The 54,932-nt window shown below is 58.6% G+C and carries 58 protein-coding genes and 2 tRNA genes (1 of these 60 running past the window's edge); 36 read left to right on the plus strand and 24 right to left on the minus strand.

All coding sequences use genetic code 11. The features are described from left to right. Positions 1-452 (minus strand): contractile injection system protein, VgrG/Pvc8 family (locus ACWKWM_RS22245; protein WP_483848210.1); only part of this gene is annotated, 452 nt, incomplete at its 3' end. A gap of 460 nt (positions 453-912) precedes the next feature. Further along, a complete protein-coding gene (gene cobF, locus ACWKWM_RS22250; RefSeq protein WP_483848211.1) occupies positions 913-1,674 on the minus strand; it encodes a precorrin-6A synthase (deacetylating) in 762 nt (253 codons plus the stop codon). Between the two features lie 115 nt (positions 1,675-1,789). Between cobF and ACWKWM_RS22255 the strand changes: the two genes are divergently transcribed. From ACWKWM_RS22255 to ACWKWM_RS22300, 10 genes are all read left to right on the plus strand, one after another. Next, a complete protein-coding gene (locus ACWKWM_RS22255) occupies positions 1,790-2,158 on the plus strand; it encodes a type II toxin-antitoxin system RelE/ParE family toxin (protein WP_483848212.1) in 369 nt (122 codons plus the stop codon). After that, positions 2,151-2,471, plus strand: a complete 321-nt coding sequence (locus tag ACWKWM_RS22260; RefSeq protein ID WP_483848213.1) for a helix-turn-helix domain-containing protein — start codon at positions 2,151-2,153, stop codon at positions 2,469-2,471. The genes ACWKWM_RS22255 and ACWKWM_RS22260 overlap by 8 nt, the downstream gene beginning before the upstream one ends. Before the next feature lie 114 nt (positions 2,472-2,585). Further along, positions 2,586-3,491: an AraC family transcriptional regulator gene (locus tag ACWKWM_RS22265; RefSeq protein WP_483848214.1), complete on the plus strand. Its 906-nt coding sequence runs from the start codon at positions 2,586-2,588 to the stop codon at positions 3,489-3,491. Between the two features lie 244 nt (positions 3,492-3,735). Continuing rightward, positions 3,736-5,061 carry an ABC transporter substrate-binding protein gene (locus ACWKWM_RS22270; RefSeq protein ID WP_483848215.1) on the plus strand — a complete coding sequence of 442 codons (1,326 nt, stop codon included), beginning with the start codon at positions 3,736-3,738 and terminating at the stop codon, positions 5,059-5,061. An 85-nt stretch (positions 5,062-5,146) separates the two neighbouring features. Beyond that, on the plus strand, positions 5,147-6,079 hold the full coding sequence (locus ACWKWM_RS22275; protein WP_483848216.1) for a carbohydrate ABC transporter permease: 933 nt from the start codon (positions 5,147-5,149) through the stop codon (positions 6,077-6,079). Positions 6,080-6,089: 10 nt separating this feature from the next. Further along, positions 6,090-6,923: a carbohydrate ABC transporter permease gene (locus ACWKWM_RS22280; RefSeq protein ID WP_483848217.1), complete on the plus strand. Its 834-nt coding sequence runs from the start codon at positions 6,090-6,092 to the stop codon at positions 6,921-6,923. Between the two features lie 171 nt (positions 6,924-7,094). Further along, the gene (locus tag ACWKWM_RS22285; RefSeq protein ID WP_483848218.1) at positions 7,095-8,198 is read left to right on the plus strand and encodes an ABC transporter ATP-binding protein; all 1,104 of its coding nucleotides are present in this window, start codon (positions 7,095-7,097) and stop codon (positions 8,196-8,198) included. Between the two features lie 50 nt (positions 8,199-8,248). Next, positions 8,249-9,751 (plus strand): mannitol dehydrogenase family protein, encoded by a 1,503-nt coding sequence (locus tag ACWKWM_RS22290; RefSeq protein ID WP_483848219.1) that lies wholly within the window; start codon positions 8,249-8,251, stop codon positions 9,749-9,751. A 7-nt stretch (positions 9,752-9,758) separates the two neighbouring features. Further along, positions 9,759-11,240: a xylulokinase gene (gene xylB / locus ACWKWM_RS22295; protein WP_483848220.1), complete on the plus strand. Its 1,482-nt coding sequence runs from the start codon at positions 9,759-9,761 to the stop codon at positions 11,238-11,240. Positions 11,241-11,260: 20 nt separating this feature from the next. Continuing rightward, positions 11,261-12,199 carry a carbohydrate kinase family protein gene (locus ACWKWM_RS22300; RefSeq protein WP_483848221.1) on the plus strand — a complete coding sequence of 313 codons (939 nt, stop codon included), beginning with the start codon at positions 11,261-11,263 and terminating at the stop codon, positions 12,197-12,199. A gap of 219 nt (positions 12,200-12,418) precedes the next feature. On the opposite strand, the gene ACWKWM_RS22305 is transcribed toward ACWKWM_RS22300, so the two are convergent. Beyond that, entirely contained in the window at positions 12,419-13,030 is a 612-nt protein-coding gene (locus ACWKWM_RS22305) for a hypothetical protein (RefSeq protein ID WP_483848222.1), read from the minus strand. Between the two features lie 228 nt (positions 13,031-13,258). Between ACWKWM_RS22305 and ACWKWM_RS22310 the strand changes: the two genes are divergently transcribed. After that, on the plus strand, positions 13,259-13,588 hold the full coding sequence (locus tag ACWKWM_RS22310) for a DUF3253 domain-containing protein (protein ID WP_483848223.1): 330 nt from the start codon (positions 13,259-13,261) through the stop codon (positions 13,586-13,588). A 212-nt stretch (positions 13,589-13,800) separates the two neighbouring features. Here the strand turns inward: ACWKWM_RS22310 and ACWKWM_RS22315 are convergent, their stop codons facing one another. Continuing rightward, positions 13,801-16,689, minus strand: a complete 2,889-nt coding sequence (locus tag ACWKWM_RS22315; RefSeq protein ID WP_483848224.1) for a sensor domain-containing phosphodiesterase — start codon at positions 16,687-16,689, stop codon at positions 13,801-13,803. Between the two features lie 315 nt (positions 16,690-17,004). Between ACWKWM_RS22315 and ACWKWM_RS22320 the strand changes: the two genes are divergently transcribed. The 4 genes from ACWKWM_RS22320 (at position 17,005) to ACWKWM_RS22335 (ending at position 22,205) form a co-directional block, all read left to right on the plus strand. Then, positions 17,005-18,075: an NAD(P)-dependent alcohol dehydrogenase gene (locus ACWKWM_RS22320; RefSeq protein WP_483848225.1), complete on the plus strand. Its 1,071-nt coding sequence runs from the start codon at positions 17,005-17,007 to the stop codon at positions 18,073-18,075. A gap of 233 nt (positions 18,076-18,308) precedes the next feature. Further along, positions 18,309-18,977 carry a (2Fe-2S)-binding protein gene (locus ACWKWM_RS22325; protein ID WP_483848226.1) on the plus strand — a complete coding sequence of 223 codons (669 nt, stop codon included), beginning with the start codon at positions 18,309-18,311 and terminating at the stop codon, positions 18,975-18,977. Further along, positions 18,977-19,960, plus strand: a complete 984-nt coding sequence (locus ACWKWM_RS22330) for an FAD binding domain-containing protein (RefSeq protein ID WP_483848227.1) — start codon at positions 18,977-18,979, stop codon at positions 19,958-19,960. Before ACWKWM_RS22325 ends, ACWKWM_RS22330 begins: the two co-directional genes overlap by 1 nt. 13 nt (positions 19,961-19,973) lie before the next feature. Then, positions 19,974-22,205, plus strand: coding sequence for a xanthine dehydrogenase family protein molybdopterin-binding subunit (locus ACWKWM_RS22335; protein ID WP_483848228.1), 2,232 nt, complete (start codon positions 19,974-19,976; stop codon positions 22,203-22,205). A gap of 173 nt (positions 22,206-22,378) precedes the next feature. Here the strand turns inward: ACWKWM_RS22335 and ACWKWM_RS22340 are convergent, their stop codons facing one another. After that, positions 22,379-23,725: an MFS transporter gene (locus ACWKWM_RS22340; RefSeq protein WP_483848229.1), complete on the minus strand. Its 1,347-nt coding sequence runs from the start codon at positions 23,723-23,725 to the stop codon at positions 22,379-22,381. Between the two features lie 265 nt (positions 23,726-23,990). On the opposite strand from ACWKWM_RS22340, the gene ACWKWM_RS22345 reads away from it, so the two are divergent. After that, positions 23,991-24,623 (plus strand): hypothetical protein, encoded by a 633-nt coding sequence (locus ACWKWM_RS22345; protein ID WP_483848362.1) that lies wholly within the window; start codon positions 23,991-23,993, stop codon positions 24,621-24,623. 67 nt (positions 24,624-24,690) lie between these two features. Here ACWKWM_RS22345 and ACWKWM_RS22350 read toward each other — a convergent pair whose 3' ends face one another. Both ACWKWM_RS22350 and ACWKWM_RS22355 read right to left on the minus strand, forming a co-directional pair. Continuing rightward, the gene (locus ACWKWM_RS22350) at positions 24,691-24,987 is read right to left on the minus strand and encodes a 2-oxoacid ferredoxin oxidoreductase (protein ID WP_483848230.1); all 297 of its coding nucleotides are present in this window, start codon (positions 24,985-24,987) and stop codon (positions 24,691-24,693) included. Between the two features lie 139 nt (positions 24,988-25,126). Next, positions 25,127-25,684, minus strand: a complete 558-nt coding sequence (locus tag ACWKWM_RS22355; protein WP_483848231.1) for a DUF4174 domain-containing protein — start codon at positions 25,682-25,684, stop codon at positions 25,127-25,129. Between the two features lie 220 nt (positions 25,685-25,904). Here ACWKWM_RS22355 and ACWKWM_RS22360 point away from each other — a divergent pair, with 220 nt between their 5' ends. Then, positions 25,905-26,132, plus strand: a complete 228-nt coding sequence (locus ACWKWM_RS22360; protein ID WP_483848232.1) for a hypothetical protein — start codon at positions 25,905-25,907, stop codon at positions 26,130-26,132. 120 nt (positions 26,133-26,252) lie between these two features. Here the strand turns inward: ACWKWM_RS22360 and ACWKWM_RS22365 are convergent. Beyond that, positions 26,253-26,329: transfer RNA gene (locus tag ACWKWM_RS22365), tRNA-Val, on the minus strand. 288 nt (positions 26,330-26,617) lie between these two features. Here ACWKWM_RS22365 and ACWKWM_RS22370 point away from each other — a divergent pair. Next, positions 26,618-27,637 (plus strand): hypothetical protein, encoded by a 1,020-nt coding sequence (locus ACWKWM_RS22370; protein ID WP_483848233.1) that lies wholly within the window; start codon positions 26,618-26,620, stop codon positions 27,635-27,637. Between the two features lie 122 nt (positions 27,638-27,759). Beyond that, entirely contained in the window at positions 27,760-28,092 is a 333-nt protein-coding gene (locus ACWKWM_RS22375; RefSeq protein ID WP_483848234.1) for a hypothetical protein, read from the plus strand. A 111-nt stretch (positions 28,093-28,203) separates the two neighbouring features. Here ACWKWM_RS22375 and ACWKWM_RS22380 read toward each other — a convergent pair. Next, a tRNA-Val gene (locus ACWKWM_RS22380) sits at positions 28,204-28,280 on the minus strand. A 184-nt stretch (positions 28,281-28,464) separates the two neighbouring features. On the opposite strand from ACWKWM_RS22380, the gene ACWKWM_RS22385 reads away from it, so the two are divergent. After that, positions 28,465-29,748 (plus strand): NAD(P)/FAD-dependent oxidoreductase, encoded by a 1,284-nt coding sequence (locus ACWKWM_RS22385; protein ID WP_483848235.1) that lies wholly within the window; start codon positions 28,465-28,467, stop codon positions 29,746-29,748. Positions 29,749-29,807: 59 nt separating this feature from the next. Here ACWKWM_RS22385 and ACWKWM_RS22390 read toward each other — a convergent pair whose 3' ends face one another. Then, the gene (locus ACWKWM_RS22390; protein WP_483848363.1) at positions 29,808-30,431 is read right to left on the minus strand and encodes a peptidase C39 family protein; all 624 of its coding nucleotides are present in this window, start codon (positions 30,429-30,431) and stop codon (positions 29,808-29,810) included. A gap of 298 nt (positions 30,432-30,729) precedes the next feature. Here ACWKWM_RS22390 and ACWKWM_RS22395 point away from each other — a divergent pair, with 298 nt between their 5' ends. Continuing rightward, on the plus strand, positions 30,730-30,903 hold the full coding sequence (locus ACWKWM_RS22395) for a hypothetical protein (protein WP_483848236.1): 174 nt from the start codon (positions 30,730-30,732) through the stop codon (positions 30,901-30,903). A gap of 94 nt (positions 30,904-30,997) precedes the next feature. Here the strand turns inward: ACWKWM_RS22395 and ACWKWM_RS22400 are convergent, their stop codons facing one another. Further along, positions 30,998-31,762: a TerC family protein gene (locus tag ACWKWM_RS22400; protein WP_483848237.1), complete on the minus strand. Its 765-nt coding sequence runs from the start codon at positions 31,760-31,762 to the stop codon at positions 30,998-31,000. Between the two features lie 116 nt (positions 31,763-31,878). Between ACWKWM_RS22400 and nhaR the strand changes: the two genes are divergently transcribed. After that, on the plus strand, positions 31,879-32,775 hold the full coding sequence (gene nhaR, locus ACWKWM_RS22405) for a transcriptional activator NhaR (RefSeq protein ID WP_483848238.1): 897 nt from the start codon (positions 31,879-31,881) through the stop codon (positions 32,773-32,775). 16 nt (positions 32,776-32,791) lie between these two features. Here nhaR and ACWKWM_RS22410 read toward each other — a convergent pair whose 3' ends face one another. Further along, a complete protein-coding gene (locus ACWKWM_RS22410) occupies positions 32,792-33,301 on the minus strand; it encodes a DUF1993 domain-containing protein (protein ID WP_483848239.1) in 510 nt (169 codons plus the stop codon). Between the two features lie 118 nt (positions 33,302-33,419). Between ACWKWM_RS22410 and ACWKWM_RS22415 the strand changes: the two genes are divergently transcribed. Then, positions 33,420-34,088 carry a YceH family protein gene (locus ACWKWM_RS22415; protein ID WP_483848240.1) on the plus strand — a complete coding sequence of 223 codons (669 nt, stop codon included), beginning with the start codon at positions 33,420-33,422 and terminating at the stop codon, positions 34,086-34,088. A gap of 244 nt (positions 34,089-34,332) precedes the next feature. On the opposite strand, the gene ACWKWM_RS22420 is transcribed toward ACWKWM_RS22415, so the two are convergent. After that, positions 34,333-35,148, minus strand: a complete 816-nt coding sequence (locus tag ACWKWM_RS22420) for a shikimate 5-dehydrogenase (RefSeq protein WP_483848241.1) — start codon at positions 35,146-35,148, stop codon at positions 34,333-34,335. 227 nt (positions 35,149-35,375) lie between these two features. Here ACWKWM_RS22420 and ACWKWM_RS22425 point away from each other — a divergent pair, with 227 nt between their 5' ends. The 3 genes from ACWKWM_RS22425 to ACWKWM_RS22435 all read left to right on the plus strand — a co-directional run bounded on the left by ACWKWM_RS22425 (position 35,376) and on the right by ACWKWM_RS22435 (position 36,500). Beyond that, entirely contained in the window at positions 35,376-35,747 is a 372-nt protein-coding gene (locus tag ACWKWM_RS22425) for a hypothetical protein (protein WP_483839142.1), read from the plus strand. A 248-nt stretch (positions 35,748-35,995) separates the two neighbouring features. Continuing rightward, positions 35,996-36,190, plus strand: a complete 195-nt coding sequence (locus tag ACWKWM_RS22430) for a hypothetical protein (RefSeq protein ID WP_483848242.1) — start codon at positions 35,996-35,998, stop codon at positions 36,188-36,190. 127 nt (positions 36,191-36,317) lie between these two features. After that, positions 36,318-36,500: a hypothetical protein gene (locus tag ACWKWM_RS22435; RefSeq protein WP_483848243.1), complete on the plus strand. Its 183-nt coding sequence runs from the start codon at positions 36,318-36,320 to the stop codon at positions 36,498-36,500. Positions 36,501-36,602: 102 nt separating this feature from the next. Here ACWKWM_RS22435 and ACWKWM_RS22440 read toward each other — a convergent pair whose 3' ends face one another. Then, complete coding sequence (locus ACWKWM_RS22440; RefSeq protein ID WP_483848244.1) at positions 36,603-37,163, minus strand: hypothetical protein; 561 nt, start codon at positions 37,161-37,163, stop codon at positions 36,603-36,605. A gap of 274 nt (positions 37,164-37,437) precedes the next feature. On the opposite strand from ACWKWM_RS22440, the gene pbpG reads away from it, so the two are divergent. Beyond that, a complete protein-coding gene (pbpG, locus tag ACWKWM_RS22445; RefSeq protein WP_483848245.1) occupies positions 37,438-38,373 on the plus strand; it encodes a D-alanyl-D-alanine endopeptidase in 936 nt (311 codons plus the stop codon). 165 nt (positions 38,374-38,538) lie between these two features. Here the strand turns inward: pbpG and ACWKWM_RS22450 are convergent, their stop codons facing one another. Beyond that, positions 38,539-39,471, minus strand: coding sequence for a magnesium transporter CorA family protein (locus ACWKWM_RS22450; protein WP_483848246.1), 933 nt, complete (start codon positions 39,469-39,471; stop codon positions 38,539-38,541). A 4-nt stretch (positions 39,472-39,475) separates the two neighbouring features. After that, complete coding sequence (locus ACWKWM_RS22455; protein ID WP_483848247.1) at positions 39,476-41,074, minus strand: RimK family protein; 1,599 nt, start codon at positions 41,072-41,074, stop codon at positions 39,476-39,478. A 92-nt stretch (positions 41,075-41,166) separates the two neighbouring features. Here ACWKWM_RS22455 and ACWKWM_RS22460 point away from each other — a divergent pair, with 92 nt between their 5' ends. Both ACWKWM_RS22460 and ACWKWM_RS22465 read left to right on the plus strand, forming a co-directional pair. After that, positions 41,167-42,279: a peptidase C39 family protein gene (locus ACWKWM_RS22460; RefSeq protein ID WP_483848248.1), complete on the plus strand. Its 1,113-nt coding sequence runs from the start codon at positions 41,167-41,169 to the stop codon at positions 42,277-42,279. A gap of 336 nt (positions 42,280-42,615) precedes the next feature. Beyond that, positions 42,616-43,074 carry a DUF2214 family protein gene (locus ACWKWM_RS22465; RefSeq protein ID WP_483848249.1) on the plus strand — a complete coding sequence of 153 codons (459 nt, stop codon included), beginning with the start codon at positions 42,616-42,618 and terminating at the stop codon, positions 43,072-43,074. Positions 43,075-43,326: 252 nt separating this feature from the next. Here ACWKWM_RS22465 and ACWKWM_RS22470 read toward each other — a convergent pair whose 3' ends face one another. Continuing rightward, positions 43,327-44,760 (minus strand): NAD-dependent succinate-semialdehyde dehydrogenase, encoded by a 1,434-nt coding sequence (locus ACWKWM_RS22470; RefSeq protein ID WP_483848250.1) that lies wholly within the window; start codon positions 44,758-44,760, stop codon positions 43,327-43,329. 119 nt (positions 44,761-44,879) lie between these two features. Continuing rightward, a complete protein-coding gene (locus ACWKWM_RS22475; protein WP_483848251.1) occupies positions 44,880-45,173 on the minus strand; it encodes an ArsR/SmtB family transcription factor in 294 nt (97 codons plus the stop codon). Positions 45,174-45,533: 360 nt separating this feature from the next. On the opposite strand from ACWKWM_RS22475, the gene ACWKWM_RS22480 reads away from it, so the two are divergent. Continuing rightward, complete coding sequence (locus tag ACWKWM_RS22480) at positions 45,534-46,013, plus strand: LEA/WHy family protein (protein WP_483848252.1); 480 nt, start codon at positions 45,534-45,536, stop codon at positions 46,011-46,013. 161 nt (positions 46,014-46,174) lie between these two features. Here ACWKWM_RS22480 and ACWKWM_RS22485 read toward each other — a convergent pair whose 3' ends face one another. Beyond that, positions 46,175-46,429 carry a hypothetical protein gene (locus tag ACWKWM_RS22485; RefSeq protein WP_483848253.1) on the minus strand — a complete coding sequence of 85 codons (255 nt, stop codon included), beginning with the start codon at positions 46,427-46,429 and terminating at the stop codon, positions 46,175-46,177. Positions 46,430-46,654: 225 nt separating this feature from the next. Here ACWKWM_RS22485 and ACWKWM_RS22490 point away from each other — a divergent pair, with 225 nt between their 5' ends. Further along, on the plus strand, positions 46,655-46,972 hold the full coding sequence (locus tag ACWKWM_RS22490; RefSeq protein WP_483839155.1) for an ElaB/YgaM/YqjD family protein: 318 nt from the start codon (positions 46,655-46,657) through the stop codon (positions 46,970-46,972). A gap of 124 nt (positions 46,973-47,096) precedes the next feature. Here ACWKWM_RS22490 and ACWKWM_RS22495 read toward each other — a convergent pair whose 3' ends face one another. After that, complete coding sequence (locus ACWKWM_RS22495) at positions 47,097-47,585, minus strand: hypothetical protein (RefSeq protein WP_483848254.1); 489 nt, start codon at positions 47,583-47,585, stop codon at positions 47,097-47,099. 110 nt (positions 47,586-47,695) lie between these two features. After that, the gene (locus ACWKWM_RS22500; RefSeq protein WP_483848364.1) at positions 47,696-48,040 is read right to left on the minus strand and encodes a hypothetical protein; all 345 of its coding nucleotides are present in this window, start codon (positions 48,038-48,040) and stop codon (positions 47,696-47,698) included. Between the two features lie 124 nt (positions 48,041-48,164). On the opposite strand from ACWKWM_RS22500, the gene ACWKWM_RS22505 reads away from it, so the two are divergent. Beyond that, positions 48,165-49,232: a M4 family metallopeptidase gene (locus ACWKWM_RS22505; RefSeq protein WP_483848255.1), complete on the plus strand. Its 1,068-nt coding sequence runs from the start codon at positions 48,165-48,167 to the stop codon at positions 49,230-49,232. A gap of 35 nt (positions 49,233-49,267) precedes the next feature. Further along, a complete protein-coding gene (locus ACWKWM_RS22510) occupies positions 49,268-49,567 on the plus strand; it encodes a protealysin inhibitor emfourin (protein ID WP_483848256.1) in 300 nt (99 codons plus the stop codon). A 527-nt stretch (positions 49,568-50,094) separates the two neighbouring features. On the opposite strand, the gene ACWKWM_RS22515 is transcribed toward ACWKWM_RS22510, so the two are convergent. Further along, positions 50,095-51,267, minus strand: coding sequence for a mandelate racemase/muconate lactonizing enzyme family protein (locus ACWKWM_RS22515; RefSeq protein ID WP_483848257.1), 1,173 nt, complete (start codon positions 51,265-51,267; stop codon positions 50,095-50,097). A gap of 140 nt (positions 51,268-51,407) precedes the next feature. Between ACWKWM_RS22515 and ACWKWM_RS22520 the strand changes: the two genes are divergently transcribed. Both ACWKWM_RS22520 and sodC read left to right on the plus strand, forming a co-directional pair. After that, a complete protein-coding gene (locus ACWKWM_RS22520; protein WP_483848258.1) occupies positions 51,408-52,277 on the plus strand; it encodes a LysR family transcriptional regulator in 870 nt (289 codons plus the stop codon). Between the two features lie 226 nt (positions 52,278-52,503). Then, positions 52,504-53,022 carry a superoxide dismutase [Cu-Zn] SodC gene (gene sodC, locus ACWKWM_RS22525; RefSeq protein ID WP_483848259.1) on the plus strand — a complete coding sequence of 173 codons (519 nt, stop codon included), beginning with the start codon at positions 52,504-52,506 and terminating at the stop codon, positions 53,020-53,022. A gap of 72 nt (positions 53,023-53,094) precedes the next feature. Here the strand turns inward: sodC and ACWKWM_RS22530 are convergent, their stop codons facing one another. Both ACWKWM_RS22530 and ACWKWM_RS22535 read right to left on the minus strand, forming a co-directional pair. Then, the gene (locus ACWKWM_RS22530) at positions 53,095-53,883 is read right to left on the minus strand and encodes an SDR family oxidoreductase (RefSeq protein ID WP_483848260.1); all 789 of its coding nucleotides are present in this window, start codon (positions 53,881-53,883) and stop codon (positions 53,095-53,097) included. 43 nt (positions 53,884-53,926) lie between these two features. Beyond that, positions 53,927-54,457: a sterol desaturase family protein gene (locus ACWKWM_RS22535; RefSeq protein WP_483848365.1), complete on the minus strand. Its 531-nt coding sequence runs from the start codon at positions 54,455-54,457 to the stop codon at positions 53,927-53,929. Between the two features lie 403 nt (positions 54,458-54,860). On the opposite strand from ACWKWM_RS22535, the gene ppnN reads away from it, so the two are divergent. Beyond that, positions 54,861-54,932, plus strand: partial view of a nucleotide 5'-monophosphate nucleosidase PpnN gene (ppnN, locus tag ACWKWM_RS22540; protein WP_483848261.1) — the beginning only. It continues 1,302 nt past the right edge of the window; the window shows 72 of its 1,374 coding nt (coding positions 1-72); its start codon is at positions 54,861-54,863; the stop codon falls past the right edge of the window.

Consider the following 54,932-nt stretch of genomic DNA (forward strand, 5'->3'; position numbering starts at 1 on the left):
TCGAAATCATGCCGGCTGCGCAGGATGCTTTCGACGATTTCCGGCACCGACTGATGCTGGTAAATGCGGAACTGCCGACCGCGCTCCAGCAACGCCAGACGCGGCTGCAACGTGATTTCGTAACGCGCTTCGTCGTTTGATCCGGACAGGCGTTTGAAGCCAGTCACGACGCCGTGCAACGTGCGCAACGGCGGAATGATTTTGCCGAGGTCCCAAGGCATCAGCGGCGGCAAATCATGGGGCGCGGCATGCAGGCTGAAATCGGCTTGGCGTCTGAGCATGTCCGAGGCAGCGATATCATGGTCGCTGGAGGTGAATTCGATGCGGTATTTGAACGGCTGGCTGAGCTGTTCTTCGCCGTCGAAGGCCAGCACGTCGAGCGTTGCTTCGAGGCCGCGAACAGTGAGGGTGTGGCGGCTGTGGTCGAAGAACGTGCGCAGTGGGTTGAGCATACTCAAGCCTCCTTGGCTCTATGCATAAACAGGCTGATGTTTAAATGAATAAACATTTAAACATTCACACAGATAATAAACTCAATACGAAACGTGGGCTTGAGCCGCTCTAAATAAAAGAACTGCGCCCATTAAACAGAGTGTTTAATTAATGCTTTAATGATTCGAATCGATAGTTCCGACTTACTGACTGGCTGATAGTCTGCACCCTAGGCCAGTACAAGCCGCAATTCCAGCCCGAAACCATTATCAGGAAAGTTCTGCATAACTTAACGGATAACTCCTACAGAGCGATCCAGACGTGGCAGGGTCAATTGCAACTTCATCGAAATGATCAAAGGCAGTGAAACCGAGATTGCCAAGTATTTATTAGAGAGCGGGCATGTCAGTGAGAGCGGGCATCGCTAGCAAATCTGAAAACTACAAGTCCAAAATGTCGCTGCGACGAACCCTAAAAACCTCAGTCCAACACCCGCCGCAACAAATACGTATCCATGATCCACCCCTTACGCGCTCGAGCAGCTTCGCGGGCCTGCTTTATCTGTTCGCTGACCTCGCTCAGCTTTCCGCTGATGAGGATTTCGTCCGGCGTGCCCAGATACGCACCCCAGTAAATATGTAAATCCTCACCGACAAACCGCTCGAAGGTGCAATGCGCGTCCAGCATCACCACCACATTATCGATCTCCACGCCCTGCCCCTTCGCCAGTTGTCGGCCAGTGGTGATGTGGATCGGTTCGCCGATACGATTGAGCGGGATTCGGTGCTGAGCCACCAGCGCTTGAACGCTGGTAATGCCGGGGATGACTTCGTAGTCGAAGCGCTGCTCGCCACGCTCAAGCACCCGGTCCAGGATCCGTAGCGTGCTGTCATACAGCGCCGGGTCGCCCCACACCAGAAATGCCCCGGTCTCGCCTTCCCCGACCTCCTCGGCAATCAATCGCTCAAACAGCACCGCACGCTGCTCGTGCCAGGTTTCAATCCCGGCGCGGTAGGAAGCAGGATCGTCTTTGCGCTGGGGGTCCTGCACTTGCATCAGGCGATAGTCGCTGCCCTCGATGTAGCGCTCGCAGATGTCTTTCCTCAGGCGCAGCAATTCATCGTTGGCGTAGTCCTTGTCGAGGATGAAGAACACCTGCGTGCGATTCAGCGCCTTGATCGCCTGCACTGTGATGTGCTCGGGATTGCCGGCGCCGATGCCGATGAGGAGGATCTGTTTCATTGGGCAACACTTCCAAAATAGCACTGTTAATGCTCGATCTGGATAGTGGACAGCTTACGCCGTGGATGCAAAGACAACGGATTGACTCTATCCCCATACAGGTATAATTTCGCCCATGTCATATGGATTTGATAAGCCACTTTTCTGGGTAGCAAGCAGCAGGAAGGATCTCATAGCGATGCCCGCGCAAGTACAGGAGTCATTCGGTTACGCGCTTTATCTGGCACAGATCGGTGATAAGCATCCTCAAAGCAAGCCGCTCAAAGGGTTTGGCCATGCGGGGGTACTCGAGATAGTAGAAGACTTACAGGGCAACACTTATCGGGCGGTCTACACGCTGCGCTTTGCAAACGCCGTCTATGTCCTGCATTGCTTCCAGAAGAAATCCAACAGACAAATTCAAACGCCGCTGCCCGACATTGCGCTGATAAAAGCGCGATACTTGGCCGCAGAAGCACACTCTAAAGGATTGACAGATGACTGAAATCGAACAGGGCAGCGGCAATGTCTATGCCGATCTGGGCACGGCAGACGCGGGTGAAATGCGGGTCAAGGCGCAGTTGGCAGCCGAGATCGGCAGTATCTTGAGAGACCGGCGTCTAACTCAGGTTCAAGCCGCTGAAATCCTCGCCATGCCGCAGCCTAAAGTTTCGGAAATGCTACGCGGCAGGTTCCGAGGCATCAGCGAATCGAAAATGATCGATTGCCTGGCGCGGCTGGGACGGGATGTACAGATCGTGGTCAAGGCCGCGCCGAAGTCTCGCGCCGAAGGCAAGGTCGAAGTGGTGTTCGCATAAACAGGGGGTAGTCATGTGGCGATGAAGAAATCCAGAACAATCCGGCCCGACTACAATGCCCCCCAAAAATAGTGCACATTACCCCCAACGCCACCCTTTTCTCCCGGCACCCGCATGACCAAAACAACAAGAGTCACCGACCCATCCTATGAGCTGATGGACGACCACAACGGTCTGTCGATCATCTACCGCGAGCACGGGTTTCCCTGTCCGCTGGTGCGCTGGCATTTTCACAAGGAATACGAGCTGCACTTGATCACTGCCAGCTCCGGCAAGGTGTTCGTCGGGGATTACATCGGCAATTTCTACCCCGGCACATTGTTTCTCACCGGTCCGAATCTGCCGCACAACTGGATCAGCCAGATCGAAGAAGATGAAGTCGTGCCCAAGCGCGACATGCTGGTGAACTTCACCGATGACCTGCTCGAAAGCGGCAATCAGGTATTCGCCGAGTTGCGCACCCTGACGCCGCTGCTGGAGCGGGCGCAGTACGGCATTGAATTTCGTTGCCAGCGCACCATCCGCCAAGCGAGTCGGCTGATGCAGAAAATCGCCCAGTCCAATGGCATGACCCGGCTGGGGCACTTTTTCATACTGCTGGAGTTGCTGGCGGCGAGCGATGATTTCCAGTTGCTGTCCGGCACCACCGCGCCGCAAATGGCCGACGAACACAGCGTCGATCGCACCAACAAGGCCGTGGATTACATCTTTGCCCACTACGCACGGGAGTTGCCGCTCGAAGAAGTGGCCGAGTATCTGGGCATGAAGCCGACATATTTCTCCCGCGTCTTCAAACAGGCCACAGGTCGTTGTTTTATCGAATTCGTCAACCGGCTGCGCATCAGCAAGTCCTGCGAACTGCTGGCTGACGGCGATAAACCGGTAACAGACGTGTGTTTCGAGTCCGGTTTCAACAACATTTCCAACTTCAATCGGCGCTTCCAGCAGCTCAAGGGCATGACCCCGTCACACTACCGGCGCCTTGCCGTTCAGCGAATGACCGAGCAAAACCTGTACTGATCCACCCCGCTTTCTTCTCCTTCAACTACGCTGGAAACGCACTGCGCCATGCCGGGGCGTGGTTTTGGCGTGCTGCCGCGTGAACTAGCAGTGCAAAATAGTATCAGTTCAAGTGCGTCGCAGGATTTGTCATCGTCCGTGCGGACCGTTGTAATCAACTGACATTCTTTCGGGCATCACGGAAGAACAAAAAAAACAATAACCGAGCTTCTGCCGTTCAACGGACGCAGAAGAGGAGTGACAAATGAAGACCTCTGCAAAAGTGTTGCTTGCTGGTACCTGTCTGACTCTCTCCCTGACTCTCCCCAACGCCGCCAGCGCCGGCGACGTGACCATCGCCACGGTCAACAACAGCGACATGATCCGCATGCAGCGGCTGTCCAAAACCTTCGAAGAACAGCATCCCGATATCAAACTCAAGTGGGTCGTCCTGGAAGAGAACGTCCTGCGTCAACGCCTGACCACCGACATCGCCACCAAGGGCGGGCAGTTCGATGTGCTGACCATCGGCATGTACGAAGCGTCACTGTGGGGTGCCAAAGGCTGGCTGCAAGAGCAGAAAGATTTGCCAGCGTCCTACGCGCTGGATGACGTTTTCCCTTCAGTGCGTGACGGCCTGTCCGTCGATGGCAAGCTGTTCGCCCTGCCTTTCTACGCCGAAAGCTCGATCACCTACTACCGCACCGACCTGTTCAAGGCCGCAGGCCTGACCATGCCGGAGCGTCCAACCTGGACGCAGATCTCCGAGTTCGCTGACAAGCTCACCGACAAATCCAAAGAGCAATACGGCATCTGCCTGCGCGGTAAAGCCGGTTGGGGCGAGAACATGGCGCTGATCAGCACCGTGGCCAACTCCTTCGGCGCCCGTTGGTTCGACGAGCAGTGGAAACCGCAGTTCGACCAGCCGGAATGGAAGAACGCGCTGAACTACTACGTCAACGTGATGAAGAAGAATGGCCCGCCCGGCGCCTCCAGCAACGGCTTCAACGAAAACCTGGCGCTGTTCAACAGCGGCAAGTGCGCGATCTGGGTCGATGCCAGTGTTGCCGGCTCGTTCGTGACCGACAAAACCCAGAGCAAAGTGGCTGACAACGTCGGCTTCACCTACGCCCCGCACGAAGTCACCGACAAAGGCTCGGCCTGGTTGTATTCGTGGGCTCTGGCGATTCCGACCAGCGCGAAAAATCAGAAAGACGCCCAGGCGTTCACCCAGTGGGCGACCTCCAAAGAGTACGCGGCGCTGGTTGCCGAGAAAGACGGCGTATCCAACGTGCCGCCTGGCACTCGCGCATCGACCTACACCGACGCCTACAAAAAGGCCGCGCCGTTTGCCAATATCACTCTGGAATCGCTGAAAGCCGTGACGCCTAAAGCGCCAACGCTCAAGCCTGTGCCGTACGTCGGCATCCAGTTGGTGACCATTCCTGAGTTCCAGGCGATTGGTACTTCGGTGGGCCAGCAGTTCTCCGCTGCACTGGTCGGCACCAGCACCGTGGATGCCGCGTTGAGCAACGCGCAGACCGCCACCGAACGCGACATGAAGCGAGCGGGTTACCCGAAAAAGGGCTGACATTTAGTCAGCACAGGTCCCGGTATCCGGGGGCAACTCGCCCCTGGGTACACCGCTCAAGCTTATGCCCCGGTTCGGAGTTACCATGAATACCTCAACCCTCCCCCCTCGCGTGGAATCTGCCAGCGACAAACCGCAGGCCAAAGGCAGCGTGACCAAGCCCGGCTGGTTTCTGGTCAGCCCTTCAGTGCTGCTGTTGCTGATCTGGATGGTCGTGCCGCTGGGCATGACTATTTATTTCTCGCTGATTCGCTACAACCTGCTCAATCCGGGCGAAGAAGAATTCGTCGGCCTGGAGAACTTCCAGTATTTCGTCACCGACAGCGGTTTCCTGCCCGGCGCGACCAATACCATTCTGCTGGTGGGCAGCGTGCTGCTGATCAGCGTGGTCCTCGGCGTGCTGATTTCCGCGCTGCTGGAGGCCAGTGAATTTTTTGGCCGTGGCATCGTGCGCGTGCTGTTGATTTCACCGTTTTTCATCATGCCCACGGTCAGCGCGCTGATCTGGAAGAACCTGATTTTCCATCCGGTGTCGGGGATTCTCGCCTCGGTGTGGAAGTTTTTCGGCGCCCAGCCCATCGACTGGCTGGCCAATTACCCCTTGCTGTCGATCATCATCATCGTGTCCTGGCAGTGGCTGCCTTTCGCGATTCTGATTTTGATGACCGCCATGCAGTCGCTGGACCAGGAACAAAAGGAAGCCGCCAGGCTCGATGGCGCCGGCCCGATTGCGATCTTCTGGCACCTGACGCTGCCGCACCTGGCGCGTCCGATTGCCGTGGTGGTGATGATTGAAACCATCTTCCTGCTTTCAGTGTTCGCGGAAATCTTCACCACCACCAACGGCGGTCCGGGTTTCGCGTCAACCAATCTGGCGTACCTGATCTACAACCAGGCGCTGCTGCAATTCGACGTGGGCATGGCGTCCGCTGGCGGTTTGATCGCCGTGGTCATCGCCAACATTGCCGCCATCATCCTGATTCGGATGATCGGCAAAAACCTCACCGACAAGTCCTGAGGGCCGGATCATGATGACGCTCAAACAATCCCGCCGCTTGCAAAGCCTGCTGCTCGGCACCTTGTCGTGGCTGATCGCGGCGCTGATCTTCTTCCCGATTTTCTGGATGGTCCTGACCAGCTTCAAGACCGAGATCGACGCCTTCGCCACGCCGCCGCAATTCATCTTCACGCCCACGCTGGAAAACTACCTGCACATTCAGGAGCGCAGCGATTACTTCCACTTTGCATGGAACTCGGTGCTGATTTCATTCAGCGCCACAGCGCTGGCGTTATTGATCGCGGTGCCGGCGGCTTACTCCATGGCGTTCTTCGAAACCAAGCGCACCAAAAGCACGCTGCTGTGGATGCTTTCCACCAAGATGCTGCCGCCGGTGGGCGTGCTGATGCCGATCTACCTGCTGGCCAAGACCTTTGGCCTGCTGGATTCGCGCATCGCGCTGATCGTGATCTACACGCTGATCAACCTGCCGATTGTGGTGTGGATGATTTACACCTACTTCAAGGACATCCCCGGCGAGATCCTCGAGGCTTCGCGGCTGGATGGAGCGAGTACCCGTCAGGAGATTTTCAAGGTGCTGATCCCGATCTGCAAAGGCGGCCTGGCATCGACCGCGCTGCTGTCGCTGATTCTGTGCTGGAACGAGGCCTTCTGGTCGCTGAACCTGACCTCGTCCAACGCCGCACCGCTGACCGCACTGATCGCTTCCTACTCAAGCCCTGAAGGTTTGTTCTGGGCCAAGTTGTCCGCCGTGTCGACGCTTGCGTGTGCGCCGATTCTGATTTTCGGCTGGATCAGCCAGAAACAACTGGTACGCGGGCTGTCGTTTGGTGCCGTGAAATGAAAAACGCAGCTTGCGAATTTGATTCTGGCCACAGGCCGTAGGAGCTGACGAGCACCGGAGAGGCTGCGATGCGGTACACCTGACACACCGTAATCGAAGCCCCGGACGGGCTCGTCAGCTCCTGCAGAAAAGCGTCCATTCGAACATTTAAGAATAAAACTGGAGCCCCACATGGCTAACCTGACTATCAGAAATCTGCAAAAAGGCTTCGACGGCCACCAGATCATCAAAGGCATCGACCTGGACGTTAAAGACCGTGAATTCGTGGTCTTCGTCGGCCCGTCGGGCTGCGGCAAATCCACGCTACTGCGCTTGATCGCCGGGCTTGAAGACGTGACCTCCGGGACCATCGAACTCGATGGGCGCGACATCACCCAAGTCACCCCGGCCAAACGTGATCTGGCGATGGTGTTCCAGACCTACGCTCTGTACCCGCACATGACCGTCGGCAAAAACCTGTCCTTCGCCCTGGACCTGGCCGGTGGCGACAAGGCCGAAATCAAGCGCAAGGTCGACGAAGCCGCGCGCATTCTTGAACTCGGTCCGTTGCTGGAACGCAAGCCCAAGCAACTGTCCGGTGGTCAGCGTCAGCGCGTCGCAATCGGTCGCGCCATCGTGCGTAACCCGAAAATCTTTCTGTTCGACGAACCGCTGTCCAACCTCGACGCGGCGCTACGTGTGCAGACCCGTCTTGAGCTGTCGCGTCTGCATAAAGAGCTGCAAGCGACGATGATCTACGTGACCCACGATCAGGTCGAAGCCATGACGTTGGCCGACAAAGTGGTGGTGCTCAACGGCGGCAAGGTGGAACAGGTCGGCTCGCCGCTGGAGCTGTATCACCACCCGGCCAACCTGTTCGTCGCAGGCTTTCTCGGCACACCGAAAATGGGCTTTCTCAAGGGCAAGGTCAGCGCGGTGCATGCTGCCGGATGCGAAGTGACGCTGGACGCCGGCACCACCATCAGCCTGCCGTTCACCAACGCGCAACAGAGCGTCGGCGATGCCGTCACCCTCGGCATTCGCCCGGAGCACTTGAATCTGGCCAAAGACGGCGATTGCCTGCTGACCGTGATTGCCGATGTCAGCGAGCGTCTGGGCAGCGACACCTATTGCCACGTCCGCACCCAGGCCGGCGAATCCCTGACCATGCGTATCCGCGGTGATCTGGCGAGCCAGTACGGCGAGACCCTGAAACTGCACCTGGATAGCGCTCATTGCCATTTGTTCGACGCCCAAGGCCAGGTCATCACCAAGGCCCTGCAGGCTGCCGCTTGATTCAAAGCGCGTGAACGCCCTTGCGCCGCACCCTTTTTGAGATTGAAGTCATGAAACTGAACAAGCAGAACCTGTCCCAACTCGACCCCAGCGTCGTGCTGCCGTCCTATACGCTGGATCAGCGCCGTCAGGGCATCGCCCACATCGGCGTCGGCGGCTTTCACCGCGCGCACCAAGCGTTTTATACCGATGCGCTGATGAACCTCGGCGCCAAAGACAACACCGGCGAAGGCCTGGACTGGGCGATTTGCGGCGTCAGCCTGCGCGAAGAAGACCGCAGCAATTTCGAAGCACTGAAAAGCCAGGATTTCCTGTTCACGCTGTTCGAGCTGGGCGACACCCCGGACACTGAAACCCGCATCATCGGTGCCATGGACCAGATGCTGATGTCCACCGACAGCGACATCGCATTGATCGACAAACTGGCGAGCCCCGACATTCGCATCGTCTCGCTGACCATCACCGAGGGCGGCTATTGCATCGATGACAGCACCGGCGAATTCATGAGCCAGCTGCCGCAGATCCAGCATGACCTGGCGCACCCCGCCACACCGAAAACAGTGTTCGGCTACCTGTGCGCCGCGCTCACCCGTCGCCGCGCCGAAGGCACGCCCGCTTTCACGCTGATGTCCTGCGATAACCTGCCACACAACGGCGGCGTGACCCGCAAAGCGCTGCTGGCCTTCGCCAAACTGCGCGACGCCGAACTGCATGACTGGATCGCTGAAAACGTCAGCTTTCCTAATGCCATGGTCGATCGCATTACGCCGATGACCAGCACCGCCCACCGCCTGCAACTGCATGACGAGAAAGGCATCGACGACGCCTGGCCGGTGGTCTGCGAACCGTTCGTGCAATGGGTGCTGGAAGACAAGTTCGTCAATGGCCGCCCTGCGTGGGAAAAGGTCGGCGTGCAGTTCACTGACGACGTCACGCCCTACGAAGAAATGAAGATCAAGCTGCTCAACGGCAGCCATCTGGCGCTGACGTATCTGGGTGCGCTAAAGGGCTATCGCTTCGTTCACGAAACCATGAACGATCCGCTGTTCGTCGAGTACATCCGCACCTACATGGACCGCGACGTCACCCCGCAATTGCCGTCGGTGCCGGGCATCGACCTGGAAAGCTACAAGGACACGCTGATCGAGCGTTTCTCCAACCAGGCCATCGCCGACCAGCTGGAGCGCGTGTGCTCGGACGGCTCGTCGAAATTTCCGAAATTCACTGTGCCGACCATCAACCGCTTGATTCTCGACGAAGGCAATCTGGACCGCGCCTCGTTGGTCGTTGCTGCCTGGGCGCTTTACCTGCAAGGCACCGAAGGTGAAAACGGCGTGGCCTACAAGATCGTCGACCCCCGCGCTGACTTCTGCATAGCCTTGGTCGCTGATGACGTGCTGATCACCCAACGGCTGCTGGAAGTGGAAGAAATATTCGGCGCGGCGATTCCGAAATCCGCCGAATTCGTGGCGTCGTTCGAAAAGAACCTGAACAGCCTGAAACAACTGGGCGTCAGCAAAACCCTGGAAAAACTGTTGGGCAAACACGCCTGAGGTGAGCATGTTTCTCGGAATCGATTGCGGTACACAAGGCACAAAAGCCATCGTCCTCGATGCCGTCAATGGCAAGGTGCTCGGCGAAGGATCAGGCGCGCACCACATGATCAGCGGCGCCCACGGGCGTCGTGAGCAAGATGTTCAAGAGTGGCTGAATGCGTTCGAGTCAGCCACCGCCGCTGCGCTGAAACAGGCCGGGATTTCGGGCTCGCAGATTCTGGGCATCGGCGTTTCCGGCCAGCAACACGGGCTGGTGATGATCGACGAACTGGGGCATGTACTGCGCCCGGCGAAGCTGTGGTGCGACACCGAGTCGGCGCCGGAAAACGACCGATTGCTGGAATATCTGGGGGGCGAAGCCGGTTCGCTTGAGCGTCTGGGCATCGCCATTGCGCCGGGTTATACCGTGTCGAAACTGCTGTGGACCAAGGAGCAGTTCCCGGAGCTGTTCGCACGCATCGACAAGATTCTGCTGCCCCACGACTTTCTCAATTACTGGCTCACCGGGCGCTGCTGCAGCGACTACGGCGACTCGTCCGGCACCGGTTATTTCAACGTGCGCACCCGCGAGTGGGATCTGGACATTCTCAACCACATCGATCCGAGCGGTCGTTTGGTCAACGCGCTGCCCACGTTGCTGGAAGCTGATCAGCCAGTGGGGCAGATTCTGCCGGCCATTGCCGAACGTCTTGGGCTCAACCCCGAAGCTATCGTTTCCAGCGGCGGCGGCGACAACATGATGGGCGCCATCGGCACCGGCAACATCGCGCCGGGGTTGATCACCATGAGTCTGGGTTCGTCGGGGACGGTGTATGCGTTTGCCGATGAAGCCAGCGTCAGCGAGCAACCGTCAGTGGCAGCGTTTTGTTCATCGTCCGGCGGCTGGCTGCCGCTGATCTGCACCATGAACCTGACCAACGCGACCGGGGCGATTCGTGAACTGTTTGCGCTGGATATCGCCGCGTTCAATCAGGCAGTGAATGCTGCTCCGATCGGCGCGCAAGGGGTGCTGATGTTGCCGTTCCTCAATGGCGAGCGAGTACCGGCCCTGCCCCATGCCACCGGCAGCATTCTCGGTCTGGACAGCACCAATCTGAGCCAGGCCAATTTGTGTCGTGCGGTGGTGGAAGGCACGACATTCGGTCTGCGTTATGGCTTGGACTTGCTGCGTGACAGCGGCATCAAAAGCGCGAACATTCGCCTGATCGGCGGCGGTGCAAAAAGCGCGGTGTGGCGGCAGATCGTCGCTGACATCATGGACACCCCGGTCATCTGCACCACCGGCAGTGAAGCGGCGGCACTGGGCGCAGCGATTCAGGCGGCGTGGTGTCAGTCCCGGGAAAGTGGCGAAGGCCAGTCGTTGCAGGCATTGTGCGAGCGTTGCGTAAGCCTTGAGCCGAGCAGCGAAACATTGCCGATTGCTGCCAATGTCGCCGCATATCACAACGTTTATCAGCACTATCGCAATCAATTGCAGGGCGTCTGATAGCCCTTAACGGAGCACCTATGTATCTCGTCTGTGGCGAAGCACTGTTCGATTTTTTCAGTCAGCCGGACAGCAGCGGTCAGAGCAACAAACTGGGCTTTCAGGCGATTGCCGGTGGCTCGCCGTTCAACGTCGCCGTGGGCTTGCGGCGGCTGGGCGTTGAGGCGGGTTTCTTCGCCGGGATCTCTACCGATTATCTGGGCCGCAGGCTGGCCACGGTGTTGAAAGAGGAAGGCGTGCGCGATGACTTTCTGGTGCACATCGACGCGCCGACTACCTTGGCGATGGTGGCGGTCGGCGCCGATGGTTCACCGCATTACAGCTTTCGCGGCGAAGGTTGCGCGGACCGTATGCTGAGCGTCGAGCAGTTGCCGGTGCTGGACGACAGCGTGCGGGGTCTGCACGTAGGGTCGTTTTCGCTGGTGGTGCAGCCGGTGGCCGATGCGCTGCTGACGCTGGTTCGGCGCGAAAGCGGCAAGCGCTTGATCACCTTCGACCCCAACGTGCGCCTGAACCCGGCACCGAGCATTGAGCTGTGGCGCAGTCAGGTGAGCAAGTTTGCCGAGCATGCGCACATCATCAAAGTCAGCGATGAGGATTTGAGCTTGCTGTACCCCGACACCGACGCTGAGTCAGTCGCCAAAGGCTGGCTCAAGGACAACTGCCAACTGGTGATCATGACCCGTGGCCGTCAGGGCGCGAGCATCTTCACCCGTGACAAAGGCAGCTGGTCGGTGCCCGCGCGTGAAGTCATCACCGCCGATACCGTGGGTGCCGGCGATACCTTCCAGGCGGCGTTGATCACCTTTCTCACTGAACGCGGACTGGACACCCCTGCCAGCCTGCCTGGGCTTGACCGCGACTCCCTGACCGAAATGCTCAATTTCGCCGTTGCCGCCGCGGCCGTGACTTGCACGCGAGTGGGGCCGGACTTGCCGTATCGCAATCAGGTGGTCTAATCGCAAACACGCTTTTGTAGGAGCGAACTTGTTCGCGAGATGCCGTACCTGATTCGCCACAGAATCGTCTCGCCAACAAGTTGGCTCCTACAGAAATGCAATGGATCAGACAAACCGGATCGTTCGTTATATCGCTCAATCGAGCGCAACCCCCGCGCCGTCGGCGGCTTTGAGTTCCGACATGTCAGCCCGCTACGCCATTGCCGTTGAGGCAACCCCTCAAGCCATTTCCGCCTTGGCCATCGCAATCTTGGCCTTGATCTCCTGCTGGGCGATCTCGGCTTTTGCCTGGGTCAGGTCGGCAACCTTCTTGTCGACGGCCGCTTTCTCTTCGGGGGACATGGCCTCGTATTCTTCCTTGCTGACGCCGGTTAATTGCTGACGGGCTTTTTCAGCATCGGTCTGGTTCATGTAGGCCAGAAAATCATCCTTGGCCGAACCCACGCTGCTCGCGGCGTCCTTGTTGGCACTGGCTGACAACGCGTCCACGCTGTCCGAAGTGCCTGACGCCACGCTGTCGGTCGTCGCCACTTGCTTGTCAGCGCCAGCCATCATCGAAGACGCTGCGGCCGCTTGCGGGTCGATAGCGTTTTCGGTGGTGCTGGCCATCGCCGACTTCAGGTTGACCATCATCTTGGCGAACGCTTCGTCGTAGGTTGGCTCACCCTGACTGCCGCTTTGGGCCGACGTGTCATCGCTGCTGGAGACGGGTGCTACAGGCACGGTCGTCATGGCGGCGCTGGCAAACGCGTCCTTGTCACTGGTGTCGAGGGTCGTGTGGGCGACGGCCTTCGAAACGATATGCTGGAGGGCACTGCTGCCGATAATCATCTTTCACCTCCTGTTGTGGTTGTCGATGCATCGGGTGTACTTAGCAAGACCGGTGCCACATTGCCCTAAGTGCTTCAAACCCCCGCCGCTGCTGGCTGCAGATGCCAGACCCTGCGCGGAGTCGGCGAAATACCGGCACTGCGTTGCCGAGAGCGGCAGGCGCTGGCCGCCGGGTGGGTAGGCTTGCCGCTGCGGTGGCATCAGCCGTACTACGGGAGAAGGAACGCCGTGGCATCAAACGACTCCACTGTGGCAGACCCTGATTGGGCTTTACCGTTGAGAATCGCCATGACCTTCACCGACACTGACATCGAACGCGACATTCTGGGATTGCTGGTAGACCGAAGCCCGGCGTCCTCGATCTGCCCTTCCGACGTGGCCCGTGCCCTGACTGGCGAAGAAGCCGAGTGGCGAGCCCTGATGCCTCAGGTGCGCGAAGTGGCAAATCGGATGGCGACTGATGGAGTTATCCGGGTGACCCAAGGCGACAGTGAAGTCACGATCGACGAACACCTGCGCGGGCCGATCCGATTGCGCCGTGGCGATCGGTTCCCGTAATCGATCGTTCCCACGCTCCGCGTCCCCGGTGACGCAGAGCGTCACGGGATGCATTCCCACGCGGAGCGTGAGGAACGATCAGCGAACCCGGGCAACGATCTATCACCGCAAATCCGCGTCTGCCCGAAGGGCGTAGGAGTCCGGCTTGCCGACGATGGGCTGCGCAGCGTCCCTGAAATCAGACGCCTAATAGCGCCGATCACCGTTCGCTCTCACCCCAACGAACTCAAATCCAGTTTTTCCTGCGGCAGCGGCACGGAGAAGTAGTAGCCCTGGGCCTGTCCCGCGCCCATTTCCCGAAGCAGTTCCAGGGTGGCTGCGTCTTCCACGCCTTCGGCCACCACGGTCAGGCCCAGAGATTCAGCCATGCGCACGATGGCGCGCACGATGGCTCGGCTGCGCGAACTGGTGGTCAGTTCGAGGGTGAAGGACTTATCGATTTTCAAGCCGGTGAAGTGATACTGGTGCACGTAACTGAGGGACGAAAACCCTGCGCCGAAATCATCGAGCACCACTGACACACCGTTGTCGGCCAAGTGCTTCATGGCCCGGCGCGCCAGATCCGGCTCGGCCACCAGTGCGCCTTCGGTCAACTCCAGACAAATGCGCGACGGCTGCACCCCATGCAACTCCAGCAGACCCAGCACCTCGCTGGAAAACTCCGGCCGCGTGATGCTGTAGCTCGAGCAATTCACATGCACCGTGGGCCAGTGCGCGTGATCGGGCTGCGCAAGGATCGCCACCACGCTCTGCAGCATGTAGAAATCCAGACGGCCGATCAGCCGCAACCCTTCCAGCGCTGGCAGAAACTGGCCTGGCGCAACGACTCGTCCATCCGGCTGCCGCCAGCGAATCAGCGCCTCAAGGGCAAGGATCCTGCCGCTCTCGACATCAATGATCGGCTGGAAATACGGCAGCAACTCGTCCGTACGTTTGAGCGCATTACGCAGCGCGCTCTCCTGCTCCATCTGGTCGGAAACCTCGCGCCGCACTTCCTGGTTGAAGACCGCATAACTGTCGCGTCCGGCATTTTTGACCCGATACATTGCGGTGTCAGCGTCGCGTAGCAAGTCGGCGGGCTCGCTGTGAAACTGCCGGTCGGCCCCCACCACGCCGATGCTGCAAGAGGAAAACACCGCATGGACGCCGATGAAAAACGGCAGGTCGAACGCCTCCAGAATGCGTTCGGCAATTTCCACGGTGACATCCGGCGGCGCGCCGTAGGCCAGTACTGCAAATTCATCGCCACCCAGGCGCGCGAGCAGATCGCTGTCGCGCATGCAGCTGCGCAACCGGTCGGCGGCCTGCACCAATAATTGGTCGCCGGAATGATGCCCGAGGCTGTCATTGACCATCTTGAAACGGTCCAGGTCGATGAACATCACCACCAGCTCCTGCCCCAGGTCGCAGAACGACTCCCACGCCGTGCGCAGTTTTTGCTGCAAGTGGCTGCGGTTCGGAAGGCCGGTCAGGGAATCGTGGGAGTTTTCGTGTTGCAGTTTGGCATTGGCAAAGTCCAGTTCGCGAGTGCGCTCCTCCACTCGGGCTTCGAGCCGCAGATTGGCGGTATGAATCGCTTCCGCCGCAGTGCGCCGCGAAAGCGCCGTGTCGATGTGCCGTGAGACAAACGTCAACAGGTCCTGGTCGCGCAGCGTGTAACTGACGTGGTTCGAATAACTCTGCACCGCCAACACACCGCGCACGGTGTCGCCTTCGAACAGCGGAATGCCCAGCCAGGAGCAGGACCGGTTGACGTCGTTTTGCAGGGTGATTTCGCCGAGGCTTTCCAGGCGCCGCGCTTCGTAACTGTCGATCAGGCACGGACGGCGCTGACGAATAACGTATTCGGTGAATCCGCGCTCACCGCGCCGAGGGTCCGGACGCTCTGTCAGCCGTTCATCAACGTAATACGGGAAGGTCACCTCGCCGGTGGCGTCGTCGAACAGTGCGATATAGAAGTTAAGCGCAACCAGCAACTCACCCACGATGCCGTGAAGGCTGCGAAACAGCTCAGCCATGTCTCCGGGCTGGCTGGACAGTTCAGCGATCTGAAACAACGCGCTTTGCAAATGTTCGGCGCGTTCGCGGTCGGCCACTTCGCTGCGCAGGGCATCATTGAGGCGTGACAGCTCGGCCGTGCGCCGGGCCACCGTTTCTTCCAGATGAGCACGGTGCAGAATCCGGTCCAGCGCCATGGCCACGTGCCGTGCGACCACCAGAAACAACTCGCGATCCTCGACGCTGTAGACCCGCGACACGTCGTAGACCTGCATCGCCAGCATGCCGAACACATCGTCGGAAGCGTTTTTCAACGGCGCCCCCATCCAGAACTCAGGACGATGCCCAACGCAGTAAAAGCGCTCATGCACCTGAGCCTGCTGGATGTCCGCCGCGTTGACGAACAGCGGCTGCTCGGTGGTGAGCACATACCCGGTCATGGACATGTGCTCATGATCCAGATACTCGTAGGTCTCAGCTTCCAGCGCGTCAGCGTCGGTGATGTCGATGTAATACGGATAAGTGATCTTGCCGCTCTGGCTTTCGTAGAGCGCCAGATAGAAATTCTCGGCGTCGATCAGAGTCGCCAACTGCTGGTGCACACCGTGCAGGAACTCCGAACGATCCCGGGTGGAACTGGCCAGATAGGTGATCTCGTAAAGTACGCGCTGGGTGGCCTGCGCACGCGCCAATGCGTCGGTTTGCAAGTGCAAGCCCAGTTGCGCGGCCAGTTCGCCTAGTCGCGGCTCGCCCGCATGCGGTTCTGAGGTGATCAGCCAACCCAGTACGCTTTCGCCCTGCCCGGTTGGCAAGCGATGCAGATCCAGCTCGTCGCAGAACCCGTCGAAGGCATCCCGAGCGATGAGCTTCGGCCAGGTGATCGATGGGTCGCCCTGCCCCAACAGATGCATGTGCTCCCCTGCGCGGTACGCCGCCCAATTGAGGGTGGGCGCCGCGTTCTGAGTGGCGCGCAATATGCACTCGATGGTGTCGTCGCGCAGGCCTGGCACTGCCGCAAAACCGGTCTCGGTGACGACCGCATCCGACGCGCCTCTGCTGGGGTTCAATGGTCGTCGATCAGGGTTCAAGACAGGGGAATTCATGGGCGCTCCATTGCCAACGTGCGACAGGCCTATCTTTATGGAGTGTGACGGATTGTTGCAAGCGGCATATTGCCAGTTACAGCCTATAAACGACGATATGGTCGCTTTTGTACGACTAACTGACCGTTTCAATAGCGCTTGCAGTTATATGTCGGCCGACGAACCGCAAAGTGAATGTTTTTCAGCCTTCCAATAGCGGACTAGGCTCATCAGGCTCGTAGGAGTCTGTCTTGTGTATTAATGACCTTTTGCAGCTCAAGCGTGTCACTCAATGCTGACGCACTTTTTCTTTCTGCCTCTGTGGAGATAATTGCAATGAGCAAGACGTACAGCTATGCCGCGCAAGATCCCAAAGACACGCTCAAGCCTTTCGTGATCGAGCGCCGCGCGCCCGGTGCCGATGACGTGCAGATCGACATTCTGTACTGCGGCGTCTGCCACTCGGACCTGCACACCGCGCGCAACGAGTGGAACAACACGCTTTACCCGTCCGTGCCGGGGCATGAAATCGTCGGTCGTGTAACCGCCGTTGGCGCCAGCGTCAAGGGTTTCAAGGTTGGCGACCTGGCGGGCGTCGGCTGCATGGTCGACAGTTGCCAGCACTGCGCCTCCTGCGCTGAAGGCGAAGAGCAGTACTGCGAAAACGGCTTCACTGGTACCTACAACGGGCCGGTATTCGGAGGCGAAAACACCTTCGGCGGTTACTCCGACAGCATCGTGGTCAAGGAAAAATTCGTGCTGCGCATCAGCCACGGCGAAGGTGCCAATCTGGCCGCCGTTGCGCCGCTGTTGTGCGCCGGCATCACCACCTACTCGCCGCTGCATCACTGGAAGGTCGGCCCCGGCAAAAAGGTCGGTATCGTCGGCCTCGGCGGCCTGGGCCACATGGGCGTGAAAATCGCACATGCCATGGGCGCTCATGTGGTGCTGTTTACCACCTCGCCGAACAAGCGTGAAGACGGCCTGCGCCTGGGCGCCGACGAAGTGATCGTGTCGAAGAACCCGGATGAAATGGCGACGCAGGCCAACAGCCTGGACTTCATTCTCAACACCGTTGCCGCGCCCCACGATCTGGATGCATTTCTCAACCTGCTCAAGCGTGACGGCACCATGACCCTGGTCGGCGCACCGGATCACCCGCACCCATCGCCGTCAGTGTTCAACCTGATCTTCAAACGCCGTAGCCTGGCGGGTTCGCTGATTGGTGGCATTCAGGAAACCCAGGAAATGCTCGATTTCTGTGCCAGGCACGGCATCGTTTCGGACATCGAAATCATCGCCATGAAGGACATCAACGAGTCCTATGAGCGCATGCAAAAAGGCGACGTCAAATATCGCTTCGTCATCGACATGGCCACGCTGAAACAGGAAGCGTCCGCCGCTTGATCATCAGTCCGGGCTGCTTGAGCAGGTAAGTAGCCCGGTCTGTGTGAATCACGTCGGCCATTCATGAGAATAACTACACAGTCCATTCACTTATTTACATGAATGCGCACGCAATCTTTTCGCTACTGTCTTGGGTTTGACGATTGCCAACCGCATCAACCTGCATGCCTCTCTGCTGCTCGCCCACCGTCGGGCTCAGGGGTCGATTCAACGCTGACGAGGAGCCCGAAAACATGACCGATCAGCCTGAAAAAAAAACCGAACCTGCGAGCGGCGACCTGACCGATTTCACCGTGCCGTCACGCCGCAACTTTCTTAAATCGATTGGGGTTTCCAGCCTTGCTGCTGCGACAGCCCCGGTATGGATGCAAGCCATTGAAGCCCAGGCCGCCGTCGCTGATGATACCGACGCCCCAGCCAAGGACGAGCGCCGCATGACGCTCAAGGTCAATGGCCAGACCCACACGCTTAACCTGCCGGCCAACGCAGCGTTGCTCGACGTATTGCGCGACCGCCTGCAACTGACCGGCACCAAGAAAGGCTGCGACCACGGCCAATGCGGCGCCTGCACCATTCACGTCAACGGGGTTGCGATCAACTCGTGCCTGTCGCTGGCAGCCATGCACGAAGGTGACGAGATCACCACCATCGAAGGCCTGGCAAAAAACGGTAAATTGCACCCCGTTCAAGAGGCGTTCTGGGAACACGACGCCTATCAGTGCGGTTACTGCACCTCGGGGCAAATCATGAGCGCCGTCGCCGTGTTGCAAGACAAAACCATCGGCAAGGACGACCACAGCGTACGCGAGGCCATGAGCGGCAACATTTGCCGCTGCGGCGCGTACAAAAACATTCTGTCGGCGATGCAGTCGGCACGGATCAAGCTGCAGGAGGTGACCTGATGAGAGCCTTTGATTATGTCCGCGCCGGCAGCGTCGAGCAGGCCGTGACCACGCACTCCAAAAGCCAGTCGGCGTTCTTCCTCGCAGGCGGCACCACCCTCCTTGATCTGGTCAAACTCGACGTGATGCCTGCCGATCAGGTGATCGACGTCAACCACCTGTCCCTCAAGCAGATCGAAGTACAAAGCGATGGCAGCGTGCGCATTGGTGCCTTGGTGACCAACACCACGCTGGCCAACCACGAGCACATCGTCAGCCATTATTCGGTGCTGTCCCAAGCGCTTTTGTCAGGCGCCACCACGCAACTGCGCAATAAAGCAACGACGGCGGGCAACGTGATGCAGCGCGTGCGTTGCAATTACTTTCGTGACGGCATTTCGCCGTGCAACAAGCGCGAACCGGGTTCGGGTTGCGCGGCGATTGACGGTCATAACCGCAGCGTGCACGCGGTGCTGGGTACCAGCGATCAATGCATCGCCAGCCACCCCTCGGACATGTGCGTGGCCATGGCGGCCATTGGCGCCAGCGTCGAAGTGCAAGGGCCCAAGGGCAAGCGCAGCATTGACTTTCTCGACTTTCACTTGCTGCCTGGATCGACCCCCTGGAAGGAACATGCCCTGCAGGATGACGAGCTGATCACCCATGTGGTGCTGAACGCGCCGATGCCCAATAGCAAATCGGGCTATCTGAAGCTGCGTGATCGCGCCTCGTATCAGTTTGCGTTGGCCTCCAGCGCCGTGATTCTGGTGATGGATGGCGACACCGTGCGTGACGCGCGCATCGCCATGGGCGGCGTGGGTACCAAACCGTGGCGTGCGCTGGATGCCGAACGTGCGCTCAAGGGCGTGACGCTGACCCAGCAGAACATGGAAAAAGCCGCCGCTATCGCAATGCAGGGCGCCAAGCCTTACAGCCACAACGCCTACAAGATTCCATTGGGGCAACAGGCGATCATTCGCAACCTCACCACCCTGACCGCCTGACAGGAGCAAGCTCATGACTGAATCAATCATTGGCGCCGGCCCTCGTCGCATCGACGGTCGTCGCAAGGTCTCTGGCGAGGCGATGTACGCCTCCGACCACCACCTGAAAAACATGGCCTACGGGTACGGCGTATTCAGCACCATCGCCAGCGGCAAGATCACTGGCCTGGACCTGGATGCCGCGCGCAAATCGCCGGGCGTGCTGGACATCTTTCACCACGGCAACTTCCCCGCGCTGTATCACAACTCTGCGCTACCGATGTCGTTCGCGAAGATTCTTACAGCGGCAAAATCGGACGAAAGCCGCCTGCCGTTCGAAGACGAAACCGTGTATTACGCGGGCCAATTCGTTGCCCTGGTAGTGGCCGATACCTTCGAGCACGCGCGGGCCGCGGCATACAAAATCAACGTCAGCTATAGCAAGACCAACGCCGTCGCCAATCTTGAGCAGGGCATGAAAGCCGGCGCCTTGCAGGACGGCAGCCCCGGTCACAAACGCGGCGACGCGGGCGCGGCATTTACCGCCGCCAGCCACAGCATCGACGCGACCTACACCACCCCGGTCGAAACTCACAACCCGATGGAAATGCACGCCACCGTCGCCAGTTGGGAAGACGGCCGATTGATCGTCTATGAGGCGTCCCAAGGTGTGGTTGCCCATCGCAACTCACTGGCAAAAATCTTCGGACTGGTGCCGGAAAAGGTCGAAGTGCGGGCGCCGTTCATTGGCTCAGGCTTTGGCAGTAAATTGTGGATCTGGCCGCATTCGGTCGCCGCCTGTGGCGCCGCCAAAGTGCTTGGCCGCCCGGTGCAACTGGTGGTGCCGCGTCAGCAAATGTTTTCCACCACCGGCCATCGCCCGGAAACCCAGCAACGCCTGCGCCTGGCCACCGATGACAAAGGCAAGCTGGTGTCGGTGAGTCACGAGTCGATCAACACCACCTCCTTCACCGATCCGTACAAAGAAAATTGCGGCACCTCGACCAAGAGCCTTTATAGCTGCCCGAATGTGTTGGTCAGCCACAAGATCATTGAGGTCAATCGCGGCACGCCAACCTCCATGCGCGCACCAGGCGCGGCGCCGGGCCTGTTCGCTCTCGAATCGGCGATGGACGAAATGGCCGACGAACTGGGCATGGACCCGCTGGCATTTCGTAAGCTCAACGTCGCTGATCGCGATGAGAGCCAGAACCTGCCGTGGTCCAGCAACCATTTGCAGGAGTGCATCGATAAGGCCGCCCAGCAGTTCGGCTGGAGCAAGCGCAACCCAACGCCAGGCTCGATGAAGGACGGCACCGAAATCATCGGTTACGGCATGGCTGCGTGTAACTGGGATGCCTACCGCACGCCAGCCGAGGCGCAGGTGTCGTTACGGGCGGACGGCACGGCGTATGCGATCTGCGGCGTGCAGGATATCGGCACCGGCACTTACACCATCATCGCGCAAGTGGTGAGTAGCATCACTGGCATCGACCTGGACAAGATCGAGGTCGAACTGGGGAATTCGTCGTTCCCTCCGGCGCCCGTGTCAGGTGGTTCGTGGGCCACGGCCAGCGTGTTGCCGGCGATTGCCGAAGCCACGCGTCAGGCTATCGAACAGTTGAAAGCTTTTTCGGCAGCGCCCAAAGGCGTGCTGGCGGGAACCAAGGCGGAGGAAATCACCTTCGAACAAGGTCAGCTAAAGGGCGCAGGGAAATCCTTCGGCATCGTCGAGGTGCTCAGGGCGCAAAAGCAGTCCAGCGCCTTCGGTGAAGCGAAGACCGGCATGAACGACACCACCAAGCATTCGTTCCGCTCCTTCGGCGTGCATTTTGTCGAAGTGCGCTGGGACCCGGGTATTTCGCGCTTGCGCGTGTCCCGTGTGGTCAGTGCGATTGACGTGGGCAAGGTGATCAACGACAAGACCTCGCGCAATCAGGTCGAGGGCGCGATTGTGATGGGCGTCGGCATGGCGCTGTTTGAAGGCACCGACTACGACGAACGTAACGGTATGCCGGTCAACGACAACTACGCTGAATACGTGGTCCCGGTGCATGCCGACCAGCCAGAAATCGAGGTCATCCTGTTGGATTACCCGGACTTGGCGCTCAACGAGTTTGGCGCCAGAGGCATCGGTGAAATCGGCATCACCGGGTTGGCGGCAGCGGTGGCCAACGCGGTGGCCCACGCGACCGGCAAGCGGATTCGGAGTTTGCCGATCACGCTGGACAAGCTGATGGATCTGCCGCGAACCATGAGTGCGTGAAGCACCCAGCCCCTTGTAGGAGCTGACGAGCACCGCGAGGCTGCGAAGCGGTGTGTCAGACGAATTGCATCGCAGCCTCGCGGTGCTCGTCAGCGCCTACATTGGATCTTCATTTACTTTGTAAAACCTGACGCAACCCGGTCCTGCGATGCGTTTTATCGACCACCATTAATTCAGGCCTGGTTGGTTTGAGTCACTGGCTGAACACCGGCAACAGGCCTTTCTGGTACTTTCTTCATAACCTTCCCTGGCCCCAGATAAATCCCCAGCACCCCACCCGCCAACAACGCCCCCGCCACCATCAGCAACGCATAGTCATAGTTGTCTGTGACGTCTTTCATCCAGCCCATGACCGGCGGCAAACCGAGGCCGGCCAGGTTGGCGATGGAGTTGATCAGCGCAATCGATACGGCCGCCGCGGGGCCAGACAGATACTCCGTGGTAGTGGCCCAGAACACCGGCGTCGCCGCCCAGTTCAGGCCGACCGCCAGCACCAGCAGCCCGTACGCCAGCCACGTATTGCCGCTGAACACCGCCACTGCCAAAAGCACTCCCGCCGCCAGCAGCGGAACACCCAAGTGTCGACCGCGTTCGCCGGTTTTATCGGAGTGACGGCCATTGAAATACATCAGCACACAGGCCACCAGAAACGGCAGCGCCGACATGACACTCACCGTGAAAGAACCCTGTTTAGAGACCGACTGCACGATCAGCGGCAGGAACAGCGTGATACCAATGGTGCCGAACGCTTGCAGCAACCAGAACAGACTGAGCAGCCAGACCCGACGATTGCGGAACGCCACATGCCAGGCGTCGTGATGGGAAATCGCAGTGCCGGCCTGCTCCTGAGTCATGGTGCGGCTCAGCCATCTTTTCTGATCGGGATTGAGCCAGTGGGTCTTTTCAGGATCGTCGGGCAAATACTTCAGCACCACGATGCCAAGGATTGCGGCAGGAATACCTTCCAGCAGGAACAGCCAGCGCCAGCCGCTGACCCCGAAAAAGCCATCCATGTGCAAAAACGCACCCGACAGCGGCAAGCCGATCACCGACGCCAGCGCCGCGCCGATATAGAAGAACGACATCGCTCGCGCCCGATCACTGCGCGGGTACCACTGGGACAAATAGTAAATGATGCCCGGTGTGAATCCGGCTTCCGCGGCGCCCAGCAGCAGGCGCATCACGTACAGCTGATTAGCGCTTTGCACCAGACTCATGCCCGCCGCGACGATCCCCCAAGTGATCATGATCCGCGCGATCCAACGCCGCGCGCCGACTTTGGTGAGGATCAGGCTACTGGGCACTTCGAGCAGAATATAAGTGAGGAAGAACAGCCCGACGCCGATGCCGTACATGCGCGCAGTCAGGCTCAGTTCTGCGTTCATCTGCAGGGCTGCGACAGAGATATTGGATTTGTCGATGTAGGCAACCATGTACAGCAGCATCAGAAACGGGATCAGTTTCAGATTGAGCCGACTGATAGTGCTGGCACGCAGAGTTGCCTCGATGGAGTTGGACATGGAACGCCCTCTTATTATCTTTATTGTCGCAAGCGCAGGCGCAGGGTCTGGCGAACGCTTGTCACGGTATCCGTGGAAAGACCATAAACGAGGGTCTGGCTCTATTCAATATATGATTTTATATCCCTATATATGGGACACAAGCGGTGCTGACCACCGGTTTTTTTCCCTTTTATCAGCAGTTGCTGACGGGTTTGTCATGAAGCTAGCCAGACATTGGGGTGTAAGCTTTGCGGACAATGACCACTCAGGGACTGCTCCAGCGATGAAACCGACGATAAGCAAACGAGTGCGTGACACCCTTTTGATCTCAAGCCTGCTCGCCAGCGCCTTAGTGATGGCTGGTCCTTCACAAGCGCAGGATGCACCGCCAACTCGTGTCAGAGGAGCGATCACCGCACTGGAGGGTGACTTGATGCGGGTTCACACCAGAGGCGGTGAGGATCTGGAAGTCAATCTCAGCAAAGATACGCTGGTGCGAGGAGTGACCTTGGGCGAGGTGTCGCAAATCAAACCCGGCAGCTACATCGGCTCAGCGGCGGTACCTTTGCCGGACGGCACGCTGAAGGCGCTGGAAATTCATGTCTTCCCGCCCGAACTGGCTGGCACCGGCGACGGCCATCGCGCCTTCGATCTGGGCAAGGACAGCACCATGACCAACGGCTCGGTGGGCGATCTGGTCACCAGCAACGGTCGCACCATCACCGTGAACTACAAGGGCGGTCAGAAGAAGATCGTCATTCCGGATGACGTGCCGATCGTCAACCTGGTGCCGGGAGATCGCACGCTGCTCAAGCCTGGGGTGAAGATCGTGATGCAGGCGCAGAAGGTAGCTGACGGTTCGTTTAGCGCGCTGTCGATTTCTGCAGGTGAAAACGGCGTGACGCCACCCATGTAAGGCCGGAGTTCTCAAGCCATAAAAAAACCGGCTGATGCGCCGGTTTTTTCGCTGTCGGGATTAGCCGTTACAAGCAGGTCGCAACTACCGCGCCCCGTTGTTCTTTGACAGAGGCATCCGGCTTTGCATAGAAACTGATATGGGTCGAAGTGCCTTTGCCCACGACGTCCGCGAAATACACGCCTTCGGTGGTGTATACCGTGAAATCACCCGGTCCATTGGTTTTCTGGAACACATCGGCCACATCGCCGAATATACGCACATCCCCCCACGTGACCTTGATGCACTCAGCCACGGCAGCGGCAGGTTTGCGGCTTGAATATTCCTGAACAGGCCCGGCCGAGCGGGTCTGACTTAAACTCATGCAACCTGTCAACAGCATCAATGCTGCTACTCCCGCCCACTGTTTCATGTCAGTCCTTGCCGTAAAAAAGGGAGCGATCTTAGCAGCAAGGCTGAAGGCGCGCTCATTCGCGCGTCGGCCCTGCCGGCTGTTCCGATAATCAGTCATCGAGCGCTGGTGCGGGTGCGGCCGGTGCTGCGCCCTTCACGGCTTTGCCCGGTTTGCCGGCTGGTGCGGCTTTGGGTTCGGCGGCGGCTGGAGCGGGCGCTGCGGCGGCGGCTTCTTTCTCAGCCATCGGCATTTGATCGATGGTGCCGAAGATTTCTTTCGGATCGATCGGCCCGGAATGGTCGATTTTCTTCTCGCCGTCTTTGCCTACCAGGATCACCTGCGCTTGAGTCTGCGGCTTAACCCCAAGCTTGAGCTCACGGATCAGCGCCATGGTGCTCTGGGCGTCCATGTCTTTGCCGTTGCGTTGGCCGATGGTATTGATGATGGTGTAGAGCACCATGTCGCGCTTGACGAAGGCTTCACGGTTGGCGGGTTCTTCGAGGTTCTTTTTCAGGCTTACCAGCGTCGGGTCCACCGTGCTGGAAGCGATGATGATCAGCGGACGCGTCTTGCCACGCTCTTGGGCCAATGGGGTATCGCTGTCGGCTGCCAGTAATGGAGCGCTGACTGCGAACAGGACGGCAAGGGTCAGTGACCGAGTAAACATACACACCTCCTTTGGATTTCCATGCACTGATGATCGCGCATCGTGGCAAAAGGTCCAGCGTGCATTTCAAATAATCCGGTTTTTTCAAGATCGTCGCGATTGCGTTTCGCAACCTGAACCCCGATTCCGGCGCCATGCGCTATAGTGCGCGGCGCACACGAAGGGCGCGGTGACGCGCACTCGGTGCAGGTCAATCCTCAACTGTTTTCAGGAGAATGAAGTGGGGCTGAAAAAGTCATCAATCGAATTGAAGCGCGACCTATACGGCGTCGCCGGCAACCTGGAACGCACGGCGGGCGAAGTCAGCCGCTTGGCCGAACGCGTCAAGGACGTGGACGTGGTTGCAGTCCTGCATCTGATGAATCAGCTGTACAAGGACGCGGACAAACTCAAGGCCTACGCTGACGAGGTCAAAGCGGGCCGGATTCAGCGCGGCAAGGCCGAGTAATACAGCGAGGGGTAGATATCCGGCTCACAGGAATGTGAGCGGATTGGCTGTATCCCAGATACAAAAAAGGCCCACCTTTCGGTGAGCCTTTCTAGACCGCCAGCAGTAGCGGATTTTGTTTGGTAGGCGCGATCAGACTCGAACTGACGACCCCCACCATGTCAAGGTGGTGCTCTAACCAACTGAGCTACGCGCCTGCTGTGGGTCGGCATTCTACGGATATTAAGAAGTGTGTCAACGTCTTTTTCGCGCACTAAGCCTATGAATATGCGAATTTTTTCGAGTGCTTCACCCGGTGTCCTAGAGTGCGCTGAACCACCGGGCAGCAGCGCGATGTTTGTACGCGTCAGCCCCCTCCTATACTCCTGATACCGAGCTGAGCTACGCACACCTTTTCCCACGTGCGCAGCTTGCGCAGGTCGGGTGGCGCTTTCCTTGCAGCAAGGAACTGACGGCCATCACAGCGCGTGCATGGGAGGATTCTTGTGAACACCCGCGTGATCATTGTCTTGTTACTGATACTGACGGGTTGCGCCTCCACGCACCCTCCCCCGGCCGCGCCCGTGAAGGTTTCGCCATTCACCTGGCGGCAAATCGATCAGCAGATTTTTATCGCCTCCCAAGAGGCGATGGACCCAGTCAAACGTTATGCCATGCAATCGATGGATGCCTGGATGGATCAGGTGTATCAGCGCACAGAAGCCGAGTTCATTCCTTGGTTCACCGGTTACTGGACCCAACAGTGGCTGACATTGAAAGTCACCTGGTACAAGGTCAGCGGCGGCAAAGAGGCCCTGACACCCGCGCAACGGCTTGATGCCTACCTGCAGGATCAGTACCACGAACAAGTGCTTGAACCTGTAGCCAAAAACATTGACCCGGACGCGATCATGGCCAAAGCCACGCGTTACTACGTTAAGCTTATGGGCGAGCGGATTCAGAGCTTTTCCCTGCGTTTCAATGTCCCGGCCGAGCAACTCGACGAACATCTCAGGCACATCCCCGCCATAGGCTTGAGCGCTGCCGGCAACGCCAACGCCACCGCCTCACTCTACACATTGATTCACGCCCAGCCGCTGGAAGAATTGCCCGCCTACCTCGCGCTGATTGATCACGTGCATCGCGCTGCGGGAGGCTCGGTGGCGACAGACCCTGGCATTTCTTCGATTGCCATTCATTCCAGCGAGAAACTTGAAGCCAGCCTCGCCCCACGCGGGATCGCCAGCGCCGTGGCGGCTGCAGTCGGTCGAGTGGCGGGGCTGGCTATCTCGGTCGGCATGGCCGGATTTGGCGCGATCACCCACCAAAGCGAACACGCCGAAATGGAGGACCAACTGCGGCAAAGCCTGTATGCGGCATTGTCCGAGAAGAAACGCCGCCTGATCGAAGAACAACAAACCGGTGTGTTGGCCGGGGCCTATTACTTGTCCAGCCAAATCGAAGGGCGCCTTGGCGACGCGGAAATCTTTACCCCGGCAGGCGAAAATGCTTTGGACGCTTTTTAGCGATAGCTGCACGAACAGACAGGATCGAACGGGATTGAGCCGTTCGTCGCCAGCATCGCACCAATGATGGTAAGAAAGGGCCAAAAGTCAGGTAAAGACCTTACAAAAAGGAGAGTCATGTAATGAACAAATTATTGGCCGCCTGTGCGCTCACAGTCCTGTGTTGCGCCGCATCTGTCACTGCCATTGCAGGTGTGAACGCGCCGACTTCACCGACAATGGGCGCGCCAGCGTCGCAAACCGGTGCCGATCCGCGCACTCAAGGCAATGACACGAGCCGAGGGGGCATACAGGCAGGCGGCGACAGCACCGGAGCTGGCACCGGCCTTGGGACCGGCTCGATGAGCAACGGCACCGGAAGCGGCAACAACGCTGGCGGCTCGGGCAGCACAGATTCGAAAAGCAGTGGATCGAGCGGATCTTCCGGCTCGGGTGTAGGTGGCGCTGGGGGCTGATCCCAAAGCGCTGCAATCGAAAGCCTGGCCTCGCGCCGGGCTTTTTTGTGCACAAAAAAAGGCGACCCTTTCAGGTCGCCTTTCTGTACCACCAGCAGAGTGGATTTTGTTTGGTAGGCGCGATCAGACTCGAACTGACGACCCCCACCATGTCAAGGTGGTGCTCTAACCAACTGAGCTACGCGCCTGCTGTGGGGCCGCATCCTACCGGCGGCAGTTTTTTTGTCAATCAGTATTTAGCTGTAACCCCCTGAATCGGCACTGTTTTTTATAAAGTCCCCAAAGCGCTGCATTGGCGCACCTGGCTGGTCGCAAGATTTCTTCTCAGGTACGATCGGCGCATTCGTAAAAAATATAAAACGGGGTTTCAGGATGGCGAACACTGCATATCCAGCGTCTTATTACGCGGCATCAGCAAACGCTGCGCCGGTCCGACCCGCGTTGCAGGGCGAGGTGCAGACTGATGTGTGCATCATTGGCGCCGGCTACACCGGGCTGTCCAGTGCCCTGTTTCTTCTCGAAGCTGGCTTCAGCGTCACCGTACTGGAAGCGGCCAGAGTCGGGTTCGGCGCGTCGGGTCGTAACGGCGGGCAGATCGTCAACAGCTACAGCCGTGATATCGACGTCATCGAACGCTCGGTTGGCCCCAAGCAAGCGCAACTGCTGGGTGAGATGGCGTTTGAGGGCGCCGGCATCATTCGTGAGCGCGTGGCGAAATACCAGATTCAGTGTGATTTGAAAGACGGCGGCGTGTTCGCAGCGCTGACCCCCAAACAAATGGGCCATCTGGAAGGGCAGAAAAAGCTATGGGAGCGTTACGGCCACACGCAACTTGAACTGCTGGATCAGCGCCGCATTCGCGAAGTCGTGAGCTGCGAGCAGTACATCGGCGGCCTGCTGGACATGAGTGGCGGGCACATCCACCCGCTCAATCTGGCTTTGGGCGAAGCTGCGGCGGTGGAATCTCTGGGCGGCGTGGTTCATGAACAATCGGCGGCCATCCGCATTGAGCGTGGCGCCAACCCGGTGGTTCACACCGATCAAGGTCGGGTGCGAGCGAAGTTCGTCATCGTCGCCGGCAACGCTTATCTGGGCAATCTTGTTCCTGAACTGGCCGCTAAATCGATGCCGTGCGGCAGCCAGGTGATCACGACCGAACCATTGAGCGAGGCGCTGGCTAACAGCTTGCTACCCCAGGATTACTGCGTCGAAGACTGTAACTATTTGCTGGACTATTACCGCCTCACAGCCGAAAAACGCCTGATTTTCGGCGGCGGCGTGGTGTACGGCGCGCGGGATCCGGCAAATATCGAATCGATCATCCGACCGAAGATGCTCAAGGCCTTCCCGCAGCTCAAGGACGTGAAAATCGATTACGCATGGACCGGTAATTTCCTGCTGACCCTATCGCGTCTACCGCAAGTGGGTCGCTTGGGTGACAACATTTATTACTCACAAGGCTGCAGCGGCCACGGCGTGACATACACCCACTTGGCCGGCAAGGTTCTGGCTCAGGCCTTACGCGGTCAGGCTGAACGTTTCGATGCCTTTGCCAGCCTGCCGCACTACCCATTCCCCGGTGGTCAGCTGCTGCGCACGCCGCTCACCGCCCTGGGCGCCTGGTATTACAGCCTGCGGGACAAACTGGGTTTTTAAGGCCTTTGAAACGCAAAAACGGCGCCAGTAAGGACGCCGTTTTTTTCCAACCAAGTTCACTAGCGGGCGTTATTGACCGCCTTCACCGCCTCGCCAGCTGCCTGCTCCTGTCCGGCCTGAGCCAGCGCGTCGGCAGCCTTGAGCCAGCGTTCGCGATCAACCTGGGCCGGGACCTGACGCGGGCCCTGGACCAGAATCGCCCAGCTGCCGGCGTTATTCCACGCCGACGTGAACTCATCGAAACTCATCAGCATCCGGCGGTTTTGCCCAGCGTGCAGGACCACTGTGCGCTTGCGCTGATTGAACCCGATCAAGATGCCGTAGCGCGGTTGTTTCCACCACACCGAACCTTCGGAAAACCGCACCATCACCGGGAACCCTGCCGAGACCTGCGCCAGCAGCGCCGGCAGCGAGTCATCCAGCGGGTAAACCACAAAGCCGTATTCGCGCGCCAGATTCGGCATGCTTTGATCAAGTTTTGCTTCGCCGCCCGGCAATTTCAGCGGCTTCTCGACCAGCCCGGGGGTAATTTGCACACTGCGCGCCGCCAACATGCCCGCCAGCGCACCAGGAGCGCTCTGATATTCGTCACCCCGGAAGAACGGCACCGAATTGAGTTCCACCCGGTCCGGCAAGCGTTTGTACTCAGGCTCAACGTTGGTCGCGCAGCCGGCGAGCGCCATCACGACAGCCAGCGCCCAGGCCTTTCGTTGCAGGCCAGCGGCAAGAAATCCAGATAATCCCGACACGTCATCACTCACTTTACGACCAGTTGTATGAACGTCGGGCAACCCGCCACCCGATCTGGAGGCCGATCATAGAGCCGCCCGTCGATTCGGTATAGCGCCAATACGCAGTGAACGGCGAGCGATAGAACAAAACGGTCATGCCAATCAGCCATTGGTCAATTTTCCGCAACATAGCCCGGACTAGACTGTCGGTTACTAAGATGAAGGAAAGGCAAAGGCGCCGGAGGGACGTATGAGTCTCGGAATGATTATCGTGATGTTGGTCTTGGGTTGGCTTGCCGTAGCGGGGGCCATGTTGTGGGGCGTGCTGAGGATTTCTCGCCGCCATCATCCGCATCATCAAAGCAGCGCCGTGCCGCCTGCTTCGTTGAATCTCGGGAAAAACGAATCCGTGCCGCTGCATTGAGCTCAAATGCAATGCTGGCTGACGTCAGGTAATACACAACAAAAAACGGTCGGTGATGGTTTCCCATCCCGACCGTTTTGTTTACGTCTATGAATCAGACCTTATGCGCGGCTTTTTCTTCAGCCAGGCTTTTTTGCCTGGAGCGTCGGGCCAGCACGTTCAGCACCTCAATCAAGGCCGAGAACGCCATCGCTGCATACACGTAGCCTTTGGGTACATGGGCGCCGAAGCCTTCAGCGATCAGCGTCATACCGATCATGATCAAGAAGCCCAGCGCCAGCATCACCACCGTCGGGTTGTCGTTGATGAACTTGGCCAACGGCTCCGACGCCACCAGCATCACCACCACGGCGGCGACTACCGCGATCACCATGATCGGCAAGTGCTCGGTCATGCCTACCGCAGTGACGATACTGTCGATGGAGAACACCAGGTCCAGCATCAGAATCTGACCAATCGCAGCGGCCATACCCAGCGTGACAGTCGAGGACAACGTCTTCTCTTCTTCAGTCTTGATATCGACGCTGTGGTGGATCTCGGTCGTGGCCTTCCAGAGCAGGAACAGACCACCGGCGATCAGGATCATGTCTTTCCAGGAGAAGGCCTGGCCAAAGACTTCGATTACCGGAGCCGTCAATTGGACGATCCAGGCCACGGTGCTGAGTAAGCCCAGACGCAGGATCAGCGCCATGCTGATACCGATGCGCCGCGCCTTGGTGCGCTGATGCACCGGCAGCTTGTTGGTGAGAATCGAGATAAAGATCAGGTTGTCGATACCCAGCACGATTTCCATCACCACCAGGGTCGCCAACGCTACCCATGCGGCGGGGCTTGCAGCCAGTTCCAGAAGATATTCCATACGCAAATAGCCTTGATCGGTCCAATGAGATAGCGCGCATTCTAATGAGGCAAACACTTCAGGAAAATTCGTATTTTTAAGCGCTATACTTCGGTTTTCACGAAGTGAACGCGCTTATGCTCAATTACCGACAGCTGCATTACTTCTGGGTTGTAGCCAAAACCGGCAGCATCGTGCGCGCCTGCGAACAGCTGAACCTTACCCCGCAAACCATCAGCGGCCAAATCAGCCTGCTGGAGCAGACCTTCGGCGTGGATCTTTTCAAGCGCGTCGGTCGTCAACTGGAGCTGACCGAAGCCGGCCGCGTCGCCCTGCCCTACGCCGAGCAGATGTTTCAATTGGGGGACGAACTGGAGGCCTTGCTGCGCACGCAACCCGATGAACAGCAGATTCTGTTTCGGGTAGGCGTCGCCGATGTGGTGCCCAAATCCATCGTCTACCGCTTGATCGCCCCGACCATGGAGCTGAGTGAACCCATGCGCATTACCTGCCGCGAGGACCAACTGGAGCGTTTGCTGGCGGACCTTGCGATCCAGCGCCTGGATCTGGTGATTTCCGACAGCCCTATGCCCTCGCACCTGGACATCAAGGGCTACAGCCAGAAGCTTGGCGAATGCGGCGTGAGCTTCTTCGCCACCAAAGCCCTGGCGCAGAAGTACGGGCAAGACTTCCCGCAGGGCATGCAAGGCGCGCCGCTGCTGATTCCCGGTCAGTTGACGGTATTGCGCAGTCGTCTGATGCGTTGGTTCGCGGAGCAGAAAATTCAGCCCAAGATTGTGGGCGAATTCGATGACAGCGCGTTAATGAAGGCGTTTGGCAAGTCAGGGAGCGGGATTTTTATGGCGCCCAGCGTGATTGCCGACGAAGTAATGGCGCAGTACGACGTCGTAATGATCGGCCAGACCGATGCAGTGACCGAATCGTTTTACGCGATTTCGGTCGAGCGCAAGGTCAAGCACCCCGGCATTGTGGCGATCACCGAAGGCGCTAGACGGGAGCTGTTTACTGACTGATCAGCCGTCAGTCAGATTAGAACGAACCCATGTAATCGCGCTTGCCGATTTCCACGCCGCCATGACGCAACAGGTCATAGGCAGTGGTTACGTGGAAGAAGAATTGCGGCAGTGCGTAATGCAGCAGATAAGCCTGGGCCTTGAGGTGTTTCTCGTTCGGTGTGCCTGGACGCAGCACGATGTCGAGTTCTTCGTTGCCGTCGATCTGCTCCGGCGTGACGCTGCCGATGAATGCCAAAACCTTGGCCAACAGCGCTTGCAGATCGGCGAAGGAGGCTTCGGTGTCCTCGTATTTCGGGATTTCGATGCCGGCAAGACGTGCAGTGGCGCCTTTGGAGAAATCGACGGCAATTTGAACCTGACGAATCAGCGGCAGCATGTCCGGATAAAGACGCGATTGCAGGAGTGCGTCAGGCTGGATTTTTTTCTCGGTGGCGTGGGCTTCGGCCTTGGCCAGAACAGCACCCAGAGAGGTGAGCATTTGCTTGAAGACAGGAATGGAAGCGGCGTACAGGGAGATGGTCATAACGGTTCCTGGTGTGATGAGTCGCAAGAATGAGCACGTCGAACATGCGAACGCGGCTTGTCTTTTACATCATCGTGCCCCTACCCTCATAGCCTTTTCAACGTCCAGGGAATGCGCCATGTCCAACGAGCCAAATCCAGAGAATGCCGCAGACGATGAAGGCAAGCTGCAACTCAACAGCACGGAGGTGAGAATCCTCGGTTGTCTGATAGAGAAGCAGGCGACCAACCCTGAAACCTATCCGCTGACCGTTAACGCGCTGGTGCTGGCCTGCAACCAGAAAACCAGCCGCGAGCCGGTGATGAACCTGACCCAAGGCCAGGTCGGACAAGCGTTACGGGCTCTCGAAGGCCATCAATTGACCCGTCTGGTGATGGGCAGCCGCGCTGATCGCTGGGAGCATCGCGTCGACAAAACGCTGGAGCTGGTGCCAGCACAGGCCATCCTCAGTGGACTACTGTTTTTGCGCGGCCCGCAGACTGTCAATGAACTGCTGACCCGCAGCAACCGCATGCACGAATTCGAAGATGCCGATCAGGTCGTTCACCAGCTCGAACGCCTGATTGGCCGGGGGTTTGCCGTATTGATTCCCAAACAGGCCGGGCAGCGTGAGGACCGTTACATGCACGCGCTGGGCGATCCGGCGGACATGGAAGCTATTTTGGCCGCGCGGCAGAGCCCATCCTCCGAGCGCTCTTCTGGTGGCTCGGCGACTTCAGAACGAATCGACGAGCTCGAAGCGCGGGTGGCGGCATTGGAAGAGCGGTTGGCCAAACTGGAGCGCTGATCAATCCAAACAACCCCATTCTGTAGGAGCCAACTTGTTGGCGAGCACCCTTACGCGGTGAGACAGATATATCGGCTCGCGAACAAGTTCGCTCCTACAGGTTTTGCGTTTTTTTCAACTGATGAAGACGCCCGGGATCATCGTGGGAGCGGACCTGTCCGCGAAGAGGCCCTTACGGTCCACCCATCTTCAGCGCTGAAAGAACAGCCTTCGCGGGCATGCGCGCTCCCACAGATACACGCCGTCAGTTGCCCCGCGCGAACGCTGCCGCTGCTTGATATTGCTCATCGGTCGGCGTCACGCCGGTGTACAGAATGAACTGCTCCAGTGCCTGAATCGCCGCAACCTGGTCCCCTGTGATCACGCGCTTGCCGAGCGCTTCTGCCTGCACAATGAAAGGCGTACGTGCTGGGCTTGCAACGACATCAAACGCCGTATCAGCTGCCTCGATTGCCGCCTTGTCGAAGGCCAGTTCGTCAGCTTGCGCGCCGATCATCCCCAACGGCGTGACGTTAACCAACAACGGTACCCGCTCGCTCCCCAGTTCTGCCTGCCACTCAAAACCTGCGCTTTTTGCCAGCGCCCGTCCTGCAGCCTCGTTACGGGCCACGATCAGGCCATCGGTAAACCCTGCATCACGCAGCGCAAACGCCACGGCTTTCGCCATGCCACCGCTGCCTCGCAGGGCAAAGCGGGTGCGCGGCAGATCATGGGTGTCGACCAATTGGGCCACCGCGATGTAATCGGTGTTATAGGCCTTGAGATGACCGTCGGTATTGACGATGGTGTTGATTGATTCTATCGCTGCAGCGGACGCGTCCATTTCATCGATCAGCGCGATGCACGCCTCTTTGAACGGCATCGAAACAGCAGAACCGCGAATACCCAGCGAGCGCATCCCGGCAATGGCGGCGGGCAAGTCCGTTGGAGCAAAGGCTTTGTAATAGAAGTTCAGACCCAGTTGCTCATAGAGATGGTTATGAAAGCGCACGCCGAAGTTACCGGGGCGTCCGGCGAGGGACATGCACAACAACGTCTCTTTGCTTGCAGTGATGGGCATTGAAATCTCCTGAACGGTATTAGATATACATCGGGATAAAGGCGTAATATCAGCGAGCTGCTTGAAGAGCGGCTGATTTGTCATTAAAGAGCGCCAAATACCTTACACAAAATTTACGCAGCGGCTGCGCAGATTTTCAAAAAGTCGCTGTCTGATCAGTTATCCCGTGGCAGAACCTGAGCGTAACGCAGGCTCGCGACAACGGGACTGAACACCGAGGAACAGTCATGATTCGTCACATTCCCAAGGTTGCCTTGTTGTTAGGTGCCCTAGCCCTTGCAGGCCAAGCTCAAGCCCACGGCGGTGGCGGCGGCCCAGGCTGGGGTGGAGCGGCGGTTGTAGGTGCAGTGGTCGGTGGCGTTGTAGGCGCAGCGGTTGCCAACTCGGGTCCACGGACCGTCTACGTGCAACAACAGCCGGTGTATGCGCCAGCACCTGTTTACTACGCGCCGCCACCACCGCCGGTTTATTACCAGCCAGCGTATGTGGTTCAACAACCGGTCTATTACGGTCCGCCTCGTTACTACGGCCCTCCACGTGGCTACTACGGCCCTCCGCACGGTTATTACCAGGGTGGCGGCGGTCCAGGCCGCTGGTGATAAGGATGGCATCGATATCGGCAGCCTCTGACCGATAATCGCCAGTACCCAACCCCGCCCGCCCGGCGGGGTTGTCGTTTAAGTTACCGGGTAATGGAAGTGACGGCTGTGCCACGTGCAAACGACGACGATCAAGGTCGTCTACAGAACAGCAGCACACTGTCGAAGAATTCATCCTTGTTGCACCTGCGCTCTTTGCGCCCTGCCTTGACCTTCATTTCCAATCAATAAGAACGGGGACGCCCGCCATGCCTACGCAGAATCCACATCGCGCCACCGGTTTGTGTACCTCCAGCAAGGTCTACAACGTGCTGACCGAACTCAAAAGTCTGGAGGGCCATCGCGCCGCCAAGCTCGTCTCGTTACTGGCACAAAATCTGGTCGATAAGGGTCTGATATCCGAGCATGAAGTGGTCGCGATGCTTGATCAGGTCGTCGACTAAACGCCTCGAAGGCTGCAGGGCAGATGAACGTCGCCCCTTCAATCATCAATGACGACTATCGAGAGCAGTGATTTCTGCTGGCGGCGGCAGCCCCGTAAAGTAGCGCCATAGATTGATGGAGGCACTTATGAATCAAGTCCAAATCATGTCGGTAGTCGGCAGCGCAGTCCCTGCTCAGTTGAGAGAACAGGGTTTGTTGGCCTGCTGGTACCTGGTTCACAACGGTGAACCGGTCAGCGGCCCACTGGCTTCACTGCCCGACGCTCAAGCCATGTCCCAGCGATTGCTGACGCGCCACCTCAACAGCTGATCCCGAATTTGCTCTTCCCTGAAATCGTGCGTTGCTCCGCACTTCCCTTTAGCCCGCCTCCCCCGAAGCGGGCTTTTTTTTGCCGGAAGTACAAGGTTCGCTTCAGACGCGCTCGGCCAGCGCCGCATTCACCTGACAGCGATGCGCCAGTTTTTGCAGGCGCTTTTCCAGTGCCATCAGCACCACACGGTCCGAGCGGCCGCTTTCCATTTCGTCTGCCAGATCGTTGGCGACCAATCGCAGTTCGTGGGCGATGACGACGCGGTCGTCGTTCTGATCGAGCTTGTGCGACTCAAACAGACGGTGCAGGTAGTCTTCCAGGGTGCGTTGCAGGCGATGACGGTCGGCGGCGCGCAGGTGCAACAGATTGATCATGACCTTGGCGAGCGTCTCGTTCAGCTCGCCGCACAGGTATTGCAGGCGGCGGGCGTAGCCGGTCTCGCGATCGCGGACCAGCTTCTGCTGCGCCGCCAGGTTTTGCGCGTTCTGGATTGCCGGGACAGCCACCGCCATCATCAGGCCAACAATCAAGCCAATCGCCTGAATCCACCCCGCCCAATCAGCGGGCCTTGCGAGAAAACCGGCGGCCAGCAAGAGCACTGCAACCACGACGGCGACGAACACCAGTGCGGCGTATTCCTTGCTGATAAAACCCTTGGGCATTGCGCGACTCCTGATCAGTTCGGCGTTAAGCATTCTATGGCGTCGAATGCTAATAGCTGGCCGCCAGGACTTCCACGAATATCGACAGCAAACTGGCAATCAGAAGAATGCTGTCTGAATACTGTCGACAACTCATTCTTCCTACTTTTATTAACGAAACCTCCTACGAACCCCATCGACATCCTCTGAAGCATGCTCCTAAAATGCGCAAATATTAAAAGTCCTGAAAAACCCACGCTTTGCAGCGTATTCCACCTATAAGTGAGCTTTGCTCTTGAAAATTCGCGTATCACTAATAAGCCTATTATTTGCATTTACAGGCGCCGCACTTTCCAACAGTGCCCTTGCGAACGAACCTGCTGCCTTTAACCGCGATCCATCGCAACTTCATCTGGCATCGGGCAGCGCCATGATCACTGACCTGCGCACCGGCCAAGTGCTCTATTCCAGCAACCCGGATGTGATCGTGCCAATCGCATCGGTGACCAAGTTGATGACCGCCATGGTCACGCTGGACGCCAAGTTACCGATGGACGAGATGATCAAAGTCGACATCTCCCAGACCGCTGAAATGAAAGGCGTGTTCTCCCGAGTCAAACTGGGCAGCGAACTCAATCGCCACGACATGCTGCTGATCACTTTGATGTCCTCGGAAAACCGCGCGGCCGCAAGCCTGGCCCACAGTTATCCGGGCGGCTATCCGGCGTTCATCCGCGCGATGAATGCCAAAGCCAAAGCCTTGGGCATGGCGCACACGGTGTACATGGAGCCGACTGGCCTGTCGGTATTCAACGTCTCCACCGCCCGCGACCTGACCAAACTGGCACTGGCGGCGCGCAACTACCCGATGCTGAGCGAGCTGAGCACCACCCCGGAAAAGACCGTCACCTTCCGTAAACCGACTTACGTGCTGGGCTTCAGCAATACCGATCATTTGGTGCGCAAGTCCAACTGGGACATCAAGCTGACCAAAACCGGCTTCACCAATCAGGCCGGTCACTGTCTGGTGCTGCTCACCAGCATGGCCAATCGTCAGGTGTCGGTGGTGATTCTCGATGCGTTCGGCAAATTCACTCACTTCGCCGACGCCAGCCGCATGCGCTTGTGGATGGAAACCGGCAAAAGCGGCCCGGCTCCAGAAGTCGCGCTGCAGTACAAAAAAGACAAGAATCTGGTGATGAGGCAGAAAGGTTTGCAGGCGTCGGATTGATGCCGCTTACCGAGGCCGAGCAGCCTCGGGACAAGCCGCCCCTCCTGTAGGAGTGAGCTTGCTCGCGATTCGTATGTCCAGACACCACATATGTCGCCTGGAAAACCGATCGCGAGCAAGCTCACTCCTACAGGTCCATCACATTCTGCCGATCGTGTCACTGATTCAGTGGTTCGTCCGCGCCATCCGCTTGAGCCCCAGCACCATCGCCACCCCCAGCCCGGCCATGCCCACCAGCAGCGCCGGGTAACTGATCCACCAGGGGATCGGTGTGGTCATCATGCTGAACTCCGACATCCCGCCAATCCCCGCCAGCAGGTTCAGTGGCAGAAACACCACGTTGATCAACGTCAGCTTGCGCAGCAGGTTATTGGTGTTGTTATTGACCAGATTGCCCCGCGCATCCATCAGGCTGGCGAATACCGTGGAGTAGATCTGCGCCTGTTTGTGGCACTGCTCGTTCTCGATGATCATGTCTTCGATCAGCGCCAGGCTGTCCGCGCCGTACTGGTGCTTGTGCGCGTGATTGCGCAGCCGGGTCAGCACCGAGCCGTTGCTGTCGATGGCGTTGATGTAATACACCAGGCTTTCGCTCAAGTTGAACATCTGCACCAGATGGCGGCTGTCCATCGAGGCATTGAACTGCTGTTGCAGTTCGCGGGCGATCATCTTGATCACCTTCAGGTGCCCCAGATAGTGATGAATGTTGTTGAACAACAGCTCCAGCAGCACATCCAGTACCTGGGTCATCGGCCGATGCAGGCCCAGGTCTGCCAATTGCTTATCGTCGGGACACAGCAGGACCATCTGGTCCTGTGTCAGCAGCAGCCCGAACGATGAGACATCGAACGAGAAGCTGTCATGCCCGGAGTAGTTCTCCGGGCGCTTCCAGATCAGAAACAACGCATTGGGATGAAACTCGATGCGCGAGACCTCGTCCGGATCAAGTGCCGATGCCAGCGCATGATCGTCCAGATGAAAGCGCTCGAGCAGCAACGCTTTTTCAGCGGCATCCGGCTGGCTGAACCACAACACACTGGCCTCTTGCTCGGGGCATGCCAGCAACCTGCCCGCTTGCAGTCGATGTCCTTGGATCAAGGCATCACCACGCCTGGCCGCGACGTTTGATATCAAGGCGGCGGATGAATTCCTCCAGCACCAACGCGTACAAATCGTCCTGCAACCAGGCGTCCTCGATTCCGGCGTCCAGGTTGGGGTTGTCATTGACCTCGATCACCACCACCCGATCACCCGATTGCTTGAGGTCAACGCCGTACAGCCCGTCGCCGATCAGATTGGCAGTCTTCACCGCCAGCTCTACTACCGCACGCGGTGCGTCGTGCACCGCCAGAGTTCGACACTCACCGTTGATCTCTGCGCCTTGGGCCTTGTGGTTGTAAATCTGCCAATGACCCTTGGACATGAAGTACTGACAGGCAAACACCGGCTTGCGATTGAGCACGCCAATGCGCCAGTCGTACTCGGTGTAGAGAAACTCCTGGGCCAATAGCAAGACCGAATGCTCGAACAGCTCACGCGCGGCGACCTGCAAATCCTCGGTGTTGTGCACCTTGATCACCCCTTTGGAAAAACAGCCGTCGGGGATTTTCAGCACCAGCGGAAAGCCCAGACGCGTGGCGACATGCTCAAGGTCTTCGGGGCGGTCCTTGTACAGGATTTCAGTCGCTGGCATGCCCAGCCCGTGGCTCTTGAGCAGGTCTGTCAGGTAAACCTTGTTGGTGCAGCGCAGGATCGATGCCGGATCGTCCATGACCACCAGCCCCTCGCTCTCGGCTTTCTTGGCAAACCGATAGGTGTGGTTGTCGACGCTGGTGGTTTCACGAATGAGCAGCGCGTCGTACTCGGCCAGCCGCGAGTAGTCCTTCTTTTCAATCAGTTCGACATCCACGCCCATGCGCCGGCCAACGCGGATGAAGTTTTCCAGGGCTTTGGCATTGGATGGCGGCAGCGCCTCTTGCGGATCATGGAGGATCGCCATGTCGTAGCGAAACTCCCGGCGCGAACGCGGCTGACGCCAGATCTTGCGGCTGAAGCGGTCCAGGGATTCAGCGAACTGGTCCTGCTGATGATCGCGCAGACGGGTCAGCGCGCCGGTCTTGACCCCTTCGATGCGCCAAGTGTCGCGTTTGCGAAACTCAACCAACAGAATCGGCGCCGGAAACGCTTCAAACAATTGCCGCGCCAGATCTTGCAAGGGCACCAGATCGGTCTGGCCGAAATACAGCGTCAGCGTGAAGCCCTCGGTTTCGTCATACGGATGGTCGCGCAAGGCGTGCTCAAGGCTTTTGTCCAAGTCATCCAAAGCCAGGCCGTACAAGGATTTACGTGTCAATTCGCTGATGGTTTTCACCGAAGGGATGACATTGTGCCCCCGTGCTTCGGCGAGCAGCGAGCAGTAATAACCATGCCCGAGGTATCGATAGCTGCGGCACAAGTTGATCACCTGAACGCGTTTGCCAGCGGAGCCTTCCAGCGGTTTTTCCAGATAATCCTGAGCACTGATCAAATCTTCGCTGGGCAAGTACGAGGCCCAGTCTTCCAGCCGCTCCACCACAATGACTAGCTGACTTTGCGTGGACGCTCTTTGCGAGGAGAGTGGCCGCAGCGATTCAATATTTATGTTTGCCGAACGTCCAGGTTGTGTTGATACTTCATCCGTCTTCACCGGCACCGCATTCATGAGTCGTGATCCTTCGGGAAACAAGTCCTTTCTATAAAACATGGCTTTGTAGAAATGTCCCGTTTCGTTACTCACTCTTTACGGTCGCCGAGATGAACTTTATATATCGCCCTGCGCAGCCCGCTGATATTGATGAACTGCTCGAACTTGAGAATCAATGTTTTGAAACCGATCGGCTTAACAGCCGTAACTTCCAGTGGATGGTCAGCCGCGCCAACGCTAGTCTGATCGTTGCACAGGCCCACGGACGTCTGGTGGGCTACGCGCTGGTGCTGTTTCATCGCGGCACCTCGCTGGGGCGTCTTTACTCTTTGGCGATCGCAGATACCGCCCGTGGGCAAGGCTTGGGCAAACAGTTGCTGGCACGCGCCGAGCAGCAGGCCGTGGAGCGCGATTGCGCGTATCTACGCCTGGAAGTGCGCCCCGACAATGCAGCGGCTATCGCGCTCTATCAGCGTCAGGGGTATCGGTTGTTTGAACGGGTCGACGACTACTACGAGGATCATGCTCCGGCATTGCGTTATGAAAAACGCATACGCGAGCACGCCGCCCGAAGCAGCCGTCACATTCCCTATTACCGCCAGACCCTGGATTTCACCTGTGGCCCGGCCTGCCTGCTGATGGGGATGAAAGCCCTGCAGCCCACGCGGACCATGGGCCGCGATGAAGAGCTGCAAATCTGGCGCGAGGCAACCACCGTGTTCATGACCTCCGGCCACGGCGGCTGCAGCCCGCAAGGCCTGGCGCTGGCGGCATGGCGGCGAGGTTTTGAAGTGGCTTTGCAGGTCTCGGTGCAAGGGCCCTTGTTCCTGGCCGGGGTGCGCAGCGAGGAGAAAAAACAGGTGATGCGCCTAGTGCATGAGGGCTTCAGCCGCGAGCTGCGGGCCAGCGCCATTAAACAACTCCCCAACGGGCCATTGAACTTCGCTGACCTAAAAACTGAACGGGCGCTGGCCCTGGTGCTTATCAGCAGTTACCGCCTGACCCGCTCCAAAGCGCCACATTGGGTACTGGTAACCGATGCAGACGATGACTTCGTTTACTTGCACGATCCGGATGTTGACCATGGCTTGCAGCGTCAACCCCTCGATTGCCAGTACATGCCGGTGAGTCACCGCGAGTTCGCCGCCATGAGTTGTTTTGGCGCCGACAAACTCCGGGCTGCGCTGATTGTTTATCGCGTATCGGCCACTTCGTATGAATAACGTCAAACAACTTCCTGTGTGCGTAAAGAATGCGTCGTGATCATTGCAGCCGGTAGCTGATTATCGGCTCAATGTCACTTCTGCCTGCGGGCGCACTCTCGGACTTTATCGTGGACAATTCAGTGATCGGCATGATTGTGATTGCGTGCATTGCACTGCTTGGCATTCTTTTATTTTGTTTTGAGTTCATGTTTGAACGTAATAAACGAAACCGACCGAAACGCTAGGCGCCGATAATATTCCCCGAACGCCCGACGTTGCCCGGCACATCCCCAGCGACCCGCTAAGCTAGTGCTGTTGGTGCTTGCTTTGTGACATCCTCGGGGGATATGGACCATGCTATTCAAATGGGTGCTGGCTGCGTTGCATTTGTTGGCTTTTGGTTTCGCGTTGGCAGCGGTGCTAGCGCGCGGACGGGCGTTGCGGCGATTGCGTACCGATGACGCCCGGTCTTTTCGCGACGTGTTCGTGGTGGACAATATCTGGGGCGTCTCAGCCGGTATCCTGTTGATCACAGGGGTGTATCGCGCGTTTGGAGGCGTGGAAAAAGGCTCGTTCTATTATCTGCACCAACCACTGTTCCACCTGAAAATCACCGCCTTTGTCGCCATCCTGGCGCTTGAAGTCATTCCGATGATCGCGCTGATCAAATGGCGTATCGCGTTCAAGAAGCAACAGCCCATCGACACTTCACGCGCTCGGCGCTTCGCCCGCATCAGCCACATGGAAGCGGCGTTGATGGTAATCATCGTGATCGCCGCGACGGGGATGGCGCGGGGCAATCTGATCAGTTAACAGCACACTGTAGAAGCGAACTTGTTCGCGAGCGCGATTGCGGACATGACGCGAAAAGCTCTCGCCAACAAGTTGGCTCCTACAGGGTGTGCGCCGGATCAAAAAATCAGCCGCGACCCAGATCCAACGTGGGAGCGAACCTGTTCGCGAAGGCGATGTTTCAGGAGTTAGGTATCTGGTAGCTATACCGACCTCTTCGCGGACAGATCCGCTGCCACGGGACGTGCGCCCGTTCAACGAACCGCTCAACCCTTACAAATTGAACTGCGTCACCAGCTTGGTATTCAAATACGCCTCGATTGCCTCGGTGCCGCCTTCGGAGCCGTAACCGGAATCCTTGATCCCGCCGAACGGCACTTCCGGCAAACCGATGCCTTGATGGTTGATCGACAGCATGCCCGCTTCGATACGATTGCTGAGGATCTGCGCAGTCTTCATCGAGGTGGTAAACGCGTAAGAAGCCAAGCCAAACGGCACGCGGTTGGACTCAACTACTGCGTCTTCAACAGTGTCGAACGGCACCAACAGCGCCACCGGACCAAACGGTTCATCGTTCATGATGCGCATCTGCGTGGTGAGGCCGCTGAGCACAGTCGGCGCGAAGAAGTAGCCCGGGCCCTCAATTGGCTTGCCGCCCGTGTGCAGCGTGGCGCCAGCATCGACTGCGTCCTTGACCAACGCCAGCAGAGCCGGAATGCGACGATCGTTAGCGACCGGGCCCATGGTGGTCCCCTGCTCCAGACCGTTGCCCACCTTGATCTCCTGGGTCAGGCCGACGAATTTCTCCGCGAAGGCTTCGAACACGCCGCGCTGCACCAGAATGCGCGTTGGCGACACGCAGACCTGACCGGCGTTACGGAACTTCGCCACCGCCAACACGCGAGCGGCCAGGTCGATATCGGCGTCGTCGAACACCAGCGCCGGAGCATGACCGCCCAACTCCATGGTTGCGCGCTTCATGTGGCTGCCCGCCAGCGCGGCCAGTTGCTTGCCCACTGGGGTTGAACCGGTGAAGGTGACTTTCTTGATGATCGGGTGCGCGATCAGATAGTTGGAAATCTGCGCCGGCACGCCATACACCAGACCGATCACGCCTGCGGGAACACCCGCATCGGCAAACGCACGGATCAGTTCGGCAGGCGAAGCCGGGGTTTCTTCCGGCGCCTTGATGATGATTGAGCAACCGGCAGCCAGCGCTGAAGACAGCTTGCGCACCACCTGATTGATCGGGAAATTCCACGGCGTAAAGGCGGCGACAGGACCGACTGGCTCTTTTATGACCTTCTGCTCGACCGATGGATTGCGCGATGGCACCAGACGACCGTAGGCCCGACGGCCCTCTTCAGCCAGCCAGTCGATGACGTCTGCACCGGACATCACTTCCATCCGCGCCTCGGCCAGCGGCTTGCCCTGCTCCAGGGTCATGATGTTGGCGATCCTGTCAGCGCGCTCGCGCAGCAGGTTCGCGGCTTTCTGCATGATCTTGTATCGGTCGTAGGCGGGGGTTGATCGCCAGACTTCAAAGCCCCGTTGCGAGGCAGCCAAGGCCTGATCCAGATCGGCGATGTCGGCACGGGCTACGCTGCCCAGGGTGTCCCCGGTGGCGGGGTTGATGACGGGGATGCTGCGGCCGTCTTCACTGGCGCGCCATTGACCATCGATGAACAGCTGAACGTCTGGGTACATGAGGTGCTCCGGGTACGCCTCGATCGAGGCGAGGAAGGGAAATTGCAGACCGACGAATTTAGTGGCGTATACCCCTATCCTTCAAGGCGCTTTTCCCGGAAGGCCTTGTATAGCGTGTTCTAGAGCGTCAGGATCTGCTGTGCGTAGGCGTTCAGTGTTTCGCGCTGAATGGCAAAACTGGCGTACTTGCCCTCCCGGATCGTCGAAATCAATCCAGCGCGTTCCAGTTCTTTGGTGTGGTGGGAAATTGTCGCAGCGCTCACGGGATGGGTTTTTAGCAGTTCGGCGCAAGGAATCGCGACGAGGGAAGCCGCAATCTGAACCAGAATCTGGTAGCGCCGGGGGTCTGCGAGGGCTCGCGAGATCAGCGTCACTTGCTGTTCAGTCAGCGGGAAATGGTGTGCAGTCGCCATGGATGATCTATACCCCCAGGTAAAACCTCCTTGTCATCGATTGAATTCGCTCTCAGCGAAGTGCGCCAAGCCGGCCGATGCCAAGGACACGCATCGCCGGGTATCGCCCGCCGCTGTGAAGATGTGCGGCCCTACGATATAGAGCGAAAGCCGGGAGAGGCGTTCAGCGGCCTACAGAATAAGCGCCTGACACTGAGCCGCGAAGCATTTTCTGGATATCTGTACTGCCTTTTCCTACAACTGGCAGGCCTGTGCCGAAACAGAACCTCTGAATCGTGCTGCGGTCGCACAGTTGAATACGCAGGATGGTTCACGGGTGTGTCTTGCGCCCCGCTACGTCCTCAGCCTGGAGTTTCACCCATGTTCGTTCGTCCGTTTCGCCTACTGTTCGCTGGCCTGCTGATCCTGGCATTGAGCGCTTGCGCACTGTTCCCCAATCGCGACCCGCTGAACATCAACGTAGTGGGTATCGAACCACTGCAAGGGCAAGGTCTGGAAATACGTTTTGCAGTGAAGTTGCGCCTGCAAAATCCCAACGAAAACGATATCCAGTACAACGGCGTGGCGCTGAATCTGGACGTCAACGGCAAGCTCCTGGCTTCGGGTGTCAGCGATCAAAGCGGAACTATCGGGCGCTTCTCGGAAGGCATCATTACGGTGCCGGTAACGGTCTCGGCGTTTGCCGCTTTGCGTCAGGCCGTGGGGCTGAGCGAAACCCAGAGTCTGGACAATCTGCCCTATGAATTGAACGGGAAGTTGGCGGGAGGCCTGTTTGGCACCATGCGCTTCAGTGACAGCGGGACATTGAGCTTGCCGCGGCAGGTGAACGGTGATTGGTGATGTCGGGCTCTGTTGGAGCAAGGCTTGCCCGCGAAGTTGACGCCCCCGCAATACCTGAGGCCCCGCGTCGTTAGCTTCGCGGGCAAGCCTCGCTCCAACAGAATCAGTGTTTGGCGCGGCCTGTGAACGACGGGGAATCTCCACCAGGCTCAGCCTAGACCTCAGCGTGCGGCTGCCATCAACCGATTCACTTCACTGCGCACCATGTTGGCGTACTCAGGCGGCGACATGGCGTCCAATTCCGAGCGCACCCATTCCGACCATTTGCCTTTACGCTTGGGGCGTTCGCCCATCAAGCGTGCCGCATCGCTTTTGGCTTTACCCAGGTTGCTTTGCCACAAATCAAACAGACGGGATTTTTCATCTTCAAGCGCGGCGCGCTCTTGAAGGGGCTTGTTGGCCAGATTGAAGCTCATGATATTTACCTCTGATCGCACTCTTGTCGCACGCTGCTCACAAAACGACGCTAGGCCGAGACACTGGCCTGAGCGCCGAAAAACGACAGCATCTTACACCCGCCGAGGGCGTCTTCCCTCGACATTCGTCGCTCTTTTTGCGATATGTCCTTCGCACTACTGCAACTTTTCCGAAGTCCGGTGACTCCATTGCTCACTGCCGTTATCAACAGAAAGGAAATAACCATGGCTCGTAAAACTGCTGCCCAAACCGCCGCCGAACAGATCAAGGATCAGGCATTCAGCGAATTGGCGTCCCTTATCGAAGAGTCCGACAAGCTGTTGAAAGACAGTGCCGCGCTGGTTGGCGAAGAGGCTGAAACCGTACGCGCGCAGCTGAGCCTCAAGCTCAAGCAAGCCGTGGAATCGCTAAGCAGTGTGCGTGAAAAAACCAAACCTGCCGTTGAAGCCACCGAAACCTACATTGGTGGTCATCCTTGGCAGACCGTTGCGGTCTCCGCGGGTTTTGGTCTGGTAGTGGGTTTGTTGCTGGGTCGTAAGTAACACCACCCCCGGCTATTTATTGCGCGCTCGATATCCCTTGTAGGAGCTGCCGAAGGCTGCGATCACGGTCCATCCTTGAAACCGAATCGCAGCGTTCCGCAGCTCCTACAGGTATCGGTCCCCTTTACACCTGCGGCACAAGGCTCTGAAGTTGCCGCGCCAGGTAATCCGCCGTCAGCACTTGCGGTTCCTGCTCCTTCACACCGGTTCGCTTCTTCAGCAACCAGTCATTGGCGCCCGGCGCCTGGCTCAAGGTGAACTGCTCCTGACCGTGCAGGCTCAACCCGCTCACATCCACCGACACAATCCCGCGACTACCCATGGCCTCTGGCACAAAGATGACCTGCCGATTGATGATCGTCAGCGTCATGCGTTGGGTGTGAAACGGTGAGTGCTCATCGGGGTAGCCCTTGCTTTGCGCAAGATGCGGTTCGAATTCCAGACGGATGTGGCCGGCGTCAACCAGCGGCTTGAGCCACTGCTCGATTTGCCCGTACAACGCCAGAATGCTGGCTCCCCAGCGCGCGATGTCTGCGTGAAAGCGCTCGTGCTTCTCTTGTTCGTGGCGTTGATTGGCGATCAACAGTTCGCCCAGGCGTTGAATCTCGTCCATAGCGGCGATTCCCTCATTCACGCAGCCGATGATTCGGTACGTGAATCGAGGGTGGCACAACCGCGAGCAGGTGTCGCGCGACATCGCTGTCGGGGCACCCGCGCAAGCAGTCAGACCTTGGGCGCAATGATTTCCAGCTGCGACCAACGGTGAGCCTTAGCCATCGCGGCATCGATGTCGGTCTTGGCCTTTTCAGCCTCGGCCTGTGACTTGAACGGGCCGATCATGATGGTTTCCTTGCCGTCGATCTTGACCACATAGGACGGGTAATGGTGCTCGACCAGCCAGTACGCCATGTCGCTCAGCGCTTCTTTCAGCTCGACCCGAATGGTCCATTGCGGTGTTGCACTTGGCGCTGCTTGTGCAGCGGGCGGTTGACTGGAGACTTTCGCAGGTTCAGCCGGCTTACCGCCATCGCAACCTGCCAGCATCATTACAGCGACCATCATGACCATCTTGCGCACGTCTTGGCTCCTCCTCTGAAGTGGCGGGAGTCTACCACCGAGAGGAACATCGACGCCCGTTGCGCTGCCCAACCCAATGACAGATAACAACCGGTGCCATTCAGGGAGAACGTTCATGTGCAATCGCCATCCACTGCAGTGCTTCATCCCGCCTTACATCATGGAACACCTGGCGCAATCGCCCCATCAACAGGTGCGCGCGCTGGCCATTGCCAACCTGTCCACCGCCTCTACTTTCCGCGCCCTGCGCGCCTCTGCCCAGGCCATGCCGAGCCTGATGGCCAACAAATCACCCGACGGCAAGAAGCATCGCCTGGTCTACGACGCCAAGGGCACCAACAGCCTGCCCGGGTCATTGGTGCGGGCCGAAGGGCAAAAAAAGCATGGCGATGAGGCCATCGACGAGGCGTTTGACGGTGCGGGCGACGTCTATGATTTCTATGAGCAATTGTTTCATCGCAACTCGCTGGACAACAGAGGCATGAGCCTTGTCTCGACCGTTCATGTGGCCGAGGTGGATTTCAGCGGCGCCTTCGTACCGTTGAACAACGCGTTCTGGAACGGTCAGCAAATGGCCTATGGCGATGGGGACGGTGTGGTGTTCCAGCGCTTCACCCGCAGCCTGGAGGTGATTGGCCATGAATTGACCCACGGCGTGCAATCGTTCACCAGCAACCTGACTTATCAGGGTCAATCCGGGGCGCTGAACGAACATTTCGCTGACGTGTTCGGCATTCTCGTCCGGCAATGGAAAGAAGGCATCACCGTTGAGCAGGCGGACTGGGTGATTGGCAAGGAACTGCTGGTGCCCGCGCCGACGCGCCGAGGGATTCGTGACATGCAGCACCCCGGCACCGCCTACAGAGATGACCCGGATCTGGGCGACGATCCACAACCGGCGACCATGAAAGACTTGTACGCGGGTCCCAAGGATAACGGCGGCGTGCACATCAATTCGGGCATTCCCAACCGCGCGTTCGTGCTGACCGCGCAGGCTCTGGGCGGGAATGCGTGGGAAGTGGCGGGGAGGATCTGGTACGAAACCCTGTTGCAGTTGCACAGCGACAGTGAGTTTGCCGACTGCGCGCGGATCAGCGTACAAGTGGCAGGTGGTGCGAAATACGGCGCGGCGGCGAAACGCGCAGTGAAAGCGGCGTGGAAGAAGGTCGGCATCACAGTTTGATTCACAGGCGATGAACAACGAAGAGGTGCGCAGTGATGAAAGTCTGTTTCGTGCAATCCGGCGGGTTCGCGGGAGCCATTCGCGGCTGCGAAGTCAACACGGCGGACCTGGAAGCGCCAGACGCTGAGCAGTTCAAGCGTCTGGTGCAGGAAAGCGGTCTGGTGAAATCCCACCGCTGGGTATCGGAACAGGCGCGGGACGCCCGGCAGTATGAGATCACCATCGAAGACGAGCGCAGCGGTATTTCCGTGACTTTCGACGATCAGAACGTCCCCGCCTCTGCCCGCACGCTGCTGGGGTTTCTGCAACAGCGATCCAAACCGCAGGGCCTATAACCGGGAGATTGCATTTGATTCTGGTCGAAGGCTCGACATACATCGCTTTTGATTCTGGCCGGAGGAGCGACATAAATCGCTATTGATTCTGGCCGGAAGGGCGACATATATCGCTTTTGATTCTGGCCTGAGGAGCGACATAAATCGCTTCTGATTCTGGCCGGAGGCCGTAGGAGTCCAGCTTGCTGACGATCTGGCGCGAAGCGGCAGCAAACCTGAGCATGCGATTAATCAGCCACACCGCGCCGACCGATTTGGGGCTGGTGCCCAGCCCATCGCCTGCAAGCAGGGCTCCTACGCCCTCCGGGCAGAGGCGGATGAGCGGTGCGACATCAATCGCTTTTGAGTCTGGCCGCCCTGGCGCCAACGCGGATGAACGGTGCGCACGGTCTGTAGGAGCCAACTTGTTGGCGAGGCCATCGACGGGGTGGGTCAGGTACGCCGCCCCGCGAACAAGTTCGCTCCTACAGGTTCAGCGTCTAATCCATATTTGCGCACCACGCTCCTACAGAGAATGACGTTGGTTGTTAATCGCCCTCACCCAGTTCACGCATGACGGCATACAGGGCGGACTTGGCTTCGAAGCCGACGCCCGGAATGTCCGGCAGGCCGACGTAGCTGTTCTCGACCTTGATGCCATCGGCGAACCCGCCAAACGGCTGGAACACGTCCGGGTAGGATTCGTTACCGCCCAGATGCAAACCGGCGGCGATGTTCAGCGACATCTGGTGGCCGCCGTGGGGCACGACGCGGCGTGAAGACCAGCCCAGCTCTTTCAGCACATCGAGGGTGCGCAGGTATTCCACCAAGCCGTAGGACAACGCGCAGTCGAACTGCAGGAAATCGCGATCCGGACGCATGCCGCCGTGGCGCAGCAGGTTGCGCGCGTCTTGGTGGGAAAACAGGTTTTCGCCGGTGGCCATCGGCAAGTCGTAGTGATTGGCCAACTCGGCTTGCAGCGCGTAATCCAGCGGATCGCCCGCTTCTTCGTACCAGAACAGGTTGTAGGGCTTGATCGCTTCGGCGTACGCAATCGAGGTTTTCAGGTCGAAACGGCCATTGGCGTCTACCGCCAGGCGCTGACCGTCGCCGACCACTTCCAGCACCGCTTCGATGCGACGCAGGTCTTCGTCCAGTGGCACGGCGCCGATCTTCATCTTCACCACGTCGTAGCCGCGGTCCAGGTAGCTCTGCATTTCTGCCTTGAGCTTGGTCTGGTCCTTGCCGGGATAGTAATAACCACCCGCCGCGTAAACCCAGACCTTGTCATCGGCTACGCCGTCGCGGTAACGGTCGGCCAACAGGCGATACAGCGGTTTGCCTTCGATCTTGGCGACTGCGTCCCACACCGCCATGTCGATGGTACCTACAGCCACCGAGCGCTCGCCGTGACCGCCAGGCTTCTCGTTGGTCATCAGGGCTTTCCAGATGGCGAACGGGTCGAGGTTTTGGTTTTCATGGTCGATCAGGGTTTCCGGATCAGCGTCCAGTACGCGAGCCAGAAACCGGTCGCGCATCAAGGCGCCCTGCCCGTACCGACCGTTGGAGTTGAAGCCGTAACCGATCACCGGCTTACCCTCGCGGATCACGTCGGTGATCACAGCGACAACCGAGCAGGTCATCTTGGAAAAATCGATGTAGGCATTGGCAATCGGCGAGGCGATGGAAACGGTTTTCTCGCGGATGTCGACGATACGCATGGGTAACTCCTGTGTCGCTGATTGTTGTTTTTGATCACGGTGGCGGTTCACCCCGTGTTCGTGTGGCACCACTCTAGGGGTGGACCTCGCGATGCAGCCAATGCTAAAAACGCGGCACCCAATGCGCGGACGGCATCACGATGGAATTGCTCTGGCTGGAAGACTTCACTGCGCTGGCGGAAAGCGGTAATTTCTCCCGCGCCGCTGAGTTGCGCCACGTCACACAACCGGCGTTCAGCCGCAGGATTCGGGCGCTGGAGACGTGGGTCGGGGTCGATCTGTTCGAGCGCACCACCCAAGGGGCGAGTCTGACCGATGCCGGCAGGCACATGCTCGACAACGCGCGGGACATGACCCGGCGCCTCTATCAAATACGCCAGGAAGCGCGCGAGGTGGCAGGCAAACAGGCGCGCACCTTGCACTTCGCGGCGACCCATTCGTTATCATTCACTTTCTTTCCAGGCTGGGTTCGAGCAGCGGAACGCGCAGGCCCTATCGAAGCGGTTCGGCTGCTATCGGACAACATGAAGGTCTGCGAACAGATGCTGCTCAATGGGGAAGTGCAGTTTTTGCTGTGTCACCAGCATCCGGATGTGCCGCCGCGCTTTGCTGCCGATCAGTTTCAGTCCCGGGTGGTGGGTGGCGATGTGTTGGTGCCGTTACGCGGGCCCTCCTCCCAGCCTGATCCAGACGGCGTCCCGCTTCCGCATCTGGCCTACACCGCAGAATCGGGCCTGGGGCGGATCGTGTCAGCTCGCCTGCAGAAAGAATCCAAAGCCCCGGGTCTGCACACGGTATTCAGCTCGCATCTGGCGGCGGTGCTGTTGTCGATGGCGCAACAGGGCAAAGGTTTTGCCTGGCTGCCGCGCACGCTCGCCGGCCCGGAAATCGCCGACGGCAGACTGGTTCGGGCGCTGGATGAACGCTGGGATATTCCTGTGGAAATCCGCCTGTTCCGCCCGAATGCTGCGTTGAGTGATTTTGCCGAAGATTTCTGGGCGACGCTGTAAGCGGACAGCCAAATCTTCACCCCTTGTAGGAGCTGCCGAAGGCTGCGATTGAGGTGTGCCAGACGCACCGCATCGGTCGGGCGCGACCCCGGAGCCTCGCGCTGCTCGGCAGCTCTTACAGGGACTGCAAAGGGCAACATTCAGAAATGACGTTCGGTCTTGAGGAATGAACGTTAGCCACTGAGCTTCGGTCACTAACTCATCCAGACACAACCCTGAGGCAACTATGAAACGCTATCTCTGGCTCGGCCTGCTGAGCACCTTGTCCTTCGGCGCCCATGCTGCGTCTGTTGAAGTCCCCATCAATCTGGTCAGCGCCGACGGCGCACCCAAGGCCATCGGCGAAGTCACCGTCAGCGAAACAGCTTACGGCTTGTTGTTCACCCCTAATCTGAAATCCTTGCCTGCGGGCATCCACGGTTTTCACGTTCATGAGAACGGCAGCTGTGACGCAGGCACTAAAGACGGCGTGAAAGTCGCCGCTCTCGCCGCTGGCGGGCATTTCGACTCTGCTAAAACCGGTAAGCACCTGGGCCCTTACGCAGACGGCCATCTGGGCGACCTTCCAGCGGTGTATGTCACTGCCGACGGCATGGCCACCTATCCCGTGCTTGCCCCACGCTTGAAAACATTGGCCGAAATTAAAGGCCATGCGCTGATGGTTCATGTCGGCGGCGACAACCATTCCGACATGCCCAAGCCGCTGGGCGGTGGCGGTGATCGTATGGCGTGCGGGGTGATCTGACAGTCGTCAGCTGCAAGCTGCAAGAACGAGGATGGCGCCATTTGGCGCCATCTGTTCGTTTGGGCTCAGGATTTAAAAGGTGCCGGGATAGCCGCCGCCATCAAGCAGCACATTCTGGCCGACGAAGAAGCCCGCATGAGCGCTGCACAGGAAGGCACAAAACGCGCCGAATTCGTCAGCGCTGCCGAAGCGTTGTGCCGGAACAGCCTTCTGCCGTTGCTCGATCACACTGTCCAGCGAGGCTCCGCTTTTCTCGGCGGCCAGGCTGATGTTTTTCTGCAGGCGCTCAGTATCGAATGGTCCCGGCAGCAGGTTGTTAACGGTGACGTTGTTGCCCGCCAGGCTCGGCTGACGGGCAAGCCCCGCGATAAAACCGGTCAGGCCGCTGCGCGCTCCGTTGGACAAACCCAGCACGTCGATCGGCGCCTTGACTGCGCCGGAAGTGATATTGACGATCCGTCCAAAACCCCGCTCTGCCATGCCATCGACGCAGGCTTTGATCAGTTCAATCGGGGTCAGCATGTTGGCGTCCAGCGCCTTTATCCAGTCCTCGCGCTGCCAGTCGCGAAAATCCCCTGGCGGCGGTCCACCGGCGTTGTTCACCAGAATGTCCACTTGGGGACACGCCGCCAGCACCCGTTCGCGTACCTCAGGCTGGCTGATGTCCCCCGCAACGGTACGCACTTCGATACCCGGCGCCAGTGTCCGCAGTTGCGTAGCCGCCTGTTGAAGCGCTTCGTCGCCGCGAGCGTTGATCACAAGGTTCACGCCCTCGCTGGCCAAGGCTTTCGCGCAGCCCAGACCGAGCCCCTTGCTCGCCGCGCAGACAACCGCCCAACGTCCTGAAATTCCAAAATCCATAACATAACTCCTGTGAGTGCAAGGTGAGTGGCCGCAGACGCCGTCAAGCCCGGCTACTGCGGTCGGCGTCCAGTTGCAGACCAGCGATGCCCTCATCTTCCTGCTCTACAGGACGATGGCGCAGCTCGCGCAATTGCTGTTTCAACGTCGCGGTGGGCGGCGCGTAGAGAAATCCAAACGAGACACTGTTTTGCCGCCCTTTGACTGCGTGGTGCATCAAATGCGCGTGGTAGAGACGCCGCAAGTAACGATTGCGCGGTTTGGGCCGGATTGGCCAGTGACGGTGGACGATGCCGTCGTGGACCACAACGTAAATAAGTCCGAAGGCCGCCACCCCGGCGCCCACCCACTGCAGCGGGGCATGGCCGTTGATGCCCAGCAGGATCAAGCTGATTGCTACGGCGGCGAGCACCATCAGGTACACGTCGTTGGTTTCCAGAGCGCCGAGCTGTTCTTCATGGTGCGAGCGATGCAGCCACCAGCCCCAACCGTGCATGACGTATTTGTGCGCAAGAAAGCCGACACCCTCCATGGCAACCAGGGTGCTGAGAAAAACGGCGAAATTGAAAATCATCGGATAACGGTCACTCATAAACGTCTGGGACGACTCGCTTGACCGCGCCACATTAACGCCTTGCGTCCAACGCTTCCAGCAAACTTGGGGACTGTGGGAGGGAGTTTGCCCGCGATTCGAGGCTCAGCAGCAGGAAAATTTGGTGGATATGCGGGCCTCTTCGCGGACAGGTCCGCTCCCACGGGATTTGCGTCAGAATTCAATCTCCCCAGCGCCATCAACGTTGTTGGATCCAGCGCGCCCCGAATTCCTGGCCCGAAGCGGAGTCTTTTCCAACGCGGGGTTTGCTTTCCCCACCAAACGCCGTAGAAAATGCCAGTCATGTGTGAGGGCCGCGAGCGCTCACTGTTTCACCGCCACCCGCCACTGCCGGCCAGGTGGTATTGCTTTCAGGGAATTCAGAATGGCTTCAAGACACGTAATCAATGCATCGGTCAGCCCCAAAGGCAGCCTGGAAACACTGTCCCAACGAGAA

It is taken from the genome of Pseudomonas rosaeacicularis (assembly GCF_057128745.1).

Bases quoted from the DNA above. Each gene is read 5' to 3' on its own strand.
- cobF (WP_483848211.1), bottom strand. From the start codon at position 1,674: ATGAAACAGATCCTCCTCATCGGCATCGGCGCCGGCAATCCCGAGCAC.
- ACWKWM_RS22255 (WP_483848212.1), top strand. From the start codon at position 1,790: ATGTCATATGGATTTGATAAGCCACTTTTCTGGGTAGCAAGCAGCAGG.
- ACWKWM_RS22260 (WP_483848213.1), top strand. From the start codon at position 2,151: ATGACTGAAATCGAACAGGGCAGCGGCAATGTCTATGCCGATCTGGGC.
- ACWKWM_RS22265 (WP_483848214.1), top strand. From the start codon at position 2,586: ATGACCAAAACAACAAGAGTCACCGACCCATCCTATGAGCTGATGGAC.
- ACWKWM_RS22270 (WP_483848215.1), top strand. From the start codon at position 3,736: ATGAAGACCTCTGCAAAAGTGTTGCTTGCTGGTACCTGTCTGACTCTC.
- ACWKWM_RS22275 (WP_483848216.1), top strand. From the start codon at position 5,147: ATGAATACCTCAACCCTCCCCCCTCGCGTGGAATCTGCCAGCGACAAA.
- ACWKWM_RS22280 (WP_483848217.1), top strand. From the start codon at position 6,090: ATGATGACGCTCAAACAATCCCGCCGCTTGCAAAGCCTGCTGCTCGGC.
- ACWKWM_RS22285 (WP_483848218.1), top strand. From the start codon at position 7,095: ATGGCTAACCTGACTATCAGAAATCTGCAAAAAGGCTTCGACGGCCAC.
- ACWKWM_RS22290 (WP_483848219.1), top strand. From the start codon at position 8,249: ATGAAACTGAACAAGCAGAACCTGTCCCAACTCGACCCCAGCGTCGTG.
- xylB (WP_483848220.1), top strand. From the start codon at position 9,759: ATGTTTCTCGGAATCGATTGCGGTACACAAGGCACAAAAGCCATCGTC.
- ACWKWM_RS22300 (WP_483848221.1), top strand. From the start codon at position 11,261: ATGTATCTCGTCTGTGGCGAAGCACTGTTCGATTTTTTCAGTCAGCCG.
- ACWKWM_RS22305 (WP_483848222.1), bottom strand. From the start codon at position 13,030: ATGATTATCGGCAGCAGTGCCCTCCAGCATATCGTTTCGAAGGCCGTC.
- ACWKWM_RS22315 (WP_483848224.1), bottom strand. From the start codon at position 16,689: ATGAATTCCCCTGTCTTGAACCCTGATCGACGACCATTGAACCCCAGC.
- ACWKWM_RS22320 (WP_483848225.1), top strand. From the start codon at position 17,005: ATGAGCAAGACGTACAGCTATGCCGCGCAAGATCCCAAAGACACGCTC.
- ACWKWM_RS22325 (WP_483848226.1), top strand. From the start codon at position 18,309: ATGACCGATCAGCCTGAAAAAAAAACCGAACCTGCGAGCGGCGACCTG.
- ACWKWM_RS22330 (WP_483848227.1), top strand. From the start codon at position 18,977: ATGAGAGCCTTTGATTATGTCCGCGCCGGCAGCGTCGAGCAGGCCGTG.
- ACWKWM_RS22335 (WP_483848228.1), top strand. From the start codon at position 19,974: ATGACTGAATCAATCATTGGCGCCGGCCCTCGTCGCATCGACGGTCGT.
- ACWKWM_RS22340 (WP_483848229.1), bottom strand. From the start codon at position 23,725: ATGTCCAACTCCATCGAGGCAACTCTGCGTGCCAGCACTATCAGTCGG.
- ACWKWM_RS22345 (WP_483848362.1), top strand. From the start codon at position 23,991: ATGAAACCGACGATAAGCAAACGAGTGCGTGACACCCTTTTGATCTCA.
- ACWKWM_RS22350 (WP_483848230.1), bottom strand. From the start codon at position 24,987: ATGAGTTTAAGTCAGACCCGCTCGGCCGGGCCTGTTCAGGAATATTCA.
- ACWKWM_RS22355 (WP_483848231.1), bottom strand. From the start codon at position 25,684: ATGTTTACTCGGTCACTGACCCTTGCCGTCCTGTTCGCAGTCAGCGCT.
- ACWKWM_RS22375 (WP_483848234.1), top strand. From the start codon at position 27,760: ATGAACAAATTATTGGCCGCCTGTGCGCTCACAGTCCTGTGTTGCGCC.
- ACWKWM_RS22385 (WP_483848235.1), top strand. From the start codon at position 28,465: ATGGCGAACACTGCATATCCAGCGTCTTATTACGCGGCATCAGCAAAC.
- ACWKWM_RS22390 (WP_483848363.1), bottom strand. From the start codon at position 30,431: ATGGCGCTCGCCGGCTGCGCGACCAACGTTGAGCCTGAGTACAAACGC.
- ACWKWM_RS22395 (WP_483848236.1), top strand. From the start codon at position 30,730: ATGAGTCTCGGAATGATTATCGTGATGTTGGTCTTGGGTTGGCTTGCC.
- ACWKWM_RS22400 (WP_483848237.1), bottom strand. From the start codon at position 31,762: ATGGAATATCTTCTGGAACTGGCTGCAAGCCCCGCCGCATGGGTAGCG.
- nhaR (WP_483848238.1), top strand. From the start codon at position 31,879: ATGCTCAATTACCGACAGCTGCATTACTTCTGGGTTGTAGCCAAAACC.
- ACWKWM_RS22410 (WP_483848239.1), bottom strand. From the start codon at position 33,301: ATGACCATCTCCCTGTACGCCGCTTCCATTCCTGTCTTCAAGCAAATG.
- ACWKWM_RS22415 (WP_483848240.1), top strand. From the start codon at position 33,420: ATGTCCAACGAGCCAAATCCAGAGAATGCCGCAGACGATGAAGGCAAG.
- ACWKWM_RS22420 (WP_483848241.1), bottom strand. From the start codon at position 35,148: ATGCCCATCACTGCAAGCAAAGAGACGTTGTTGTGCATGTCCCTCGCC.
- ACWKWM_RS22425 (WP_483839142.1), top strand. From the start codon at position 35,376: ATGATTCGTCACATTCCCAAGGTTGCCTTGTTGTTAGGTGCCCTAGCC.
- ACWKWM_RS22430 (WP_483848242.1), top strand. From the start codon at position 35,996: ATGCCTACGCAGAATCCACATCGCGCCACCGGTTTGTGTACCTCCAGC.
- ACWKWM_RS22435 (WP_483848243.1), top strand. From the start codon at position 36,318: ATGAATCAAGTCCAAATCATGTCGGTAGTCGGCAGCGCAGTCCCTGCT.
- ACWKWM_RS22440 (WP_483848244.1), bottom strand. From the start codon at position 37,163: ATGCCCAAGGGTTTTATCAGCAAGGAATACGCCGCACTGGTGTTCGTC.
- ACWKWM_RS22455 (WP_483848247.1), bottom strand. From the start codon at position 41,074: ATGAATGCGGTGCCGGTGAAGACGGATGAAGTATCAACACAACCTGGA.
- ACWKWM_RS22460 (WP_483848248.1), top strand. From the start codon at position 41,167: ATGAACTTTATATATCGCCCTGCGCAGCCCGCTGATATTGATGAACTG.
- ACWKWM_RS22465 (WP_483848249.1), top strand. From the start codon at position 42,616: ATGCTATTCAAATGGGTGCTGGCTGCGTTGCATTTGTTGGCTTTTGGT.
- ACWKWM_RS22470 (WP_483848250.1), bottom strand. From the start codon at position 44,760: ATGTACCCAGACGTTCAGCTGTTCATCGATGGTCAATGGCGCGCCAGT.
- ACWKWM_RS22475 (WP_483848251.1), bottom strand. From the start codon at position 45,173: ATGGCGACTGCACACCATTTCCCGCTGACTGAACAGCAAGTGACGCTG.
- ACWKWM_RS22480 (WP_483848252.1), top strand. From the start codon at position 45,534: ATGTTCGTTCGTCCGTTTCGCCTACTGTTCGCTGGCCTGCTGATCCTG.
- ACWKWM_RS22485 (WP_483848253.1), bottom strand. From the start codon at position 46,429: ATGAGCTTCAATCTGGCCAACAAGCCCCTTCAAGAGCGCGCCGCGCTT.
- ACWKWM_RS22490 (WP_483839155.1), top strand. From the start codon at position 46,655: ATGGCTCGTAAAACTGCTGCCCAAACCGCCGCCGAACAGATCAAGGAT.
- ACWKWM_RS22495 (WP_483848254.1), bottom strand. From the start codon at position 47,585: ATGGACGAGATTCAACGCCTGGGCGAACTGTTGATCGCCAATCAACGC.
- ACWKWM_RS22500 (WP_483848364.1), bottom strand. From the start codon at position 48,040: ATGGTCATGATGGTCGCTGTAATGATGCTGGCAGGTTGCGATGGCGGT.
- ACWKWM_RS22505 (WP_483848255.1), top strand. From the start codon at position 48,165: ATGTGCAATCGCCATCCACTGCAGTGCTTCATCCCGCCTTACATCATG.
- ACWKWM_RS22510 (WP_483848256.1), top strand. From the start codon at position 49,268: ATGAAAGTCTGTTTCGTGCAATCCGGCGGGTTCGCGGGAGCCATTCGC.
- ACWKWM_RS22515 (WP_483848257.1), bottom strand. From the start codon at position 51,267: ATGCGTATCGTCGACATCCGCGAGAAAACCGTTTCCATCGCCTCGCCG.
- ACWKWM_RS22520 (WP_483848258.1), top strand. From the start codon at position 51,408: ATGGAATTGCTCTGGCTGGAAGACTTCACTGCGCTGGCGGAAAGCGGT.
- sodC (WP_483848259.1), top strand. From the start codon at position 52,504: ATGAAACGCTATCTCTGGCTCGGCCTGCTGAGCACCTTGTCCTTCGGC.
- ACWKWM_RS22530 (WP_483848260.1), bottom strand. From the start codon at position 53,883: ATGGATTTTGGAATTTCAGGACGTTGGGCGGTTGTCTGCGCGGCGAGC.
- ACWKWM_RS22535 (WP_483848365.1), bottom strand. From the start codon at position 54,457: ATGATTTTCAATTTCGCCGTTTTTCTCAGCACCCTGGTTGCCATGGAG.